This window comes from Pseudomonas sp. KH_017 (assembly GCF_057840285.1).
The window spans coordinates 5,401,267-5,458,937 of the sequence record NZ_CM174509.1; the positions used below are offsets into that span (position 1 = coordinate 5,401,267).

47 protein-coding genes, 4 tRNA genes, 3 rRNA genes and 3 pseudogenes (1 of these 57 running past the window's edge) are annotated in these 57,671 nt (G+C 58.6%); 24 read left to right on the forward strand and 33 right to left on the reverse strand.

Translation table 11 applies throughout. The features are described from left to right. The 3 genes in view from prmC to hemA are tightly spaced (each overlapping or abutting the next) and all read right to left on the reverse strand, a layout consistent with a single transcriptional unit that may run on beyond the window. Positions 1-270, reverse strand: the beginning of a protein-coding gene (prmC, locus tag AC3IT6_RS24545; protein ID WP_150759018.1) for a peptide chain release factor N(5)-glutamine methyltransferase. Its footprint begins 561 nt before the window's first position; 270 of the gene's 831 nt are visible here — the first part of the coding sequence; it begins with the start codon at positions 268-270; the stop codon falls past the left edge of the window. Continuing rightward, positions 271-1,353, reverse strand: a complete 1,083-nt coding sequence (gene prfA / locus AC3IT6_RS24550) for a peptide chain release factor 1 (protein WP_489353382.1) — start codon at positions 1,351-1,353, stop codon at positions 271-273. It lies immediately after the preceding gene. After that, positions 1,350-2,639, reverse strand: coding sequence for a glutamyl-tRNA reductase (gene hemA, locus AC3IT6_RS24555; RefSeq protein ID WP_056726273.1), 1,290 nt, complete (start codon positions 2,637-2,639; stop codon positions 1,350-1,352). Before hemA ends, prfA begins: the two co-directional genes overlap by 4 nt. Positions 2,640-2,872: 233 nt before the next feature. On the opposite strand from hemA, the gene AC3IT6_RS24560 reads away from it, so the two are divergent. From AC3IT6_RS24560 to ychF, 8 genes are all read left to right on the forward strand, one after another. Next, the gene (locus AC3IT6_RS24560; RefSeq protein WP_489353384.1) at positions 2,873-4,597 is read left to right on the forward strand and encodes a tetratricopeptide repeat protein; all 1,725 of its coding nucleotides are present in this window, start codon (positions 2,873-2,875) and stop codon (positions 4,595-4,597) included. A gap of 4 nt (positions 4,598-4,601) precedes the next feature. Next, positions 4,602-5,219 (forward strand): lipoprotein insertase outer membrane protein LolB, encoded by a 618-nt coding sequence (gene lolB, locus AC3IT6_RS24565; RefSeq protein ID WP_489353386.1) that lies wholly within the window; start codon positions 4,602-4,604, stop codon positions 5,217-5,219. Position 5,220: 1 nt separating this feature from the next. After that, entirely contained in the window at positions 5,221-6,072 is an 852-nt protein-coding gene (gene ispE / locus AC3IT6_RS24570) for a 4-(cytidine 5'-diphospho)-2-C-methyl-D-erythritol kinase (RefSeq protein WP_489353388.1), read from the forward strand. Positions 6,073-6,108: 36 nt separating this feature from the next. Beyond that, positions 6,109-6,183 (forward strand) — tRNA-Gln (locus AC3IT6_RS24575). Between the two features lie 46 nt (positions 6,184-6,229). Continuing rightward, a complete protein-coding gene (locus AC3IT6_RS24580; RefSeq protein WP_003208392.1) occupies positions 6,230-7,171 on the forward strand; it encodes a ribose-phosphate pyrophosphokinase in 942 nt (313 codons plus the stop codon). Between the two features lie 142 nt (positions 7,172-7,313). Further along, positions 7,314-7,913 carry a 50S ribosomal protein L25/general stress protein Ctc gene (locus AC3IT6_RS24585; RefSeq protein WP_008046051.1) on the forward strand — a complete coding sequence of 200 codons (600 nt, stop codon included), beginning with the start codon at positions 7,314-7,316 and terminating at the stop codon, positions 7,911-7,913. 169 nt (positions 7,914-8,082) lie between these two features. Continuing rightward, entirely contained in the window at positions 8,083-8,667 is a 585-nt protein-coding gene (gene pth, locus AC3IT6_RS24590) for an aminoacyl-tRNA hydrolase (protein ID WP_046030136.1), read from the forward strand. Positions 8,668-8,689: 22 nt separating this feature from the next. After that, entirely contained in the window at positions 8,690-9,790 is a 1,101-nt protein-coding gene (ychF, locus tag AC3IT6_RS24595) for a redox-regulated ATPase YchF (RefSeq protein WP_489353390.1), read from the forward strand. Positions 9,791-9,977: 187 nt separating this feature from the next. On the opposite strand, the gene AC3IT6_RS24600 is transcribed toward ychF, so the two are convergent. After that, a complete protein-coding gene (locus tag AC3IT6_RS24600; protein WP_489353392.1) occupies positions 9,978-11,195 on the reverse strand; it encodes an MFS transporter in 1,218 nt (405 codons plus the stop codon). 334 nt (positions 11,196-11,529) lie between these two features. Here AC3IT6_RS24600 and AC3IT6_RS24605 point away from each other — a divergent pair, with 334 nt between their 5' ends. Continuing rightward, positions 11,530-13,587, forward strand: a complete 2,058-nt coding sequence (locus AC3IT6_RS24605; protein ID WP_489353394.1) for a methyl-accepting chemotaxis protein — start codon at positions 11,530-11,532, stop codon at positions 13,585-13,587. A gap of 15 nt (positions 13,588-13,602) precedes the next feature. Here the strand turns inward: AC3IT6_RS24605 and AC3IT6_RS24610 are convergent. Further along, positions 13,603-13,956, reverse strand: a pseudogene (locus AC3IT6_RS24610) (LysR substrate-binding domain-containing protein); the annotation flags it as partial. A 49-nt stretch (positions 13,957-14,005) separates the two neighbouring features. On the opposite strand from AC3IT6_RS24610, the pseudogene AC3IT6_RS24615 reads away from it, so the two are divergent. Together AC3IT6_RS24615 and AC3IT6_RS24620 are read left to right on the forward strand one after the other, a co-directional pair. Continuing rightward, positions 14,006-14,545: pseudogene (locus AC3IT6_RS24615) on the forward strand (amidase family protein); the annotation flags it as partial. An 80-nt stretch (positions 14,546-14,625) separates the two neighbouring features. Beyond that, a tRNA-Met gene (locus AC3IT6_RS24620) sits at positions 14,626-14,702 on the forward strand. Between the two features lie 251 nt (positions 14,703-14,953). Here the strand turns inward: AC3IT6_RS24620 and AC3IT6_RS24625 are convergent. From AC3IT6_RS24625 to AC3IT6_RS24645, 5 genes are all read right to left on the reverse strand, one after another. Then, on the reverse strand, positions 14,954-15,637 hold the full coding sequence (locus tag AC3IT6_RS24625) for an HAD family hydrolase (protein ID WP_223442539.1): 684 nt from the start codon (positions 15,635-15,637) through the stop codon (positions 14,954-14,956). Next, positions 15,634-16,662: an ABC transporter ATP-binding protein gene (locus AC3IT6_RS24630; RefSeq protein ID WP_458370460.1), complete on the reverse strand. Its 1,029-nt coding sequence runs from the start codon at positions 16,660-16,662 to the stop codon at positions 15,634-15,636. Before AC3IT6_RS24630 ends, AC3IT6_RS24625 begins: the two co-directional genes overlap by 4 nt. 9 nt (positions 16,663-16,671) lie before the next feature. Then, complete coding sequence (locus AC3IT6_RS24635; protein WP_223442545.1) at positions 16,672-17,442, reverse strand: ABC transporter permease; 771 nt, start codon at positions 17,440-17,442, stop codon at positions 16,672-16,674. Continuing rightward, a complete protein-coding gene (locus tag AC3IT6_RS24640; protein ID WP_458370461.1) occupies positions 17,432-18,319 on the reverse strand; it encodes an ABC transporter permease in 888 nt (295 codons plus the stop codon). The genes AC3IT6_RS24635 and AC3IT6_RS24640 overlap by 11 nt, the downstream gene beginning before the upstream one ends. A 174-nt stretch (positions 18,320-18,493) precedes the next feature. Continuing rightward, positions 18,494-19,549, reverse strand: coding sequence for an ABC transporter substrate-binding protein (locus AC3IT6_RS24645; RefSeq protein WP_489353398.1), 1,056 nt, complete (start codon positions 19,547-19,549; stop codon positions 18,494-18,496). Positions 19,550-19,945: 396 nt separating this feature from the next. On the opposite strand from AC3IT6_RS24645, the gene AC3IT6_RS24650 reads away from it, so the two are divergent. After that, positions 19,946-20,683, forward strand: coding sequence for a UTRA domain-containing protein (locus tag AC3IT6_RS24650; protein ID WP_223442553.1), 738 nt, complete (start codon positions 19,946-19,948; stop codon positions 20,681-20,683). A 22-nt stretch (positions 20,684-20,705) separates the two neighbouring features. Here the strand turns inward: AC3IT6_RS24650 and AC3IT6_RS24655 are convergent, their stop codons facing one another. Beyond that, entirely contained in the window at positions 20,706-21,809 is a 1,104-nt protein-coding gene (locus tag AC3IT6_RS24655; RefSeq protein WP_489353401.1) for a DUF2817 domain-containing protein, read from the reverse strand. A 166-nt stretch (positions 21,810-21,975) separates the two neighbouring features. On the opposite strand from AC3IT6_RS24655, the gene ggt reads away from it, so the two are divergent. From ggt to AC3IT6_RS24670, 3 genes are all read left to right on the forward strand, one after another. Continuing rightward, positions 21,976-23,808 (forward strand): gamma-glutamyltransferase, encoded by a 1,833-nt coding sequence (gene ggt, locus AC3IT6_RS24660; protein ID WP_489353403.1) that lies wholly within the window; start codon positions 21,976-21,978, stop codon positions 23,806-23,808. Between the two features lie 175 nt (positions 23,809-23,983). Continuing rightward, a complete protein-coding gene (locus tag AC3IT6_RS24665; RefSeq protein ID WP_090457679.1) occupies positions 23,984-24,286 on the forward strand; it encodes a type II toxin-antitoxin system HigB family toxin in 303 nt (100 codons plus the stop codon). A gap of 3 nt (positions 24,287-24,289) precedes the next feature. Then, on the forward strand, positions 24,290-24,661 hold the full coding sequence (locus tag AC3IT6_RS24670; protein ID WP_095945264.1) for a helix-turn-helix domain-containing protein: 372 nt from the start codon (positions 24,290-24,292) through the stop codon (positions 24,659-24,661). 57 nt (positions 24,662-24,718) lie between these two features. On the opposite strand, the gene ddlA is transcribed toward AC3IT6_RS24670, so the two are convergent. Next, the gene (gene ddlA / locus AC3IT6_RS24675) at positions 24,719-25,813 is read right to left on the reverse strand and encodes a D-alanine--D-alanine ligase (RefSeq protein WP_489353405.1); all 1,095 of its coding nucleotides are present in this window, start codon (positions 25,811-25,813) and stop codon (positions 24,719-24,721) included. A gap of 165 nt (positions 25,814-25,978) precedes the next feature. Here ddlA and AC3IT6_RS24680 point away from each other — a divergent pair, with 165 nt between their 5' ends. Continuing rightward, positions 25,979-26,788, forward strand: coding sequence for an AraC family transcriptional regulator (locus AC3IT6_RS24680; protein WP_489356665.1), 810 nt, complete (start codon positions 25,979-25,981; stop codon positions 26,786-26,788). Positions 26,789-26,864: 76 nt separating this feature from the next. Further along, the gene (locus AC3IT6_RS24685) at positions 26,865-27,233 is read left to right on the forward strand and encodes a cupin domain-containing protein (RefSeq protein WP_489353407.1); all 369 of its coding nucleotides are present in this window, start codon (positions 26,865-26,867) and stop codon (positions 27,231-27,233) included. Between the two features lie 12 nt (positions 27,234-27,245). Here the strand turns inward: AC3IT6_RS24685 and AC3IT6_RS24690 are convergent, their stop codons facing one another. The 4 genes and pseudogenes from AC3IT6_RS24690 to AC3IT6_RS24705 form a co-directional block, all read right to left on the reverse strand. Continuing rightward, positions 27,246-27,845 carry a flavin reductase family protein gene (locus AC3IT6_RS24690; RefSeq protein ID WP_489353409.1) on the reverse strand — a complete coding sequence of 200 codons (600 nt, stop codon included), beginning with the start codon at positions 27,843-27,845 and terminating at the stop codon, positions 27,246-27,248. Between the two features lie 168 nt (positions 27,846-28,013). Then, complete coding sequence (locus tag AC3IT6_RS24695; protein WP_489356668.1) at positions 28,014-28,622, reverse strand: methyl-accepting chemotaxis protein; 609 nt, start codon at positions 28,620-28,622, stop codon at positions 28,014-28,016. After that, positions 28,602-29,330, reverse strand: a pseudogene (locus AC3IT6_RS24700) (PAS domain-containing protein); the annotation flags it as partial. The pseudogene AC3IT6_RS24700 and the gene AC3IT6_RS24695, both read right to left, overlap by 21 nt. A 117-nt stretch (positions 29,331-29,447) precedes the next feature. Next, positions 29,448-30,761, reverse strand: coding sequence for an MFS transporter (locus AC3IT6_RS24705; RefSeq protein ID WP_489353411.1), 1,314 nt, complete (start codon positions 30,759-30,761; stop codon positions 29,448-29,450). A 200-nt stretch (positions 30,762-30,961) separates the two neighbouring features. On the opposite strand from AC3IT6_RS24705, the gene AC3IT6_RS24710 reads away from it, so the two are divergent. The 3 genes from AC3IT6_RS24710 to AC3IT6_RS24720 all read left to right on the forward strand — a co-directional run bounded on the left by AC3IT6_RS24710 (position 30,962) and on the right by AC3IT6_RS24720 (position 34,317). Continuing rightward, positions 30,962-32,380, forward strand: coding sequence for a short-chain fatty acid transporter (locus AC3IT6_RS24710; protein ID WP_489353413.1), 1,419 nt, complete (start codon positions 30,962-30,964; stop codon positions 32,378-32,380). Between the two features lie 95 nt (positions 32,381-32,475). After that, positions 32,476-33,648: a hypothetical protein gene (locus tag AC3IT6_RS24715; protein ID WP_489353415.1), complete on the forward strand. Its 1,173-nt coding sequence runs from the start codon at positions 32,476-32,478 to the stop codon at positions 33,646-33,648. Between the two features lie 144 nt (positions 33,649-33,792). Beyond that, complete coding sequence (locus AC3IT6_RS24720) at positions 33,793-34,317, forward strand: SET domain-containing protein (protein WP_489353417.1); 525 nt, start codon at positions 33,793-33,795, stop codon at positions 34,315-34,317. A gap of 6 nt (positions 34,318-34,323) precedes the next feature. On the opposite strand, the gene can is transcribed toward AC3IT6_RS24720, so the two are convergent. Then, positions 34,324-34,968: a carbonate dehydratase gene (can, locus tag AC3IT6_RS24725; protein ID WP_150728035.1), complete on the reverse strand. Its 645-nt coding sequence runs from the start codon at positions 34,966-34,968 to the stop codon at positions 34,324-34,326. A gap of 168 nt (positions 34,969-35,136) precedes the next feature. Between can and AC3IT6_RS24730 the strand changes: the two genes are divergently transcribed. Next, the gene (locus AC3IT6_RS24730; RefSeq protein ID WP_489353419.1) at positions 35,137-35,529 is read left to right on the forward strand and encodes a serine kinase/phosphatase; all 393 of its coding nucleotides are present in this window, start codon (positions 35,137-35,139) and stop codon (positions 35,527-35,529) included. 120 nt (positions 35,530-35,649) lie between these two features. Here the strand turns inward: AC3IT6_RS24730 and rimI are convergent, their stop codons facing one another. After that, on the reverse strand, positions 35,650-36,102 hold the full coding sequence (gene rimI / locus AC3IT6_RS24735; protein ID WP_007978046.1) for a ribosomal protein S18-alanine N-acetyltransferase: 453 nt from the start codon (positions 36,100-36,102) through the stop codon (positions 35,650-35,652). Continuing rightward, on the reverse strand, positions 36,095-36,841 hold the full coding sequence (locus AC3IT6_RS24740; RefSeq protein WP_489356670.1) for an energy transducer TonB: 747 nt from the start codon (positions 36,839-36,841) through the stop codon (positions 36,095-36,097). Before AC3IT6_RS24740 ends, rimI begins: the two co-directional genes overlap by 8 nt. A 219-nt stretch (positions 36,842-37,060) precedes the next feature. Between AC3IT6_RS24740 and mksB the strand changes: the two genes are divergently transcribed. The 3 genes from mksB to mksF are packed head-to-tail and all read left to right on the forward strand — an operon-like array spanning position 37,061 to position 41,878. Then, positions 37,061-38,350, forward strand: a complete 1,290-nt coding sequence (gene mksB, locus AC3IT6_RS24745; RefSeq protein ID WP_489353421.1) for an Mks condensin complex protein MksB — start codon at positions 37,061-37,063, stop codon at positions 38,348-38,350. Beyond that, a complete protein-coding gene (gene mksE / locus AC3IT6_RS24750; protein WP_150759032.1) occupies positions 38,340-39,041 on the forward strand; it encodes an Mks condensin complex protein MksE in 702 nt (233 codons plus the stop codon). The genes mksB and mksE overlap by 11 nt, the downstream gene beginning before the upstream one ends. Beyond that, the gene (gene mksF / locus AC3IT6_RS24755) at positions 39,038-41,878 is read left to right on the forward strand and encodes an Mks condensin complex protein MksF (RefSeq protein ID WP_458370465.1); all 2,841 of its coding nucleotides are present in this window, start codon (positions 39,038-39,040) and stop codon (positions 41,876-41,878) included. The genes mksE and mksF overlap by 4 nt, the downstream gene beginning before the upstream one ends. Before the next feature lie 219 nt (positions 41,879-42,097). On the opposite strand, the gene AC3IT6_RS24760 is transcribed toward mksF, so the two are convergent. From AC3IT6_RS24760 to AC3IT6_RS24825, 14 genes are all read right to left on the reverse strand, one after another. Beyond that, the gene (locus AC3IT6_RS24760; RefSeq protein WP_223442620.1) at positions 42,098-44,401 is read right to left on the reverse strand and encodes a PqiB family protein; all 2,304 of its coding nucleotides are present in this window, start codon (positions 44,399-44,401) and stop codon (positions 42,098-42,100) included. Next, complete coding sequence (locus AC3IT6_RS24765) at positions 44,394-45,017, reverse strand: paraquat-inducible protein A (protein ID WP_489353424.1); 624 nt, start codon at positions 45,015-45,017, stop codon at positions 44,394-44,396. The genes AC3IT6_RS24760 and AC3IT6_RS24765 overlap by 8 nt, the downstream gene beginning before the upstream one ends. Further along, complete coding sequence (locus tag AC3IT6_RS24770) at positions 45,004-45,663, reverse strand: paraquat-inducible protein A (protein ID WP_489353426.1); 660 nt, start codon at positions 45,661-45,663, stop codon at positions 45,004-45,006. The genes AC3IT6_RS24765 and AC3IT6_RS24770 overlap by 14 nt, the downstream gene beginning before the upstream one ends. A 147-nt stretch (positions 45,664-45,810) precedes the next feature. Next, positions 45,811-45,926 (reverse strand): 5S ribosomal RNA (rrf, locus tag AC3IT6_RS24775). A gap of 158 nt (positions 45,927-46,084) precedes the next feature. After that, positions 46,085-48,978, reverse strand: a 23S ribosomal RNA gene (locus AC3IT6_RS24780). 237 nt (positions 48,979-49,215) lie between these two features. Next, positions 49,216-49,291 (reverse strand) — tRNA-Ala (locus AC3IT6_RS24785). Positions 49,292-49,321: 30 nt separating this feature from the next. Beyond that, positions 49,322-49,398: transfer RNA gene (locus tag AC3IT6_RS24790), tRNA-Ile, on the reverse strand. Between the two features lie 160 nt (positions 49,399-49,558). After that, positions 49,559-51,095 (reverse strand): 16S ribosomal RNA (locus AC3IT6_RS24795). The 16S, 23S and 5S rRNA genes sit together here with 2 tRNA genes alongside, the layout of an rRNA operon. 486 nt (positions 51,096-51,581) lie before the next feature. After that, the gene (gene msrQ, locus AC3IT6_RS24800; protein WP_489353428.1) at positions 51,582-52,202 is read right to left on the reverse strand and encodes a protein-methionine-sulfoxide reductase heme-binding subunit MsrQ; all 621 of its coding nucleotides are present in this window, start codon (positions 52,200-52,202) and stop codon (positions 51,582-51,584) included. After that, on the reverse strand, positions 52,202-53,215 hold the full coding sequence (gene msrP / locus AC3IT6_RS24805; RefSeq protein WP_489353430.1) for a protein-methionine-sulfoxide reductase catalytic subunit MsrP: 1,014 nt from the start codon (positions 53,213-53,215) through the stop codon (positions 52,202-52,204). Before msrP ends, msrQ begins: the two co-directional genes overlap by 1 nt. A 63-nt stretch (positions 53,216-53,278) precedes the next feature. Next, positions 53,279-54,136, reverse strand: a complete 858-nt coding sequence (gene pssA / locus AC3IT6_RS24810; RefSeq protein ID WP_489317248.1) for a CDP-diacylglycerol--serine O-phosphatidyltransferase — start codon at positions 54,134-54,136, stop codon at positions 53,279-53,281. Positions 54,137-54,279: 143 nt separating this feature from the next. Next, on the reverse strand, positions 54,280-55,296 hold the full coding sequence (gene ilvC / locus AC3IT6_RS24815) for a ketol-acid reductoisomerase (protein WP_003228216.1): 1,017 nt from the start codon (positions 55,294-55,296) through the stop codon (positions 54,280-54,282). Between the two features lie 45 nt (positions 55,297-55,341). Then, on the reverse strand, positions 55,342-55,833 hold the full coding sequence (gene ilvN / locus AC3IT6_RS24820; RefSeq protein ID WP_003176102.1) for an acetolactate synthase small subunit: 492 nt from the start codon (positions 55,831-55,833) through the stop codon (positions 55,342-55,344). Between the two features lie 2 nt (positions 55,834-55,835). Continuing rightward, positions 55,836-57,560 (reverse strand): acetolactate synthase 3 large subunit, encoded by a 1,725-nt coding sequence (locus AC3IT6_RS24825; RefSeq protein ID WP_008053903.1) that lies wholly within the window; start codon positions 57,558-57,560, stop codon positions 55,836-55,838. Positions 57,561-57,671: the final 111 nt, after the last annotated feature.

Here is a 57,671-nt window from a genome sequence, read left to right on the forward strand (position 1 = left end):
CGGGATCAGCGTGTGCGGTGCCACTTCCAGGTCGAGTTTCCAGAAGCCTTGTTGGCCGAGAATGTAGGCCACCGGCTCGCCGCCGCGACGGCGTTGCAAATATTCGGCAAACGTCAGCGCCGCTTCGCTCGGCACGATGCGCTCCGGCCAGGTGTGCAGGAAACTGCGGGACTTGCCCAAGGCCGCCGCCAGCAGCAATTCGGCATCCAGACGCGCCGTCGGCGAGTCGGGCAAATCAGCGGCGCGCAACAAACTGGCAATGATCGTCATTTACTCACCTATCGCGGCCAGTTGATCGGCCTGGTACTCGGCCAGCAACGGCTCGATCACCGCCTCGACACCGCCGGCGAGGATCTCGTCGAGGGAATACAAGGTCAGGTTGACCCGGTGGTCGGTGACCCGACCCTGGGCAAAATTATAGGTGCGAATGCGCTCGGAACGGTCGCCGGAGCCGACCAGCAACTTGCGCTCGCTGGCGATGGCATTGGCTGCAGCGGAGGTCTGCTGATCGTTCAGCTTGGCCGACAACCAGGACATCGCCCGGGCGCGGTTCTTGTGCTGTGAACGCTCTTCCTGGCACTCGACCACGATGCCGGACGGCAAGTGCGTGATTCGGATCGCCGAGTCGGTCTTGTTGACGTGCTGGCCGCCGGCGCCGGAGGAGCGATAGGTATCGACGCGCAGATCGGCCGGGTTGATCTCGATGGTTTCCTGTTCGTCCGGCTCGGGCAATACCGCCACGGTGCAGGCCGACGTGTGGATGCGACCCTGGGATTCGGTCGCCGGAACCCGCTGCACGCGGTGCGCGCCGGATTCGAATTTGAGCTTGCCGTAGACGTTGTCGCCCTCGACCCGGGCAATCACCTCTTTATAGCCGCCGTGTTCACCCTCGTTTTCCGAGAGGATTTCCACCCGCCAGCCACGGCGCTCGGCGTAACGCGAATACATGCGGAACAGGTCGCCGGAGAAAATCGCCGCTTCGTCGCCGCCGGTACCGGCACGGATCTCGAGGAACACGTTGCGCCCGTCGTTCGGGTCCTTGGGCAGCAGCATGCGCTGCAGGTCGGCTTCGAGCGTGACCAGGCGCTCCTTGGCTTCGCGGACTTCTTCCACGGCCATTTCACGCATGTCCGGGTCGCTGTCCTTGAGCAGTGCCTGGGCACCTTCGAGGTCGTCCTGCACTTTCAGCAGTTCTTTGTAGGCGCCCACGATCGGTTCAACTTCCGCGTACTCCTTGGAATAGGTGCGGAACTTGTTCTGATCGGAAATGACCTCGCCGTCGCCCAGCAGGGCAGTCAATTCCTCGAAACGGTCCTGGAGGATATCCAGCTTATTGAGCAGTGACGCTTTCATTGCGGTTTTTTATCCGAAAAGCTATCCGATGAGCCCTCACCGAGGGCAAAGAGTTCCTGGGCCATCGCCAGCGCATCCAGGCGACCTTCGGCAGAGAGCTTTTTCAACTGCACGCTCGGTGCGTGCAACAGTTTGTTGGTCAGCCCGCGGGCCAGTTGCACCAGCACCTCTTCGGCACTGCTGCCGTTGGCCAGCATGCGCTGGGCCTTTTGCAATTCTTCGTCGCGCAGGCGCTCGCTCTGTTGACGATAGGCCTTGAGCACGTCCACCGCCGCCAGCTCGCGCAGGCGGACCATGAAATCTTCAGCACCGATCGAGACCATCTCTTCGGCGGCCTGGGCTGCGCCCTGACGACTCTTGAGGTTCTCGGCGACCACTTCGTGGAGATCGTCGACGCTATAGAGGTAAACGTCGTCCAGTTCGCCGACTTCTGGCTCGATGTCACGGGGAACAGCGATATCCACCATGAAGATCGGTTTGTGCTTGCGCAGTTTCAAGGCGCTTTCCACTGCACCCTTGCCCAGAATCGGCAACTGGCTGGCGGTGGAACTGATGACGATATCGCTGCGCACCAGCTCTGCCGGAATATCCGACAACAACACCGCATGAGCACCGAACTGTTCGGCCAGAATGCTCGCGCGCTCCAGGGTACGGTTGGCGACCACGATGCGCTTCACACCCAGGTCATGCAGATGGCGGGCGACCAGGGTGATGGTCTCGCCGGCGCCGATCAACAAGGCCTGGCTGCGTTGCAGATCGCTGAAAATCTGTTTGGCCAGGCTCACCGCGGCAAACGCCACCGATACCGGGTTCTCGCCGATGGCCGTGTCGGTGCGCACCTGCTTGGCTGCATTGAACGTGGCCTGGAACAGCCGCCCGAGCAACGGCCCGATGGTGCCGGCCTCGCGGGCCACGGCATAGGCCGACTTCATCTGGCCGAGAATCTGCGGTTCGCCCAACACCAGCGAGTCGAGCCCGGAAGCGACCCGCATCATGTGACGAACTGCCGCATCATCTTCATGCACATAGGCGCTTTCGCGCAGCTCGTCGTAGCTCAAATGATGGTATTCGGCCAGCCAGCGCAGCACGACGTCCGCCGACAGGTGATCCTGTTCTATATAGAGCTCACTGCGATTGCAGGTGGAGAGGATCGCAGCTTCGCGGCTGTCGGTGAGTCGGCAGAGCTGCTGCAAGGCCTCAACCAGCTGCTCAGGGGTAAAAGCCACGCGCTCGCGGACGTCTACTGAAGCAGTCTTGTGGTTAATACCGAGTGCAAGGAAGGCCATTCAAAGTCGCTGATTGTGACGTGAAGCCGACAATTGTCCTACTTCGACGGAATCAGAACAACTACTCGATATCTATCGTGCCAGTAGACGACGCCGACATTGCGAGCGGTTCTCGTTTAAAGGATCGCCCAGAGTCGTCTATCGGGCGGGCAGGTAAATTGCCGGGCCGGTTATGTTTGGCCGAAAGCTTGTGTCATGATGATCCGACCGCAGGTTAGTCGTCCTCCTCCTATATGAATAGATCTTCCGCGTTGCTCCTCGCTCTTGTCTTCCTTAGCGGCTGCCAGGCCTTGGCACCCGCTTCACCGGACGGCACGTCACCGGTTGAAGACAGCACCCCGGCCCCTGAAAAGCCCAAGGTCTACAGCTCATTCAGCGAGGAAACCGTCTTCAGCCTGTTGAGCGCCGAACTGGCTGGCCAGCGCAATCGTTTCGACATTGCCCTGGACAACTATGTGACCCAGGCCATCAACACCCAGGATCCGGGCATCTCCGAGCGGGCATTTCGTATCGCCGAATATCTGGGCGCCGATCAGGCAGCCCTGGATACTGCGCTGATCTGGGCCAGGAACGCCCCCGACGACCTCGAAGCGCAACGTGCCGCCGCCGTGCAACTGGCACGCGCCGGGCGTTATGACGACTCCATGGTCTATATGGAGAGAGTCCTGCAAGGCAAGGGCGACACCCATTTCGACTTCCTTGCGCTGTCTGCGGCCGACACCGACCAGGACACCCGCAACGGCTTGATGCAAAGCTTCGACCGTTTGTTGCAGCGTCATCCGGACAACAGCCAGCTGATTTTCGGCAAGGCCTTGCTGATGCAACAGGATGGCGACACCAAAGGCGCGCTGAAGCTGCTGGAAGACAATCCGCCTGAAGACGGCGAAATCGCCCCGATCCTGCTGCGCGCACGCCTGCTGCAAACCCTCGATCGCGGTGACGAGGCCTTGCCGCTGCTGCAGAAAAGCATCAAGAAATACCCGGACGACAAGCGCCTGCGCCTGACTTACGCGCGCATGCTGGTAGAACAGGACCGCATGGACGACGCCAAGGCCGAGTTCTCGAGCCTGGTTCAGCAGTACCCGGAAGACGACGAACTGCGTTACTCCCTGGCACTGGTCTGCCTGGAAGCCAAGGCCTGGAACGAGGCCAAGGGTTATCTTGAAGACCTGATCGCCCGGGAAAGCCACGTCGACTCGGCACACCTGAACCTCGGCCGCATCGCCGAAGAACAAAACGACCCGCAAGGCGCGTTGATCGAGTACGCCAAGGTTGGCCCGGGCAACGATTTCCTGCCGGCGCAATTGCGTCAGGCCGACATCCTGATAGACAACGGCAGGACCGCCGAAGCGCAAAGAAAGCTGGCGGCAGAGCGCGACGAGCAGCCGGATTACGCGATCCAGCTGTACCTCATCGAAGCCGAAACCCTGTCCGCCAACAATCAGGGCGACAAGGCCTGGAGCGTTCTGCATCAAGCCTTGCAGCAATACCCGGACGATTTGAACCTGCTCTACACCCGTGCCATGCAGGCGGAAAAACGCAATGACCTGGCGCAGATGGAAAAAGACCTGCGCACGATCATCAAGCGCGACCCGGACAATGCCATGGCGTTGAACGCCCTCGGCTACACCTTGTCCGACCGCACCACGCGCTACGCCGAAGCCAAGGCCCTGATCGAGCAGGCACACCAGATCAGCCCGGAAGACCCGGCGGTACTCGACAGCCTTGGCTGGGTGAATTACCGCCTGGGCAATCTCGACGAAGCCGAGCGCCTGCTGCGCCAGGCCCTGGATCGCTTCCCCGATCAGGAAGTCGCCGCTCACCTGGGCGAAGTCCTGTGGGCCAACGGCAAACAGCGCGAAGCCAGACAAGTCTGGGGCAAATTCCTCAAGGAACAGCCTGACAGCCCGACCCTGCGCGGCACCATCAAACGCCTGACCGGATCAGAGACTCTTTAAGATTATGCTTTTGCGCCATTTCATCGTTTTCAGTTTTATCGCCCTGCTCGCCGGTTGCGCGGGCCTGGGTCCCCGCGAATCGGTCGTGGGCCATGGCAACGCCGCCCAATGGCGCGTGCACAAACAGCAACTGACCGGCCTCGATGGCTGGCAGATCGACGGCAAGATCGGCATCCGCGCCCCGAAAGACTCGGGCAGCGGCACGCTGTTCTGGTTGCAGCGCCAGGATTACTACGACATTCGCCTGTCGGGACCACTGGGCCGCGGCGCAGCTCGCCTGACCGGACGTCCGGGCAAGGTGTCGCTGGAAGTCGCCAACCAGGGACGTTACGACGCACCGAATCCGGAAGTGCTGCTCGAAGAACAGCTGGGCTGGAAGTTGCCGGTGTCCGACCTGGCCTGGTGGGTGCGCGGGCTCCCGGCTCCGGACAGCAAAAGTCGCCTGACCCTGGACGGCGACAGCCGCCTGGCCAGCCTGGAACAGGATGGCTGGAAGGTCGACTACACCTCGTACACGCAACAAAACGGTTTCTGGCTGCCCGAGCGCATCAAGCTCAGCGGCACCGACCTTGATGTCACGCTGGTGATCAAGGTCTGGCAACCGCGCAAACTGGGGCAATGACATGCCGGACAATCGCCTGACGCTGCCCTCGCCGGCCAAACTCAATTTGATGCTGCACATTCTGGGGCGCCGCGAAGACGGCTACCACGAACTGCAAACGATGTTTCAGTTTCTCGATTACGGCGACGAAATCACCTATGCCCTGCGCGATGACGGTGTCATCCGACTGCACACCGAATTCCCGGGCGTCCCCCACGACAGCAACCTGATCGTCAAGGCCGCCAGAAAACTTCAGGAGCAATCCGCTTGCTCGTTGGGCGTCGACATCTGGATCGAAAAAATCCTGCCCATGGGCGGCGGCATTGGCGGCGGCAGCTCGAATGCGGCAACAACATTGCTTGGCTTGAACCATCTGTGGCAATTGGGCTGGGATGAAGATCGCCTGGCTGGGCTGGGGTTGACGCTGGGCGCCGACGTCCCGGTTTTCGTGCGTGGCCACGCGGCTTTCGCCGAGGGCGTGGGGGAAAAACTGACCCCTGTCGACCCGGAAGAACCGTGGTATCTGGTGCTGGTACCGCAAGTCTCTGTAAGTACGGCAGAAATTTTTTCAGATCCGTTGTTGACACGTAACACTCCTCCCATTAAAGTGCGCCCCGTTCCCAAGGGAAACAGTCGAAATGACTGCTTACCGGTGGTAACAAGGCGTTATCCAGAGGTACGTAACGCTTTGAATTTGTTAGGTAAATTTACCGAAGCAAAACTCACCGGAACTGGAAGTTGTGTGTTTGGGGGCTTCCCAAGCAAAGTTGAAGCTGATAAAGTCTCGGCCCTTCTTACAGAGACCCTTACAGGGTTTGTAGCAAAAGGAAGCAACGTTTCGATGTTGCATCGCAAGCTGCAAAGTCTGCTCTAAAGGAACCGATTACCGGGTAATCGTTGCAACAAATACAGGGGCGTCGCCAAGCGGTAAGGCAGCAGGTTTTGATCCTGCCATGCGTTGGTTCGAATCCAGCCGCCCCTGCCATTTTCCTATACTCATCCAGGTTACCCTCAGCCTTCAGGTACTGCGCGTGTCCAAGATGATGGTCTTTACGGGGAACGCTAACCCCGATCTGGCTCGGCGTGTCGTACGTCAGCTGCATATCCCTCTCGGTGACATCTCTGTCGGTAAATTCTCCGACGGCGAAATTACAGCCGAGATCAATGAAAACGTCCGCGGTAAAGACGTCTTCATTATTCAGCCGACTTGCGCTCCGACCAACGATAACCTGATGGAACTGGTAGTGATGGCTGATGCCTTCCGCCGCTCCTCGGCTACTCGTATCACTGCTGTTATTCCTTACTTTGGTTATGCCCGTCAGGATCGCCGTCCGCGTTCCGCACGTGTGGCTATCAGCGCGAAAGTCGTGGCTGACATGCTTACCGTAGTCGGCATCGACCGTGTTCTCACGGTTGATCTGCATGCTGACCAAATCCAGGGCTTCTTCGATATTCCGGTAGATAACATCTACGGCTCCCCGGTTCTGGTGGATGACATCGAAGATCAGCGCTTCGAAAACCTGATGATCGTGTCCCCGGACATTGGCGGCGTCGTGCGTGCACGTGCGGTTGCCAAATCCCTGGGCGTGGATCTCGGGATCATCGACAAACGCCGTGAGAAAGCCAATCACTCTGAAGTGATGCATATCATCGGTGATGTCGAAGGGCGTACCTGTATTCTGGTCGATGACATGGTCGATACCGCCGGCACCCTGTGCCACGCGGCCAAGGCCCTGAAAGAGCATGGCGCTGCCAAGGTTTTCGCCTACTGCACACACCCTGTGCTGTCCGGTCGGGCGATCGAAAACATCGAAAATTCCATGCTGGACGAACTGGTGGTGACTAACACCATCCCGTTGTCCGCTGCTGCACAAGCCTGCTCGCGTATCCGTCAACTGGATATCGCGCCGGTAGTTGCCGAGGCGGTTCGCCGCATCAGCAATGAAGAATCGATCAGCGCGATGTTCCGCTAAGGGCCCTGCCCTTCTCGAAATGTCTCGTTGACGAAAAGCGCCCCGCCCCGGCATTCCTGTCGGGGCGGGGCTTTTTTGCCCATATCGCCTTTAGCGCTGGTCGCAAACGCTGGGGCGAATGTGGTTATTTTGGAGATACAACATGAACGATTTTACCCTGAATGCTGAAGTGCGTTCCGACCTGGGGAAAGGTGCGAGCCGCCGCCTGCGTCGTCTCGCAAGCCTGGTTCCAGCTGTAGTTTACGGTGGCGAAAAAGCCCCTGAATCCATCAGCATGCTGGCCAAAGAAGTTGCCAAACTGCTCGAAAACGAAGCGGCTTACAGCCACATCATCGAGCTGAACGTTGGTGGCACCAAGCAGAACGTCGTGATCAAAGCCCTGCAGCGTCACCCGGCCAAAGGCCACGTGATGCACGCTGACTTCGTACGCGTAGTCGCTGGCCAGAAACTGACCGCTATCGTTCCAGTGCACTTCATCAACGAAGAAGCACCGACCAAGAAAGGCGGCGAAATCTCGCACGTTGTTGCCGAGATCGAAGTTTCCTGCCTGCCGAAAGATCTGCCTGAGTTCATCGAAGTCGACCTGGCTAACGCTGAAATCGGTTCGATCATTCACCTGTCGGACCTCAAGGCGCCTAAAGGCGTTGAGTTCGTGGCCCTGGCACACGGCGATGACAAGGCTGTTGCCAACGTCCACGCTCCACGTGTTGCTCCAGAAGCTGCAGAAGGCGCTGCAGAGTAATTTTACTCTGTACGCCGGAGTGACCGGAAACATCGCGGACTAGAGCATAGCGAGAAAGCGGGCGAGAACGCGGAGTTTACATCATGGTAAATGAGCAATTTTCGTCCACTTTCGCCGCTTTCCCTGATTGCGGCGATGTTATCCACCACTCCAATGAAGGGCCCCTATCGTGACTGCCATCAAACTGATCGTTGGCCTGGGAAATCCAGGCGCTGAATACGAACAGACCCGGCATAACGCAGGGGCCCTTTTTGTTGAGCGCATCGCGAACGCACAAGGTGTGAACCTTGTGGCGGACCGCAAATATTTCGGCCTGACCGGGCGCTATTCGCATCAGGGTCAGGATGTTCGTCTGCTGATTCCCACCACGTACATGAACCGCAGCGGCCAGGCCGTAGCGGCACTCGCCGGTTTCTTCCGCATCAAGCCTGAAGAAATCCTCGTGGCGCACGACGAACTCGACCTGCCACCCGGCGTTGCCAAGCTCAAGCAAGGCGGCGGCCATGGCGGTCACAACGGGTTGCGCGACATCATTGCGCAACTGGGCAATCAGAATACCTTTCATCGCTTGCGGCTTGGCATTGGCCACCCGGGCGTTGCCAGTATGGTTTCAAATTTCGTCCTGGGTCGTGCGCCACGCGCCGAACAGGAAAAACTCGATGCCAGCATCGACTTTGCCCTCGGCGTGCTGCCGGATATCCTCGCCGGGGAATGGAACCGCGCGATGAAAAACCTGCACAGCCAGAAGGCCTGACTCTTATCCGAGGGGAAACACCATGGGATTCAATTGCGGCATCGTCGGCCTGCCTAACGTCGGCAAGTCCACCCTGTTCAACGCCCTGACCAAATCCGGTATCGCGGCCGAAAACTTCCCCTTCTGCACCATCGAACCCAACAGCGGTATCGTGCCGATGCCGGATCCGCGCCTGGATGCCTTGGCGGCCATCGTCAATCCAAAGCGCATCCTGCCGACCACCATGGAGTTCGTCGACATCGCCGGCCTGGTTGCCGGTGCGTCGAAAGGTGAAGGCCTGGGCAACAAGTTTTTGGCCAACATCCGTGAAACCGATGCCATCGCCCACGTGGTCCGCTGCTTCGAAGACGAGAACGTGATTCACGTCTCCAACAGCGTCGACCCGAAACGCGACATCGAAATCATCGAGCTGGAACTGATCTTCGCCGACCTCGACAGCTGCGAGAAGCAACTGCAGAAAGTCGCGCGCAATGCCAAGGGCGGTGACAAGGACGCAGTGGTCCAGAAAGGCCTACTGGAGCAACTGATCGCTCACTTCACCGAAGGCAAGCCAGCGCGCAGCCTGATGAAGAACATGGGCACCGACGAAAAAGCGGTGATCAAGGGCTTCCACCTGCTGACCACCAAACCGGTCATGTACATCGCCAACGTCGCTGAAGACGGTTTCGAGAACAACCCGCACCTGGACGTTGTACGCGCCATCGCCGAAGAAGAAGGCGCCGTGGTTGTACCGGTCTGCAACAAGATCGAAGCGGAAATCGCCGAACTCGATGACGACGAAGAGAAAGACATGTTCCTTGAAGCCCTGGGCCTCGACGAGCCTGGCCTGAACCGCGTGATCCGCGCCGGCTACGAAATGCTGCACCTGCAGACCTACTTCACCGCCGGTGTCGAAGAAGTCCGCGCCTGGACCGTCCGCGTTGGTGCCACCGCACCTCAAGCCGCTGGCGTGATCCACACCGACTTCGAAAAAGGCTTCATCCGCGCCGAAGTGATCGCCTACAACGACTTCATCCAGTACAAGGGCGAAGCCGGTACCAAGGAAGCCGGTAAATGGCGCCTGGAAGGCAAGGACTACATCGTCAAAGACGGCGACGTGATGCACTTCCGCTTTAACGTCTAAGCCACACGCCCAACAAAAAGCCGCGTTTGATACGCGGCTTTTTTGTGCCTGAAACAATCATCCGCCACACCACCGAACCCCTGTGGGAGCGGGCTTGCTCGCGAAGGCGGTGTGTCATTTACAGTTGTACTGACTGACACGCCCTCTTCGCGAGCAAGCCCGCTCCCACAGGGGGATTTGTGTCGGCTCAGGCCTTTTTGGTACGCGGCAGGAAGATCGCCAACACCCCGAACAACGGCAGGAACGAACACAGGTAATACACGTACTCGATGCCGTGAATGTCGGCCAGATGCCCGAGTAACGCCGCGCCAATCCCGCCGAAGCCGAACATCAAGCCGAAGAACACCCCGGCGATCATCCCGACATTGCCCGGCACCAACTCCTGGGCGTACACCACGATGGCCGAGAACGCCGAGGCGAGGATGAAGCCGATGACGACACTGAGGATGCTGGTCCAGAACAGGTCGACATGGGGCAGCAGCAATGTGAAGGGCGCAACGCCGAGGATCGAGAACCAGATCACCGCCTTGCGTCCGATCTTGTCGCCGATCGGCCCGCCGAAGAATGTCCCCGCCGCGACCGCGCCGAGAAACAGGAACAGGTGCAACTGCGAACTGGCCACCGACAGGTCGAACTTCTCGATCAGGTAGAAGGTGAAGTAGCTGGTGAGGCTCGACATGTAGAAATACTTGGAGAACACCAGCAACCCGAGTACCACCAGCGCACTGGTCACTCGGCCCTTGGACAGACCGTGGGTCGCCACCTGGCCTTGCTTGAGCTTGAACAGGTTCAAGTGGTTGGCGTACCAGCGGCTGATCCGGTAGAGCACGAACAGCGCAAACACCGCGAACAGGCCGAACCACGCCACCTGCCCTTGACCGTAGGGAATGATAATCGCCGCCGCCAGCAACGGGCCGAACGCCGAGCCTGCGTTACCGCCGACCTGGAAGGTCGATTGCGCCAACCCGAAGCGCCCGCCCGAAGCCAGGCGCGCCACACGGGACGCTTCCGGGTGGAAGGTCGATGAACCGATGCCGATCAGCCCCGCCGCCAACAGGATTAGCGGGAAACTGGCGACCACCGACATCATCAGAATGCCGACCAGGGTGCAGACCGTCCCCGCCGGCAACAACCACGGCTTGGGATGGCGGTCGGTGTAATAACCGACCCACGGCTGCAGCAGCGAGGCCGTCAACTGGAACGTCAGGGTGATCAGGCCGACCTGGGTGAAGGTCAGGCCATAGTTGGCCTTGAGCATCGGATAGATCGACGGTAGCACCGACTGGATCAGGTCGTTGATCAAGTGCGCCAGCGCTACCGCGCCGATGATGCGCATCACCAGAGGACTGCTTTGCGGCGTAGCGGACGCCGGCACTGAGCCGGACTGGGCGTTGCTGATAGCCATGGGAGTTTCCTGACAACAGGAGGTACAAACGTGCAGGTGCGTCAATGTGCCATTTTTCAGTGCAGCAACGCCATCCCCTTAGCCTGCTAACGACTTCGATTTTTCATCACCACAACCTTGATGGCGCAAAGCCATGGTCTGAATCTTGCCTTCCTTGTCGGCTTGAACGCGGCTTCCTTACAAAGGAGACCGACAATGGGAAGTTTCGCTACAGAGTCGGCCTACAGAGCGGACAAGGGTGAACTTTCGAGGCCTTTTTAGAGGGCACGAGTCGGAGGTGCGACAACCTCCGACGCACGCCAATGGGGCGTGGTGTCCAGAGGAGTCATGGGGCATGCAGGCTTTTTTATCACCGGGGATCGGGCTGCTGGGGCGTTTTGGCTTCGCACGTAAATTCCAGCTGTTGTTTCTGCTGTTTATCCTGCCGCTGGCTGGCAGCCTGTGGATGATCGGCCAGGACTATCGCGACAAACTCAGCCTGATCGCCGGCGAACGCGCCGGGGTGCGGCAACTGCTTGCGCTCGATGCGCTGGATGACCTGCTCGCTGCCCAGCGTGATCGCGCCGCCCGATGGCGCGCCACGGAAACCAATCGCCAGCCAACGCCGGCCACCCTCGCCGCGATGGCCGCCTTCGATGCGGTTCAGCCCGCCGTCAGCCAGGCCACTGCCGAGTTGGGCAATGCCCTGCAAAAAGAAAGTGCCGAGGGTGAAACCCTGTCGCGTTACCAGGCCCTGCGAACCGCCCTCGATGGCCTCGATTCAAAAAGCCTGAGCAATGTCGGCTGGTGGCCCGATGGCTACGATCGCTTCACCAACGCCTTGAGCGCCCTGCAAGCCTTGCGCGAGCAGATCGCCATGGACAATCGCCTGACGCTGGCACCGTGGCTGGAGACTTATTTGCTGACGCAGATTTCCACCCAGCATGCACCGGACCTGATCGAACGGGTCGGTCGTCTGGCGGCGGTGGGCCAGGCCTCGGTGGTGTCCGGACAGTTCACCCTGCAAAGCCGCCTGCAACTGCGCGACCTGCGCAGCCGCATCGGCGATGCGCGCGAGCAGCTGGTGAAAACCGCAGGCCTGCTCGAAGCGCGCTTACCCAGCGCCCTGCAAACCTGGGCCGGGCAATACCATGACAGCCTCAAGCGCCTCGATGCGGGCCTGAAGGTGCTGGATGACGGCGTGTTCGGCGGCAGCATCAACCTCAAGCCGGAGGACTTCGAACGCAGTATCGATGCCCTGCTCTCCGACCTCGCCGCGTTGCGCCAACAGTCGCTGGTGTCGCTGGATCAACGTTTGGATTACTACCACGACTCGGCGATCCGCCAGTTCATTGTGGTGGCCGCCGTGTTGGGCTGCCTGCTGTTGGCCGCGCTGTATCTGTTCATCTGTTTGCAGGCCTCGATCCGCCGCAGCGCCAGCGGCATCACGGTGCTGGCCGAGGCCTTGCGCGATGGCAATCTGAGCCTGCAAGTGCCGGTTCAGGGTCGGGACGAACTGGCGGTCATCAGCACCGCGCTGAACGTCGCCGTGGTGCAACTGCGCACCAGCCTGCAAGGGGTGGATCATGAAACCCTGCAACTGAGCAACGCGGTGCAAACCCTCAATCATCATTCCAGCGACGCCCTGGGCGAAGTCGAAGCCCAGCAGTTGCAGATCAGCCAGATTGCCGCTGCGGCGACGCAACTGGCCGCCACCTCCCAAGGGGTGGCCCACAGTTGCGAACAGGCGTCAGGCAGCGCGCAACACACCCGGCGCATTGCCGCCGACAGCAGCCGTGATAGCCAGCGCACCACTGCGAGCATCCAGCAACTCAATCAACGCCTGAACGAGACCGCTGCGGCGCTGGGCCGAGTCAGCGAGCAGGGACAGCAGATTCAACTGGTGGTCGACACCATTCGCGGCGTCGCCGAGCAGACCAACCTGCTGGCACTCAATGCCGCCATCGAGGCGGCTCGGGCGGGTGAGCAAGGGCGTGGCTTCGCGGTGGTGGCCGATGAAGTGCGCAGCCTGTCGCAACGCACGCAATCGTCGACCGCACAGATTGCCGGTACGGTCGACAGCCTGCGCAACACCGTGAATGAGGCCGTCAGCCTGATGCAAGCCGCGTGCAGTCAGGCAGAAAGCGATGCACAAGCGGTTACCGGCCTCGGTGAACGGCTCGGGGAAATCGCCAGTGCGGTGCAGAGCGTCACCGATACCCTGGCGCAAATCGCCACGGCGGTGGAAGAACAGGCCAGTACCGCCGACGAGGTCAGCGGCAATATCCAGCAGGTCGATCAAGCGGCGGTGCGTTTGCTCGAAGGTGCCCGCGCGGTGAACCAGGCGGCGGACACCTTGAGCCACGGCAGCAAGGCCCTCAGCGCCAACACCGGGCGCTTCCGCTTGAGTTGAGTCCGCCAGGACTTCTCAGGCGCGGATCACCGCCTCCGGGAAGTCCTGCTCCAGTTCGCTCTTGAGCCAGTCGATAAACCACGCCACGTCCGCCGAGAGCTCGGCGGACGGCGTCAGCACCCGATAGCTTTCCAGCTTCACCTGCGCGTCCACCACCCGCACCAGCTTGCCGCTATGGAGTTCTTCGCGCACCAGTACTTCGTTGGCCAGTGCAATGCCCTGCCCGCTTTCGGCCACCGACAATGCGTGGTCGTTGTTGACGTAGAGCATGTCCGAATTGAGGTGGATGTCGAGGTCGTTGGCGGCGAACCACAGGTTCCACCACTCGCCGTCATCGACGTGGATCAGGTTGTGCTTCACCAAGTCCGCGTGCCCTTCGATGACAGTGCCGACCTGTTTATCGACCAACTCGGCTACGCCAGAGAAGCTGTGGAGCAGTTGGCGGACGTTGCGCCACTGGATGGTCGCCGGCTCGTTGGGCGCGACTTATGCCGACCCGCAAAAACGTGGGCTGTTGAAACCGGAAGCCTGCTGGGAAGTGGAGAACGGCCTGAAACTCTCGGCCACCGATGTGTTTGCTGCCTCGGTGACGCGCAGCGACTGGTATCGGGCGATCTCCAGGCTATTCGAAAAATACGACTACCTGCTGCTGCCCAGCGCCCAGGTGTTCCCGTTCGATAAAACCCGACCGTGGCCCGCCGCCATCGAAGGCGTGACCATGGACACCTATCACCGCTGGATGGAGGTGGTGATTCCCGGCACCTTGTCCGGCTGCCCGGTGGCTAACGTACAGGTCGGTTTCAACGCCAGCGGCCTGCCCATGGGCCTGCAAATCATCGGCAGACACCAGGCCGACTTCGCTGTCCTGCAACTGGCGCACGCGTACGAACAGGCCAGCCGCTGGTTCCAGCGCTGCCCTTCACCCCTGCTCGGAGGGTCGATTTTGCTAAAGAGTTGATAAACGGTTGAAAGCGCAGAGAAATATTTTAGATTTGTGCTTGACGCATCCCCGTTACCGGTGAATAATGCGCGCCACTTGGCTACATAGCTCAGTTGGTTAGAGCATAGCATTCATAATGCTGGGGTCCGGGGTTCAAGTCCCTGTGTAGCCACCAAGTACCTGTTTACAGATGTCTCCATGAGTCTCTAAACAACCTCAAGAAGCCCGCCTAGTGCGGGCTTTCTTGTGTCTGGGGCATTTGTTCTTTCACTCCATGCACCCGGACAAGGCCTGCCGCCTTTATGACGAACAAGGCCTCTGCCTGGAAGTACGTCCCCATGGCGGCCCATGACAAATCCTGGGTTAGCCGAGGTACCGGCGGGTCCACTGCCTTGTGGCGCAATAATGCATTGAAGCGCGACTGGATTAACCCGTGACGCCGTGCTCATCTTGCGCCAACTGCCAGTCATACTGTCGCCATTGATGCTGGTCCGAGACCTGTTTCAACGCTGGTGCGGGGTTGACGACACACGCATGCTGGACCACATGTAAAAGCGGCAAATCATTCACCGAGTCACTGTAGCCATAGCTGCCTTGCAAGTTGCTTCCATGGTGCTTCAGCCACGCCTGCAAGCGCTCCACCTTGCCTTCCCGAAAACTGAGTATCCCTTTAGTCGCGCCGGTAAAGCTGCCACCTTCCTGTTCAAGTTCGATGGCGATCACCTCGTCCACGCCCAGCATGGCCGCGACACGGCGCACGATAAAGTCAGCCGTCGCGGAGATGATCAACAGCTGGTTTCCCTGTTGGCGATGCCACTCGATTTGCCGACGTCCGGCTGGATATATGCGGGGAGCAATGATGCTGGAAACAAAGTCATCAGCCCATCGCTCCACTTCGCTGACGGCCACTCCAGACAACGGTTGGAGCGTAAAGTCCATGTACTGCGCCATGGAGAGTTCGCCCAGATGATAGGCTTGCATCATCGCCTGCTCGGTGACCAGCATGTCGGCTGCGGCCACACCACGTTGCACCAGATAGCGCAGCCAGAGACTGGAGCTATCGCAATCGACAAGGGTCTCGTCCAGGTCAAAAATAGCCAAAACCGTCATGCGACCTCCTGCAGTTCTTCACGATTGAACAGCAGATCGAGCGGCGCGCCTGCCGGCAGTAAAGAACCTGAACTGCGATTGAGCATATCGACCATCAACGAGCAGCCTTGCGCATCGACGTGGTAACGAATGACGTTGCCGAGCAGTTGATGGTGACGGACCGTGGCGCGGCACGGCGCACCCAGATGCGGGCCATAACTGCGGCCGGCTTGCGCCACATGGATCGCTTCCGGCCGGATTGCCAGTTGTCCTTGTATGCGCAGGCCAAGCAGTTGTTCCGCCTGACGGGCATCCAGCAGGTTGTAGCTACCCATGAAGCGCGCGACAAAACCATTGGCGGGACGGGTGTAGATTGTCTCGGCGCTCCCTTCCTGCACAATGCGACCGCCATCCATGACAATGATGCGGTCGGACAACATCAGCGCTTCTTCCTGATCGTGGGTCACGAAAATAGTCGTCAGTTTCAGCTGCGACTGAATCCGCCTGATCTCCTCCTGCAGGTTCTTGCGGATGCGCGCATCCAGTGCCGACAGTGGTTCATCCAGCAACAGGATGCGTGGCCGCACCACCAATGCCCTCGCCAGGGCGACACGCTGACGCTGGCCGCCGGAGAGCTGACTCACGAATTTGTTTTCGTGCCCCTGCAATTCAACCAGGCGCACTGCTTCGGTCACGCGCTGGAAGGTTTCATCGACACTGACGCCCTGCATTTTCAGGCCGAAGGCAATGTTGCCCATCACCGTCAGATTCGGAAACAACGCATAGCTCTGAAAGACCATGCCGATACCACGTTTTTGCGGAGCAACATGGGTAATGTTATTTCCCGCCACCTGGATCTGACCGCTATCGACGTCAGTCAAACCGGCGATGCAGCGCAACAAGGTCGACTTGCCGCAGCCACTGGGGCCGAGCAGGGTCACCAGTTCGCCTTCCTTGATATTGAAATGGATGTCGTCAAACACGCGGGTCTTGCCCGAGCCCTTGCCGTAGTATTTCGACAAGTTGGATACTTCAAGATAATTCATCGCACAGTCCTATCGACTCAAGCGGGTGGCAATCCAGGTCACGCCCAGCGTAAATATGAAATAGCTCATCACCACGGCACTCATGAAATGGCCGCTGGTGGAGCGCACGGAATAGAGATAGACGTTCAAGGTTTCGTAACGGCTGCCCACCAATATGTTGGCGAACACGAACTCGCCCAGCAGGAAGGAGAACGAGAGAAACAAAGCGGCCATCAGGCCTTTGCGGATGTTCGGCAAGATCACCCGCAAAAAAGCGGCGGGAGTGCTTGCCCCTAGCAGGTGCGCCGCATCCATCAGGTCACGCACGTTCAGCCCTTGCAGACCGTTGGCGAGTGCCCGGTACATGAACGGCAGGACAATCGTGAAATAACACCCGATCAATACCCACGGCGTACCGATCAGTGGAAGCGGGCCATCGGCATAAATCTGTAACAAGCCCACTGACGAGACCACAGGCGGCACCGCGAACTGGATCAGGATCAGGATGTTCATCCAACGATCCAGGTTCGGGAAATAATGGAACACGACAAATGCGGCAGGCACGATGACCACTGTGCTGAAGACCAATGTGCCCAGTGCAATCAACAGGGAGTGGCTAAATGCACTCAAGAACCGCGGCTCTTGCCACAACTTGAGGTACCAGTCGAACGTCAGCCCGTCGGGCAATATGGTTGCCCCCCAGTGCTGGGAAAATGAATACACCAGGGTCGCCAGAACAGGGACACTGAGTAGCGCCATCACGCCATACAGCACGAACTGGTGATAACGGTTAGTGTGCATGGTAGCTTCTCTTCATCAAGAGCTGATTGACCATCGCCACGAGCACCAACATCGCCACCAGAAGCACGGACAGTGCTGCCGCCAGATTCGGTTCCAGAGAAATGTCCCCGGCGACCAGGCTGGAAATGCGGATGGTGACCAGGTTGTAGTTGGAGGTCATCAGTGCATACGCACTGGCATACGCCCCCATGGCATTAGCCAACAACAATATGAAAGTGCCGAGTACCGCCGGCAGCAGTACCGGCAATGCAACCAGACGCCAGTAACTGGCACGGCTGGCACCCAGCAAAGAGGCTGCCTCTTGCCAATCATCTTGCAGCGCATCAAAGGCTGGATAGAGCAACAACACCGCTAGCGGTATTTGGAAATAGCTGTAAATCAGCGTCAGACCGGTCTGCGTGTATAAATTGAAATCAGCCAGCAAACCCCATCGCCGCAAGAGCAAGGTCACGGCGCCATTAGTTCCCATCACGATAATGAAGGCGAATGCCAATGACACCCCACTTAGATTGCTGGCCATATTGGTGAATGCCACCGTCATGTCGCGCAGCGCGCAATCCACCCGCTTCAATGAAGCGGCGACCACCAGCGCGATGGCTAATCCGATCAAGCTGGAGCAGACGGAAACCCAAAGGCTGTTACCAAAGGCCTGCCGGTAAAACGGGGAATTCAGGATTTCACTGAAATTCGCCAGCGACCATGCGCCATCAACCTGCACACTGTTGATCAGCAGCCAGGCTGTCGGTGCCAGTGAAAACAGCGCCAACACACATAACAAGGGCAATAGAACCAGCGCCGCCCGCCAGTGGCGAAAGCGTGGGTGATGCCGGGTGTCGAGAGTCACTGGTATTGCCAGCGGGTTCGATGCAGAAGTCATACAGCTAGCCATTCCGTGTTACATGGTTTTTGATAAGCGAGCGCGAAATATGACCGGCGCAATCCTTAGTGCGACCATTACCCTGCTCTCTGCTCTAATGCTCACTTCTAAAAACCGCAGCGAACGACCCAAGTCGCGCAGCAGGTTTTTAGAAGCGAACTAACGCGGGTGGAGTTACCTGTTATAAATCATGACTTGTTCTTGCCACTGCCGCGGTATGGCCTTGGTGGTTGTCTCCCATGCCGCGAAATCCTGGATCGGTTTGGCGTTGCGATACTGTTCAGCCGACAGCATCTTGTCCTTTACATCCTGTGGCAGGACGACGTTGCTGCGAATCGGACGCGCATAACCACGCGCCAGGTTAATCTGGCCTGCATCGCTGAAAATGTATTCACGCGCCAGTTTGGCGGCGTTCGGATGCTGTGCGTATTTGTTGATGAGGGTTGAATAACCGGCACTCACACTACCGTCAGTGGGAATGGATACCGTGAACTGGGATGGATCGATCTTGTCGCGATAGCTCAATGACGTGAAGTCCCATAACAGGGCAACTTCCACTTCACCTTTTTCCATGTTGGCGATACTGGCATCGGTCATGGAGAGCCGCCCTTGTTTAGCCAGTTCGGCAAATAACTGATACGCAGGCTGCAAGTTCTTTTCGTTGCCGCCATTGGCAATCGCCGCTGCCAGCAGAGCGCTATTGGCTTGCGCCGAGACGCCCACTTCGCCAACCGTCACCTTGTAGTTGCCTTTGAGCAAATCGCCCCAGCTCTTAGGCGGATTTTTGACCAGTTTGTTGTTGCTGATGAAGGAAATGGTCCCGCTGTAAGCCACCATCCAATGACCGTCTGCGTCCTTGGCCCAAGCCGGAATTTCGTCCCAGGTGGTCGGCTTGTAGGCCTGGGTAACGCCCTTCCTGACGGCAATCGGGCCGAACGATTGGCCAACGTCACCGATATCGCCTGATGCGTTCGATTTTTCAGCTTCGAATTTTGCGATTTCCTGCCCCGAGCTCATGTCGGTGTCCTGATGTACCAGGCCGTACGTTTGCGTGATCTGAGCCCAGGTATCTTTCCAGTTTGCCCAGTTATCCGGCATGCCCAAACTATTGACCGCGCCTTCTTTTTTGGCTGCGGCGACTAAAGCATCCAGCTCCGACTGCGCGTACGCACTGGAAACTGCAATCGACAAGGCACCTGCAAGCAAACTCGTAATCAGTATTTTTTTCATGGGATAGCCGTGTGGTATAGACCAGATTGGGGCGGAAACTGGATGCTACCCATAAGAAATGACCGAAATGTGACACTTGAGACGTTCCGACTCAGCCCTCTAATGCAATTGAATAGGCGTCAAGCACCTGGCCGGGATAGAACAGGGCTGTCGTTGCGCCAGGGAATGTCTGTCGATGCCACCCTCATTCACTTGCCCGGCACGACCGGAAACAACGAAGGTAATCGGCACCGGAGTGCAGGCGCGGACGAAGGTCTGAGCACCCGCTCCGGGTGATCAATCGTCAGAGGGACAGTGGGCGAGGTGTGCCCGAAGAGAGTCAGTTGAGTCGAGTAAAGGTAATGAAATGATGAACTGGGATAATATCAGCGCTCAAAAATCATCCAGACCATCACCGTGACAGAAAAAATAACCACCCAAGCTGCCACCATCTATCACGCCCTGGCAACGCAAATCATCAATGGCACTCTGGCGTCCGGTAGCAAGCTCCCTCCCGAACGAGAGCTGAGCGACCTGTTTTCCACAACCCGCATCACGCTCAGAGAAGCCCTGCAAAGAATGGAAGCGGAAGGATCGATCTATCGGGAAAGCAGGCGCGGCTGGTTTGTTACCCCACCCCGACTGGTGTACAACCCCTTCACAAATTCGCTGTTCCACCAGATGGTCGAAAGCCAGGGGCGCAAGGCACTCACACAGGTCATTTCGACCAGTACGGAATTGGCGAGCCCGGAGTTATGCCTGAAGTTGGCGGTGCTGCCGTTAAGCAGGCTGCACTGTATACGCCGTCTACGCTCAGTCGATGGGCGCCCCGTGATGTTTGTTGAACATTATCTGAAACCAGAGTTTTTCCCGGACATATTGAAACTGGACCTGACTCAGTCGCTGACATTGATTTACCGAAAACACTATGACATCCATTGCGGCCGCGCGACTTTTGATATTTACCCGACCGCGGCGCAGGCCAGCGTGGCGAATTATCTCAATCTGCCGGAAGGCAGTCCGCTGTTAATGATAATTCGCGTCAACTATGATCAGCATGGACAGATTCTTGATTGCGATCGCGAGTTCTGGCGTCATGACGCAGTCCGGATTTCCATGGATAGCCAAACACTGCATCCAGACAAAGTAGCTTGACCCTGCAGCTTCCCCCTGAACTTTATGCCGTCGGCAATGCGGACAACGCCCGCTCCCAGATCTGCCACGTCCGCAACCAGACCATCGCCTGCCAATCGCTGTCGGCGGGATAGAACTGCTCCAGCAGACTCAGCTTGATCCCGCGCCCTGTTGCGTCATTCGGGTTGCCATGCAGATGCAGCCAGTGGTCATCGCGCAGATGCCGGTGAACATCCGGCCCCGGGTACGTACCGCACTCGATGACGAAAGGCATCAACCGTACCTGCGGCAGCGCGTCGATCAATGCCTGTGAGGTGTAGCCGGTGGCCGTTGCCGCCACTCCGGTTTCGCTCAGGGTGTCGGCGCCGGTTTGCAGGCTGTAGAGCCACGGGCCATAAATCGCCTGCGCATCCGCCAACGCCGGATAGGCGGACTCGGTGATGGTCAACAACATCGGATGACCGTACTCGCCAGCGCCCGTGTGCAAGTCGAAACACATGGCGACCTCGGCATGGGCCACGTGCTTTTGCACGACCTTGTGCAACGTGCGGTTCGACCAGCTCGGCGCCAGCCCGCCGAAAAACAGGCCGTTGGGATGAGCATGCTGACCACCCTCGACAATCGACATGACTGCCGGCCAGCCGTGCAGGCGAATCTGCTCGTCGAGCAAAGCATCGGCACGATCACGCTGCGGACCGTGCAACTGCGGGCAGGCATAGATTTCATGCAGGGCGTCGTAGGCCTGGTTGTCTGGCAGCGGTCGCTGGAAATCCAGGTGATTGCGGTTCAGGTCGATGTTGTCTTCGTTGACCCGGCGCAACCACGCCATGCCCCAAGGGTTGATGGCATGGATCATGACCACGGCGACATCCGCTGGCAGGGAGCGCTTGCCCAACTCCTGCAGCCATTTGATCTGGCAGCCCGAGCCATAGAAGCCTTCGACCCCGTGAGTGCCGCTCAACGCGATCAGCAGCCGCTTGGCGCCCGGATCCCCCAGCACCGCCACATCGGTACTCAGCGGTTCGCCGAACGGTCCTTTGAGCGGGTGTGGATATTCCGTCAGCGTTGCGCCTGCCGTGGTCGCGGCGGCCAGGAATTGTTCACGCTGGGTGCGATAGCCGGGCTGGGTGGGGAACTCGGTTTGCATGTCTGCCTCTTGTTGATCTTCTGGCCTGTCTGTTGGCAACGACCCTACAGAAAATCCTGCCATTGATGAAGGACAAAAACATCGGTGCCGTGGGACCTGGTTTGCTTCCCTCCCGGTCGGCCGATAAAGTCGGCTGATCGTAGATCCAACGGACGGAGTACCCCACGTGTTCTCAACCTTCCCTTTACGCCGCTATCGCTTGCCAGCCCTGGTTCTGCTCGCCAGTGCCTTGACCCTGGCCGCATGCAACAACGCTTCGGTGCCGACGCTGCCGCTCGCACCGGAAAGCGCGTCCGGCTTCCGCACCGACCTGAAAACTCAATACGCCGAAAAATACATGGCCGCGGCGGCCAACCCGCTGGCGGCCGAAGCCGGGCGGGAGATGCTGCGCCGAGGCGGCTCGGCCATCGACGCGGCGATTGCGATGCAAGCGGTGTTGACGCTGGTCGAGCCACAGTCTTCGGGCATCGGCGGCGGTGCATTGATCGTCCTCTGGGATGGCAAAGTCGTGCGCACCTACGACGGACGTGAAACCGCCCCGGCCGGCGCCACCGAGAAGCTTTTCCTGCAAGCCAACGGACAACCGATGGGGTTCACCCAGGCGCAGATTGGCGGTCGCTCGGTGGGCACACCCGGCGTGCTGCGCGCCCTGGAACTGGCCCATCAAAAACACGGACGCCTGCCCTGGGCGCAGCTGTTTGAACCAGCCATCCAGCTCGCCGAGCAAGGCTTCGCCATTTCGCCACGCCTGCACCGGTTGATCGCCGCGGATTCGTCCATGCCGCGTTCAGCGGAAATGATGGCTTACTTTCGCAATGCCGATGGCAGCCCAAAAGCCGCCGGCACAAACTTGAAGAACCCGGCACTGGCCGCCGTGTTCAAACGCATCGCCCATGAAGGCCCGGATGCCCTGTACAAAGGCCCGGTCGCCGAGGAAATCGCGACCAAGGTTCAGGGACACGCCAACCCCGGCAGCCTGTCCCTGACTGATCTCGCCAACTACCAGGCCAAGGAGCGCGCGCCGCTGTGCACCGACTACAAGCGCTGGCAGGTCTGCGGCATGCCGCCGCCGTCGTCGGGCGGGATCGCCGTGGCGCAGATCCTCGGCACGCTGCAAGCCCTGGAGACTCGCGACAAGCGCCTGGCGCTGGCGCCGCTGAAACCGGTCAAGACCACGGCCCCGGCCGGCATCGAACCCGATCCGCAAGCCGTGCATCTGATTTCCGAGGCCGAACGCCTGGCCTACGCCGACCGCGCACAATACTTAGCCGACGCAGACTTCGTCCCCGTGCCGGTCAAGGGCCTGGTCGACCCGGCCTACCTCGCCAGTCGAGCCGCCCTGATTGGCGAACGCAGCATGGGCACGGCCAAACCCGGCACTCCGCCGGGCATCCGGGTGGCCTATGCGCCGGACCGTTCGCCGCTGCGGATTTCCACCTCGCAAGTGGTGGCCGTCGATGATGCAGGCGGTGCCGTGTCGATGACCACCACCATCGAGTCGGCGTTCGGCTCGCACATCATGGTTCAGGGCTTCATGCTCAACAACGAGATGACCGACTTCTCGTTCATCCCCGAGGAAAACGGGCAAAAAGTCGCCAACCGCGTCGAGCCCGGCAAACGCCCGCGCTCCTCCATGGCCCCGACCCTGATCTTCGACCGCCAGAGCGGCGAATTCCTTGCCACCGTCGGTTCCCCCGGCGGCTCGCAAATCATCGAATACGTGGCCAAATCCACCATCGGCCTGCTCGACTGGAACCTCGATGCGCAAGCCGCCATCAACCTGCCCAACTTCGGCAGCCGCAACGGCCCGACTGAACTGGAACAGGGGCAGTTCAGCCCGACGTTGATTCAGGCGCTGAAAGACAAAGGGCACAGCGTGAGCGAAATCGACATGACCAGCGGCACCCAGGCGATTGTTCGGGTCAAGGACGCCCAAGGCAAAGCGTCGCTGACAGGCGGGGCCGATCCTCGGCGTGAAGGGCAAGCGTTGGGGGATTGAGTCGTACGCGGGGATGAGAAAGGGCTTACCGGTGGGTAGGCCATTTTTATAGGTAAAGAGTCCTGGTCGCCTCTCTCCCGCTGCTTTTTCCTACCCGCAAATAATTGCGTACTGGTTAGAGTTTCCGCGCCTCCACAGACTTGCACCAGTCCCACAATGGGACTAGAATCATGCCATGAGAATCATCGCCATCAATCAGCTGAAGCAATTTTGGGAGAGATACCCGAGCGCAGAACAACCCTTGTTGGCCTGGATTGACGAGGTAAGAAATGCAGCCTGGAAAACGCCTGCCGACATAAAGCTGCACTTCGCTACAGCCAGTATTCTCAAGAGTCGCAGAGTCGTGTTCAACATCAAGGGTAACGACTTCAGGCTGATAGTCGCCGTGGCTTATCGCTTTGGCGCCGTGTACATAAAATTTGTCGGCACTCACAAGCAGTACGACACGGTCGACGCTGATAACGTCGAAATGGAGTAACCCATGAACATTCATCCGATACACACCGAAGAGGATTACCGCGCCGCTCTCAAGAGCGTCTCTGCACTGTTTGAGAATGAACCAGAAATTGGCACTCCCGAGGGAGATTACTTTGACATCATGATTACGCTGATCGAATCGTATGAGTCGAAGCACTTCCCGGTCGACTTACCCAATCCTATCGATGCGATCAAGTTCAGAATGGAGCAGTCCGGGTTGTCCGCCGCCGATCTTGCACCCGCCATCGGCCGCACAAATCGTGTTTATGAAGTACTCAATGGCAAGCGAGCGTTGACGCTTCCGATGATCTGGAAACTGCACGAACTGTTCGGGATACCCGCCCAGAGCCTGATCAAACCGGTCAAGCACGCTTGATCAGGATCGGCTGTTGCAATCCTACCCACCGATAGTACGGACGATGCAGAACTCCGCTTATCGACTGATCTTCAACCCCTGCCGAACATGGTGCTTTTCCAGCGCCAGCTCGATCAGTCGCGTCACCAGTTCGCTGTAGGTCATGCCGGTGGCCTGCCACAGTTTCGGGTACATGCTGATGCGGGTGAAGCCGGGCAGCGAGTTGATTTCGTTGATCAGCACTTCGCCGCTGTCGGTCAGGAACACATCGACACGGGCCAGGCCGGAGCAGCCCAGTACCTGGAACGCTTCGACGGCCAGGGCGCGAATGCGCTCGCTGGCGTCGACGCTGATATTGGCCGGCACCACCACTTCAGCAGCCGTGTCGTCGATGTACTTGCTGTCGTAGGAATAGAACCCGCTGCGCACCACGATCTCGCCGCAGCCACTGGCGATGGCGTCTTCATTGCCGAGCACCGCGCATTCAATCTCGCGGCCGCTGACGGCAGATTCGATCAGCACCTTGGTATCGAAACTCAAGGCCAGCTCCACCGCTGCGCTGTACTCAGCGTCGTCGGTGACCTTGCTCACGCCCACGGATGATCCCTGATTCGCCGGCTTGACGAACAGTGGCAAACCCAACTTGCCCCGCACCTCGGCAAACCCGGTGCGCGCCGCCGTGGCGCGGGTCAATGTCACGAACGGCGTCACGGCCAGGCCGGCATCGCGCAGCAGGCGCTTGCTGATGTCCTTGTCCATGCACACGGCCGAGCCGAGCACATCGGAGCCGACAAACGGCAGATCGGCCATGCGCAGCAAGCCTTGCAGGCAACCGTCTTCTCCGAGGGTGCCGTGGACAATCGGGAAGATCACATCGACGTGACCGAGCATTTCCTGGCTGGAGGTTTCCACCAGTTGCTGACTGGCTTTGCCCGGCACCACAGCCAGTTCGCGATTGGACTGATTGAGGGCGATCAGCGCCGGGTTTTCCTGGTTCAGCAAAAAGTTGGAAGGGTCGTTGAGGTGCCAGTGGCCTTGTTTGTCGATGCCGATCAGCACCGGCTCGAAGCGTGAACGATCCAGCGCATCGACGATGTTTTTCGCCGACTGCAACGACACCTCATGCTCGGCCGAACGGCCTCCGAAAATGATCCCCACGCGCAACTTGCTCATGACCTGGCCTCATCCTGACAAATAAAAAACAACCTGTAGCGAATGCGCCCCACAGTGCAGTATTTGCCCTTGGTTTTCTAGCGGACAAGCCGCCTTCCGATCAGAAGACAGGGAACCGTTGGCTGGGTTACCGTGTTGCGCATCAAGCTCAAGACGATCATCACCATGGCCAAGCGTCCGCCTCGCAATGACTGGTTCCTTCGCGCGCCCGATGTCGGCGGGCTGCAGCGTTTCGAGGCGTTTTTTGCCGGCCATGGCTACGACCTTCACCGCCACGACACCTATGCCATCGGCCACACCCTGGCCGGGGTGCAGAGCTTTCAGTATCGCGGCGGCTGGCGTCACAGCCTGCCGGGCGCAACGATCGTGCTGCACCCGGACGAAGCCCACGATGGCGAGGCCGGGACCGAGTCCGGTTTCCAGTACCGGATGATGTACATCGAACCGGCGCTGATCCAGCAGATGCTCGGCGGGCAAGCGCTGCCGTTCATCAAGACCGGGCTGTCGAACGATCCCCGCCTGTTCGCCGCCACGGGCGCGTTGCTGCGCAGCCTGGATTGCCCGCTCGATCCACTGGAAGAACAGGACGCGCTGTTCGATCTGGCACAAGCCATGAGCACGGTTTCCGGTGCGCCGGGCAAACGCTCGGGTTTCGATTACGTGGCCGCGCAGCGTGCGCGGGAATACATCCACGGCGCCCTGGATCGCACCGTGACCCTGGATGAACTGGCGCAGCACAGTGGTCGGGATCGCTGGAGCCTGTCCCGGGATTTTCGCCTGTTATTCGGCACTAGCCCCTACCGCTACCTGACCATGCGCCGCCTGGATATGGTCCGTGCGCTGCTGATCCAGGGTCAGAGCCTGGTCAGTGCCGCGCTGATCGCAGGCTTCACCGACCAGAGCCACATGACGCGGCAATTCAGCAAAACCTACGGCCTGTCACCGGCCCGCTGGATGAACATGCAGCGCCGTTGAGCCAAGCACAATCGTACAAGAAGCGCGTTGAGTCGCTGGCTATTGTGGGTTCATCAACCACCGCGAGAGCTGTTTCATGAACGCTTACGAAAGCCTGAACTTCGCTGAAAAAATCAGCCGGATCGATTCGCACTGGTCGCCCCGGGTCATCGCCGAAATGAACGACTACCAGTTCAAGGTGGTGAAGCTGCTGGGGGACTTTATCTGGCACGACCACCTCGATACCGACGAAACCTTCATCGTGCTCGAAGGCCGGCTGCGCATCGATTTTCGCGATGGCCACGTGCTGGTAAACGCCGGAGAAATGTATGTGGTGCCCAAAGGCGTCGAGCACAAACCCTGTGCCGAGCTGGAAGTAAAACTCCTGCTGATCGAACCCAAGGGCGTGTTCAATACCGGCAGTGAAGGTGGCGAACGTACAGCCGAGAATGATGTGTGGATTTGAGCGCTGACCGGCTCAAGCCTGCAAGATCTTGCCATCCACCGGCTCACCAATGGTCAGGAAGTGTCCGCCCGCCACATGGTGCAAGGTGCGCAAGGCATCTTGCCCTTCGAAGTGCCAACGCCCTTCGCTGAACACACGCTCGTCTGCCTGGGCGGCAATCACTTCGGCGAGGAACAGATCGTACTGCTGGTGGTTGTTCGGCTCCGGCAACAGGCGACATTCCAGCCAGGCCACACAGCCTTCGAGCATCGGCGCATCAACCGACTGGCCGGTGAACGTCTGCAAGTCGTAGGTCTCAAACTTGTCGCGCCCCTGGCCTTGGGTCAATTCCAGGCCGGAGGTCGAACCGACGGTTTGCACAATGTCGGCCTGGGCGGCGCAGGGAACGTTCAGCACAAAGGTGCCCGAGGCTTCCAGCAACTGGCGAGTCCAGGTGGACTTGTCCAGCACCACGGCAATTTTCGGTGGTTCGAAATCCAGCGGCATGGCCCAGGCTGCCGCCATGATGTTGCGCCGGCCACCGTGGGCTGCGCTGACCAGCACGGTCGGGCCATGATTGAGCAGACGATAGGCCTTGGACAAGGGAACCGGACGGCGGTGAGAAACGCTCATGGAAGTCTGCTCCTGGGGAAAAGAGCCGATTGTAGCGCCCACGTAACCCTGTGGGAGCGGGCTTGCTCGCGAAGGCGTCAGTTCAGTCACAGTTGCGTTGAATGACACACCGCTTTCGTCGGAACGCCGCCCGGAGCAAGCCCGCTCCCACCAAGAGCTGATCGCAGGTCAGTTAGTGAGTTGATTGGCAAACTGCCCCACCGCATTGACCACTTTCTGCGCGCCGTCCTGGATCTCGACAATCACCGTACCCGCTTCCGCCGCCAGCGCCAGTCCCTGCTCGGCCTGAAGCTTGCCGTCGGTCATCAGCGCCACAGCGTTACGCGCCATGTCCTGGTTCTGCCGCACCACGAGGACAATTTCGTCGGTGGCCTGGCTGGTGCGCGAAGCCAGTTGCCGAACCTCATCCGCCACCACGGCGAACCCCCGCCCCTGCTCGCCCGCTCGCGCCGCTTCGATGGCCGCGTTGAGCGCCAGCAGGTTGGTCTGTTCGGCAATGCCGCTGATGGTTTTGACAATGGTACCGATCACCAGCGACTGCTCGTTCAGGGCTTCAATGCCATCGCCGGCGGTTTGCATATGCCTGGCCAGGTCGCGCATCACGTCCACGGCCTGGGTCACCACGGCGTTACCGCGCTGGGCGCTTTGGTCGGTTTGCTGCGAGGTGCTGTAGGCGATGTTGGCGGCCTCGGCGACGGCTTGTTCCTGATTGACCTGGTCGGTAATCACCGTGGCGAACTTCACCACCTTGTAGAGATTATTGTTGGCATCGACCACCGGGTTGTAGGACGCCTCCAACCAGACCGTACGACCATGGCTGTCGACCCGTTTGAAACGGTTGGCCACGAATTCGCCCGCGTTCAGGCGACGCCAGAAGTTCTGGTACTCGGCACTGTTGTAATCCGCCGGCTCGCAGAACATGCGGTGATGTTTGCCTTTGATCTGCGCCAGGCTGTAACCCATGCCGCTGAGGAAACGGTCGTTGGCGGCGAGCACATTGCCATTGAGGTCGAATTCGATCACCGCCGTGGAGCGCACCAGTGCGCCGATCAGGTTCTCGTGTTCGCGGGAGGCCTCGATGGTGCGGGTCAGGTCGCTTGAGAAGATCGAATAATGCCTGATCCGCCCATCCGCCGAGCGCACCGGCTGCAGGATCGAACGCAACCACGCTTCCTGGCCCGTACCGCGCAACAGGCGCACCGCGCCGGCGAAGTGCTCGCCACGGGTCAGCGCGTTCTTGAAACGCAACTGGAATTCATCGGATTTCACGTGGTCCGGGACCAAGTCGTCGATGTGTCGGCCAATCAGGTCGCCACTCTTGTAATGCATTTCGCCAAGGAAGTTCTGATTGACCGACTGAACCCGCCCATCGCTTTCGAGGGTCAGTACCAGCATCTCGCTTTCCAGGCTTTCCTTCACTTGCTGAAGGCTGGAGAGTTCTTCACGAAGAGCCGACAGCTCCTGCTTCAAGCGTTTATTGAACATGGGAAAGCACCGATGGACAGGGGTAGAAAGCGATATGCAGCCTAACCATCGGCCTTGGAAACATTTACTTAAGCGTGTTTCAGGCTTGCCCTGTAAAAATAGTTACGACGCGCACAATCAATGCGCGCCAGCCGCAGAACAGCCTGCAATTCTCGGCATCCGCGCACCGAAGTACGCCGCACTGCCCACGCCCACCGCGCCCATCACCGCACTGAACATCACGCAGATCCATGGACTCCACGGCATCAGGCCGATCAACAACAGCGGTGTGACACTCGCCCACGCGGCGTAGGCAATGTTGTAGGTGAACGAAATGCCCGAGACGCGAATCCGCGCCGGGAACAGGCTGACCATCACCGATGGCACCGCGCCGACCACCCCGCAGGACAGCCCTGCCACGGCGTAGGCCAGGCCGATCCAGTCGCCGCCCATGATCAGGCAGGCATACAGCACGCCGATGCCCAGCGGCAGCAGCAGGCTATAGAGCATCACCGTGCGCCAGGCGCCGATGCGGTCGACCAGCAGCCCGGCGAACACGCAGCCGATGTTCAAGAACACGATGCCCAGTGCGCTCAAGCCGAAGGTATGGCTGGCGGTCATGCCAAAGGTTTTCTGCATCATGGTCGGGGTGATGACCACGAACACCACCACCGCCGAGGTCAGCACACAGGTGAGAATCATCGCCGGCAAAATGGCCAGCCGATGCTCGCGCAAGACCGTGCGCAGCGGCAGTTCGCCGGCCGCCTCGCGCTGCGCCTGCATGGCCATGAACACCGGGGTTTCGCTGAGCCAGCGACGCAGCCAGACGCCAATCACACCAAACACGCCACCCAGCAGGAAGGGGTAGCGCCAGGCGTAATCGAGGATTTCCGTTGGTGTGAATGCCTGCGCCAGGAAGGTTGCGGTCAATGCGCCGATCAAATAACCGAAGGTCAGCCCCGCCTGCAAGAAACCCAAGGCATAGCCGCGATGGGCGATGGGCGCGTGCTCGGCGACGAATACCCAGGCACTGGGCACCTCGCCGCCCACCGCCGCGCCTTGGAGGATGCGCAGGGCCAACAGCAACAAGGGTGCGAAATAGCCGATTTGCGCGTAGGTCGGCATGATCCCGATCAGCAGGCAGGGCAGCGCCATCATCAGGATGCTCAGGCTGAAGACTTTCTTGCGCCCCAGACGGTCAGCGAAGTGCGCCATCAGGATGCCGCCCAACGGTCGCGCCAGGTAACCGGTGACGAAGATCCCGAAACTTTGCAGCAGGCGTAGCCACTCGGGCATTTCAGGCGGGAAGAACAGCTGACTGAGGGTCAGGGCGAAAAACACGAAGATGATGAAGTCGTAGATTTCCAGCGCCCCGCCGAGCGCGGCGAGCCCGAGGGTCTTGTAGTCCGAGCGGTTGAACGGCGTCGGGGGCGAATCGGTGATGGCAGTCATGAAAAGAACTCTGGCACAGGCAAAAACCAAGGCGCCCATGGTCTACGCAAACGCATCGGCGGACAACCCGTTAGACCAAAGTCCCATAGCCACGAAACAGCCCCGCAAAAATCCTCGGCTTGAATTAATGTTGGCGCCTGTCCAGACGGGCGGTTACTGCCCCGAAGACCAAAACAAACATAAAAAATCGAGGTACCCCCGTGGCCGCTGATATCGAAGATAGCCGCTCCGCCCGCTTTGCCCTGCGCTGCTCAAGTTTTGCCGAACGCTGGTTTCCCGACTCCTGGGTGTTTGCTGCCCTGGCGGTGATTATCGTGGCCGTGGCCACCATGGTGATGGGCGCCAAGCCCACCGATGCCGCGATGGCGTTCGGCGATGGTTTCTGGAGCCTGATCCCCTTCACCATGCAGATGGCCTTCGTGGTGATCGGCGGTTATGTAGTCGCCAGTTCGCCACCAGCGGTCAAGCTGATCGACCGACTGGCAATGCTCCCGAAAAACGGCCGCTCCGCCGTGGCCTGGGTCGCGCTGATCTCGATGGTCGCCTCGTTGCTGAACTGGGGCCTGTCCCTGGTGTTCGGCGGATTGCTGGTGCGCGCCCTGGCCCGCCGCACCGATCTGAAAATGGATTACCGTGCCGCTGGTGCTGCCGCCTATCTGGGGCTTGGCGCGGTGTGGGCCCTGGGCCTGTCGTCGTCCGCAGCACAATTGCAGGCCAACCCGGCGAGCCTGCCGCCGTCGATTCTGTCGATCACCGGAGTGATTCCATTCACGCAGACGATTTTCCTCTGGCAATCCGGTGCCATGTTGCTGGCGTTGATCGTGATCTCGCTGATCATCGCCTACGCCACCGCGCCTGGCCCGAACTCGGCGCGTGACGCCAAGGCGTGCGGCGTCGATCCGAGTTTCAACCTGCCACCGCTGCAACCACGCACCCGCCCCGGCGAATGGCTGGAACACAGCCCGCTGCTGACGATTCTGCTGGTGTTGCTGGCAGCCGGATGGCTGTTTCACGAGTTCTCGACCAAACCGGCCATCAGTGCGATTTCCGGGCTGAACACCTACAACTTCCTGTTCATCATGCTGGGTGCCCTGCTGCACTGGCGTCCGCGCAGTTTTCTGGACGCCGTGTCCCGTGCGGTACCGACCACCACCGGTGTGTTGATCCAGTTCCCGCTGTATGGCTCGATCGCTGCGCTGATGACCACGGTCAAGGGCGCCGATGCACAGTCCCTGGCGCACCACATCTCGACCTTTTTCGTCAGCATTGCCTCCCACGACACCTATGCCCTGCTGATGGGCGTGTACTCGGCGATCCTCGGCTTCTTCATTCCATCCGGCGGCGGCAAGTGGATCATCGAAGCGCCGTACGTGATGCAGGTGGCCAACGACCTGAACTATCACCTGGGCTGGGCCGTACAGATCTACAACGCCTCCGAAGCCTTACCGAACCTGATCAACCCGTTCTACATGCTGCCGTTGCTGGGCGTGCTGGGGTTGAAGGCGCGGGACCTGATCGGTTTCTCGTTCGTGCAGTTACTGGTACACACGCCGTTGGTGCTAGTGTTGTTATGGGCTCTGGGGACGACGCTGGCGTATTTACCGCCGGTCATGCCGTAACCATAAAAAAGGGCCGGTATTGATATCGGCCCTTTTTCTTCCGCCCCGTCTGCTTCAGTAACTGCTGGTCTTAATACGCTGAAAAGGATCTGAGCATGTTCAAACTCGCGGCACTTACCCTCGCAGCCCTCACCCTGAGCACCACCGCCCACGCCGATGTCAACCTGAAGCTGGGCACTACCGAACGCGTTACCCGTCTCTTCGCCTATCCCAACAACTGTAACGTGATCTGCTTTCGCAACTGGACGCTTGAGCAAACCGTCGAGCATTACCTGACCCAAAGTGTGCAGCGTGATGGCTACAGTGGGGCGAAGGTTCTGATCAAGACCGATAACAATCAACTATATGCCGAAATCAGCGGCGTACCCAACGGCTATGAAAAGCCCTTGGCCGCGCTGCTCGACGCCGGTGACCTGGCCTATAACGGCGCCAGCAAACTGAATGCCGATGGCAAGTGGGCGTACAGCTGGTATCTGTTCCTGCCGCTGGGCATGGCCCTGGAAAATCGCAAAAGCGTCGAACTGCTGCACTTCCCGCCAGATTATTCGCTGACCCAGGCCCAGGATTACCTGAGGTCCGCCACCACGGATCGCTGGGCCACGCTGCTGACCGCCAACGGCATCCCGGCCGAGCAGACGCCGGGCTACCAGACCATCATCGACATCGCCCCGATTGCCGCGCCTTCCAACGCGGGCAAGGACCTCGAAGGCGTCTACGGCTACTTCAAGGATTACCAGACCACCATGGTCAAGGAAGTCAGCCTGAATGCCAGCGGCGCAGCACTGCCGATGGTCGCCTTCGGCACACCGGTGCGTAACTGGATCAAAGAGCAATACGGGCCGACGGTGAACGTGTTGGGCCTGACCCAGATCAACCCGGACAACGGCGTGAATGTCCCCGTATTGGGCTCAAACCACCCGAGCTACATTTGGTATGCCGCCGATCCGGCAAGCTACACCGGCAGTGACGCCCAGGCCAAGGCCGATGCGGCAGGCCTGAAAGTCATGGGCCAGGATTTGAGTGCTGCGTGCTGGCAGGCCGCCATGGGCCGTCAACCGGACAGCAATCCAGACGTTGAGCTCAATACCTGCAGGCAAACCTGGCAAGTGGCCCGCAAAGAAAAAACCTGCGAGCTGTTCTACACCTCGATCCGCCACCTGTCGCCCCAACAGGCCGCGGGTAAATGCGCGACAGCTTCGATCGTGTCCCAGCTCAAACAACTCAAGGCCCCAGCGCCAGCCACGGCAAAACCTGCTCCGCCGTTGTAACCCGATGAACGGCTGCCAATCTGTCACTTATGACAGTAGACCGCCCGTAGTATCTGCGAGAGGCTTGGGCTGAACCCATGTGCTGCTGTGCTGACAGGACCGTCGGTGCAAGGAAGTCGCAGCACCCAGCAGACAGGGATCGTTATGAAAGCTCACGCCCCTCAACGAAAACACCCACAACCGCCACAAGGTGTTTACCCCTTTTCGGAGCTGCCCGTTCGCCTGGGATTCCCTTCCCTGGCCGACTTCGAAATCATTGAAAACGCCAAGGGCGAGGCCACGGCTATTGCCGCGCGGCGCGAATTCCCGCGAATCACTCGTATCTGCCGGGCGTCGGGGCACTTGCTGCCCTACCGCTGCCGGCATACCCGCCAGCTCGCCCCGGGTGTGCACGTCTACGACCCGCGCTTCTGCGGACTGTTGCGACACTCCTGCGACCCCAATGTCTTTCTCGACTTGAGTGAATTGTGGTTATGGGCGCTGAAGGACATCAGCAAGGGGGACTGGCTGACCATGGACTTCGCCGCCACCGAAGACAAACTGCAACGCCAGTTCGCCTGCCAGTGTGGCTCATACGAGTGCCGTGGCTGGATTACCGGCTACGATGAAGAGCCGAACGCCGACGGCCAGCTGTTTTTGCAACAGTGGCGTCGGCAAAGTCCGTGCTGAAGGGCTTTACAGGGGTTCGAACGGACGCAGGCGGTACTGCGGCGGCAGTTGCTCGAAACCGCTGATGGTCGCGTTCAGGCTCTTCCAGCGGCCATCCTTGATGCCGTAGATGCAGCCGTGGACCGACAGGCTCTGCCCACGGTGCCAGGCGTTTTGCACAATGCTGGTGTGACCGACGTTGGCCACCTGTTGGATCACGTTGAGTTCGCAGAGGCGGTCGACGCGCTCCTCTTCAGTGGCGTATTTGGCCAGTTCTTCGCGTTTTTCATAATAGAGATCGCGAATCGAACGCAGCCAGCCGTCGATCAGGCCGAACTGGCGATCCTGCATCGAAGCACGCACACCGCCGCAGCCATAATGGCCGGTGACGAGAATGTGTTTGACCTTGAGTACATCGACCGCGTACTGAATCACCGACAGGCAGTTGAGGTCGGTGTGCAGCACGACGTTGGCCACATTACGGTGTACGAACAGATCACCTGGCAGCATGCCGACGATCTCGTTGGCCGGCACCCGGGCGTCTGAACATCCGATCCACAGGAACTCAGGGGTCTGTTGGCGAGCCAGCTTGGCGAAGAAGTCAGGATCTTCCTCCTTGATCGCAGCGGCCCAACGCTCGTTGTTATCAATCAGATCTTGTAATTCGTTCATGCTTTGAAGCCTCAAGAATGATGCGCAGCTTTGACTGACAACCGTCCGTCGGGGTCACGCGCGAAATGCAGATGCTCTCCTGATCCGGAACACGGGGCTCCATGCCGGTGGAATTCTCGGTAGCCACGAGGGTCAACCGTAGTAAGGCCTACAGTATGAGGAATTGCCATGAATGATTCACGACGTCCGTACGATGCGGTGCAACCGGAACCCGTCGATGACAACGAAGACCGCATGGGCTCGGTGCGTGAGCTGGATTTCGATGAAGAAGAGCCCGGCGCCAGAATTGGTGACGAACCGCCGGAAAAGGAGCGCGAGCAACGGATGCCGCGCCAGCGCGGGCGTGAAGCGGGTCTGACCGGTGACCATCAGCCTACCGACGACGACCTGAGCCCGGAAACCCTGATCCGTGAAGACGGCGCCCGGGATGCCCATGAGGCGGGCGATGATAAGCGCGCGGATTGGGACCTGAGCATCGTCGATGAGGACGATATTGGCGGTGGCAATGGCCTGGATGAGGCTGAAATGGCGCGGCGCGATCCGATGGACGGCAAGCGCTGATCTTCGGTGTCTGTCAGGCCCTCATCGCGAGCAAGCTCGCTCCCACAGGTTTTATGTACGACACAAATCTCTGTGGGAGAGAACTTGCTCCGGGCGGCGATCCGACGAAGCTTTTGAGGCTCAATCCACCAAAGTGCAGGCCATGACCACCGCATCTTCGCGCCCGCCCACCGCCGGGTAGTAATCCCGACGCCGGCCGATCTCGTTGAAACCATAACGCTCATACAGCTTGAACGCCGCGGTATTGCTGTCGCGCACTTCCAGGAAGCACTCCCGGGCGTCGGCCTTGTAGGCAATAGACATCAGGTGCTCAAGCAATGTCAGCCCCAGGCCACGGCCCTGGTTTTCCGGCTTGACCGTGATGTTCAGCAGGTGCGCCTCGTCGAGGATGATCTGCACCACACCGTGGCCGACCTGTTGCTGACCTTCGAACATCAGCCAGATCTGATACTTGCCCAGGCCATCGAGGAAAATCCCGCGGGTCCAGGGGTGGCTGTAGGCCGCGTATTCGATTTTCAGTACAGTTTCCAGGTCCGCCTCGGTCATCGGGCGAAACGATACAGCGTCACTCATTCGATTCTTTCCAGCGCGCCATCAGCCGACGCATGGCTTGCCAGACATCAGCCTTACGCTGTGGCTCTTCCATTAATAATTCCAGGCCCGGCACCGCCCAGGCCGAGCCCAGGCCTTCGATCTGCAACTCGCAATTGAACGCCTCGGCATCCGCTTCGCCGGCAAATCGCACCGCGGGCAGGCCGATCAGCCACAAGCAGGCGCAGGGCGTTTCTTCCATGCGCACCGAGAGAAAACCTTGCACGAAGTCGCGGGCCGCTTCCGGGCCCTGATCCATCGTGCCACGCACCAGCAGCGGCCAACGCACCGGCTCGCCGACGATCTGCGGGCTGTCCGGCAGACCGGCGGCACGCAGCATGTCCTTGAGCAGCAGGTAGGCAGGATCGCGCGTCTGGAAGGATTCGCCTGTGGGTAACTCCACCAGCAGCAGGCAACGCCCGGCCCGCAGCAATTGCAGGGCAAAACGCGGCGGCGGCACGATCGGCGCCTTGACCACGACCGGGGCCTCTTCGGCCTCCTCCACCGGTTTGGCCCCGGTGCGGGTGCTGGCCAGCGATGGTCGCGGCACCTCGATCTTCGCCCGCTCGGCCGGCTTGACCACAGGAGCCACGGGCGTCGGAGCCACAACTGCTGGCACGACAGGCGCGACCACAACCGGCTCGGGGATCTCCAGCAGCTCGGGCCGCGACGGCGCGGCAAAGGGCAATTCGGTGCGCGGCAGCCAGTTGACCACCTGCATGGCGGCCAGATAAGCGCGGCGACGGGACTCGATAAGCAAAGGTCGGCCACTTGTGGATAACTAAAGTGCGCTGATTCTACCGCCGTTCGCTCAAGATCGCCCGCAGTTGATCGATGCACTTTACCGAAAAGAAGGCGACAGCCCGTCCCGAGATTGAATCGCATTGCCCCCGATGCAGTACAATCGCGGCTTTTAATCGCCAACCAGCCGGCCATTACGATGATCGAACCCAAGCGCGTCTTGCGCGCCCTCGCTGAACACTGGGCACTTCTGGAGCCACTGTGCGAGCACTTCGACCAAGGCACACTGAGCCTGAACGAACTGCGCATGCAACTGGCCGCCCAGCAACTCGACAGTACGCCGCAGGACATCACCAGCCTGCTGGACGTGTGGATTCGCCTCGACATCCTGGTTCCCGTGGCTAAAAGCCCGAACCGTTTCGAGCTCAATGCGCAGATTCACGACTTCCTCGCCTACCTGCGCCGCGAACACCGCCTTGGCCTGTGTTTGGAAATCGAAGCCTACCTGCGCCACCTCGAGCGTCTGGCCGGTTATATCCAGGACGCGTTCGATATCCGCGATGGCAACGACCTGGCGCGCCAATTGCGCCTGCTCGACATGCGGGTTCGCGATGTACTGAAAAAACTCGATAACGACGAACAGGCGCTGGTAGCCGTCGCCGAACGGGCGAAAACCAGTGATCGGCAGATTCCATTGCGCCAGCGTTACGCTGAAGTGCTGGCGACCTGGGACGAATACGTCGAGCCGATGATTGATCTGGTGAACGCCGACGGTGCCTTCGAACAAGGCGTGCGCAAGGTCGAAACCGTGCTGCTGAAGATGCTCAGCGAACAGCAGCGCCTCGGCCACCTGGTCGACGACGACATGCTGCTGCGCACCCACGCGCGCATCCTCGAAATGCAGACCAGCGCCCAGCTGACCCTGCGTCACGCCCGCGAGCTGCTGCTGCCGCTGCGTGAAGAAGCGCGCCGGCACAACGCCGTGACCCGTGGCGCCGCATTGGCCCTGTCGATGATCCGCCGCAAAGGCATCGACGCCGTGCCGCAAGCGGCGATGCCGATGTTCACTCGCCCGCAAAGCACCTTCCTCGGCAGTGCCAGTCAGGTCGAAGCCTACGTTTATGCGTTGGCCCGCTTCGAGCCGAAACCGGCGCGCTTCCCCAAGGCTCACAAGACCCAGAAAGGCGAAGCGCCACGGGCGCCACGCACCGTTCGGGAAATGCTCGAACGCTGCGAAGACGCCCTGCCGATGCCGGACCTGATGACTTGGCTACTGGAGCAGGAACCGGACGGCGCCACAGACGAATTGCTGTACTGGTTCTCGCGTCTGTCGCGGGAAAAACGCTTCACGCGCGAGCGTCTGGAACGTCGCGACTACTACACACACGAGCATCAGGTCAGCCTGCGCTCCTTCGCCCTGCTCTCGGTCAGCGACGGCACCGAGAATTCTGCGAGCACCCTCCATGCAAGTACTTCCTATGCAACTTGATCTATCCGAACTGTCCCATCTGGCACCGATTTTTCGCGAGCTGTTCAAGGGTTACCACGTCAGCCGCCGCGATCCGGAGCTGTACGCACAGTTGTCGAACTTTCAGGACCAGTACCGCACGCTGTTCAAGGCCCTGGGCTTTGAACTGGTCTGCGACACCCGCGGTTTCTACTACTTTGTGCCGGACCTCGCTGCCGCCGCGGTGAACAAGACCGCGCAGCGTCTGGCGCTGTTCACCTTCATCCTCGTCGAGCACCTGGCCGACCAGGGCCGCGACCCGATCTCCGTGCTTGACGGCGGCAGCCTCGGCCGCGACGAACTGCCGTCGCTGCTGGAAAAGTACCGCGACCTGTTCATCCAGGCCGAAGTGCAGACCCAGGACGAGCTCGAAGAAAAGATCATGCGGCGCATGACCCAGCTCGGTTTCGCCAGCGAAGAAAACGGCATCTACCGTTTCCTGCCGCCGATGCACCGCTTCCTCGATGTGTGCCTGTCGGTGCAGCAGGACCGCGACCTGGCCGCCAGCCTGCACAGCGTCCTGCCATTGCCGGTGCCGGTGCTGATCGACGAAGACAGTGACGAAAAACTGCTGCAGACCGACGACCCGCTCGACCTCGCGGAATTTGCAGACGAAAGCGAAGAAGACGCCCTGGCCCGCGCCATCGCCGAAGAACAGGAGCTCGACGCATGAGCAAGGAACGTTACGGCATCCGCCGCTTTGCCCTTTTGAACACCGCCGGCTACAGCCTCGGTCTGTTCCCGCTGGAAGAGCCGCTGTCGGTGTACGGTGCGAACAACCTCGGTAAATCCGCCTCGATCAATGCCCTGCAGTTCCCGATCCTGGCGCGCATGTCGGACATGAGCTTCGGCAAGTACAGCCTGGAGCAGTCCCGGCGCTTCTACTTCGCCTCGGACACCAGTTACATCCTGGTCGAAGTGAACCTGCCCCACGGCCCCCACGTGATCGGTGTGGTCGGTCGCGGCCCGGGCGGCGGTTTCGGTCACCAGTTCTTTGCCTATGCCGGCAAACTGGACCTGGCCCACTATCAGAAAAACGACACCTGCCTGCGCCAGAAAGAACTGTTCACCAACCTTGAGCGCGAAGGCCTGAAAGCCTACGAACTCAAGCCGGATGAACTGCGCCGTTTGCTGGTCGGTGGCCACACCTCGATTCCGCTGGACCTGACCCTGATTCCGCTACGCTCCACCAGCGAGCAGAGCCTGAAGACCTTCCGCGCACTGTTCATCAACCTGCTGCACATGCGCGAAATCACCGCGGCCAAGCTCAAGCAGCTGTTCCTCGATGCCTTCGAGCACAGCCTGCGTTCCGGCAGCGTCGACTACATCGCTGCGTGCGAAGAAGCGTTCCGTGATGTACGACGCATGGAGCAGGACTACAACTCGCTGGTCGCCGCCGGCCCGCTGGTCGAAGCCCTGGCCAACGGCGTGAAGCAACGCGACATCCTGCGCGGCAAACTGCACCGGATCTCGCCCCTGCTCGATTCGCTGCTGGGTACCTGGTCGGACTACGCCAGTGCGCGCAAGGAAGAGCTGACCATTCAGGCCGAACACTACCGCAACGAGCAGGATGCCCTGCAAAACGACCAGCGCGGCGGCACCCAGGAACTGATGCGTCTGGAGCGGGAAATCACCGGTATCCAGCGCTGGCTCGGCGAACTGTCGGTGCTCAAGCATCGCTTTGCCCTGGTCGATGACGTCAAGGTGCTGGAGCAGCAACTGCTGGCCGCCAAGGACGCCCACGACGAACTGGCCGGTGCGCTGGCGCAGTCCCGCCAGTTCAGCGCCGAAGACCTCGACGAACGTCTGCGCGACCTGGAAAAACGCCTGAAGTCGGTTAAACAGCAACTCGATCACGCCGACAACAACAGCTACGCCCGCCTGCGCGAAGAGTTCTCGCAACAAGACGTCGAACGCCTGATGCGCCTGTTCAACAGCGCACTGTTCAGCCTGCCGCTGGGTGAGCATGGCATCACCCTCGACGAGAACGGCGACTGGGTGAAATCCGTGGAACTGATCCTCGACGGTTTCAAAGGCGAACGCTTCGAAGTGCCGGGCCTGTCCATCGACATCTCGCACATCGAGCCGCCGGCATTGCAGGCCCTGGCTGACCGCGCTGCATTGCGCGACCAGAAGGAACGCCTGGACAAAGAACTCAAGCAACTGAAGACCCAGCAGGCCGTGGCCGCCGACCGCGCCGCGAGCAAGACCCAGACCGAAGCGCTGTACCAGCAAGTGCTGGATGCGCAGAAAGCCCTGGAAGACTTCCGTCGCGCGCAAACCCTGAGCGCCGAGGAAGGCGACAAGCTTGAGCAGTTGGCGCAAATAGAAGCGGCGCAGGACGAGCTGAAGCGCTCCAGCGACGCCTTCACCGAGCGCGTCCAGCAACTGTCGGCCAAGCTGCAACTGGTCGGCCGGCAGATCGGCGACATGGAAGCCAAGCAACGCACCCTCGACGACGCCCTGCGCCGTCGCCAGTTGTTGCCGGCGGACCTGCCGTTCGGCACACCGTTCATGGACCCGATCGACGATTCCATGGACAACCTGCTGCCGCTGCTCAATGACTACCAGGACAGCTGGCAAGGCCTGCTGCGGGCCGACGGCCAGATCGAAGCGCTGTACGCTCAGGTGCGCCTCAAGGGCGTGGCCAAATTCGACAGCGAAGACGATATGGAGCGTCGCCTGCAACTGCTGATCAACGCCTATGCGCACCGTACCGACGAAGCCCTGACCCTGGGCAAGGCTCGCCGTGCCGCCGTGACGGACATCGCCCGGACCCTGCGCAACATCCGCAGCGACTACGACAGCCTCGAACACCAACTGGCACTGTTCAACCGCGAGATCAACAAACGTCAGGTCTCCAACCTGCAAAGCTTCCGCATCGTGCTCGCCCCGAACAAGGAAGCGCTCAAGCACATCGACCAGATCATCCACAGCGCCGGTCAGTACGAAGAAGGCGAAACCCTGTCGGTCTTCGACCTGAGCCAAAGCGCCGAGCAGGACAACAAGAACGAAGAGGCCAAGGAATACCTGGCGCGGCTGGTGGCGGCCAACCACAACCAGCTCGGCCTCAAGGACTTGTTCGAACTGGCGTTCGAGATCACCAAGGTCAACGGCCAACCGGTGATCCATACCGACATCGACGGCGCCGCTTCCAACGGCACCACCATGACCATCAAGGCGCTGACCAACATGTACTTGTTGCTGCACTTGATGGACCGTGACCAGGCCGGTCGCGTGCGTCTGCCGTACTACCTCGACGAGGCGGCGGACATCGATGAGAAAAACCAGGCCGCCTTGCTGGAAACCAGCCTGCAGCTGGGCTTCGTGCCGATCCTGGCGAGCGTGAAGCCGCAGGTCTGCGCCAGTGTCGCCATCGACCTGGAGGGCGGCAGCGGCCCGGCCGGCATCTACATCGATGAGGCGGACTGGAAGTACATCCGTCGTCACGATCAGGTGAAGACGACGGTCAACGAAGAAGCGGATGAACCGGAGCTGGATGCGGTCTGAGGCTTGAATAGAAGGCAATGAAAAAGGCCGCGGTCCAATGGATCGCGGCCTTTTTCATAGGTGTGTCATTTAGCTTTGCAGTGAACTTCAGGGCCTCTTCGCGGGCAAGCCCGCTCCCACAGAAGTTGTGGCGAACACAGAGTCTGTGACCAACCGATAACCCTGTGGGAGCGGGCTTGCCCGCGAAGGCGTCATCACTGACACCACATAACCCTCAGACTATTTACCCAGAGAAATCTTCGGCGCCCAACCCAGCCATTCCTCTTCAAACTTGTCGAACAGCGCGAACGTCTGCTCCGGTCGCGCCGGGCTTCCCATGCGCTCGCCATCCGGCGTGGCAAAGGCCACACCGCCCTGAATCATCGTCTCCAGGGATTCTGTGCGCACTGTTGCACCTTTGAACAGACCGACATCGAAGTCGAAACCGCTGGTGTTCCAGAACCGTGTACCGCTGCGTACCAATGGCGCGTACTTCGGTTCGATCAGGATATGGATCAGGACGCGATCAGCGGTCTCGCCCAGCTCATAACCCGTCACCTTGCCCACGGTGATTTCGCGATACGTCACTGGCACGCCGGCCTTCAGCGAACCACGACGAGCCGCGCTCAGCACCAGACTCAATCCCGCTTCCTGCTTGGCAGTTTCCGGCGCGGCGGCCAAAGCGACAAAGTTCTTCTGTGGCCCCAGGTTCTTCGGTGCCGGTTGCACCTCGATGTATTGCCCGGTCACCAGGGTTTCGAGGTTGGACGTCTTGATCAGGCCCAGCTCAGGCTTGACCACCCAGAACTGACTGCCGACTCGGGCGATGCGCTCCGGCACTTCGGTAATCCGCGCGGTCAGCAACACCGATTGCAGGTCCTCGCTGAGATCAACATCCTCCACCTTGCCGACATCCAGCCCCTTGAAACGAATCGGCGTGCCGGTACGCAGGCCGTCAGCGCGATCGAGCCTGAGCGTGATGACTTCGCCTTTCTGCGTGGCGTCTTCATGGTTCGCGAACAGACGGAAACGTGGAATACGCTTCTGCAGCGGGGCTTTGTCCTGCGGGGTCTCGAAGGCAATGCCGCCGGCCATCAAGCTCTGCAACGACTCGCTTTTAACCTGGACCCCGCCGGTCAGCCCGCCCGTGAGAGTGATGCCACTGGCGTTCCAGAAGCGCGTCGAGGCATTGACCAGGCCTTCGTATTCCTTCTCGATGTGCACACCAATGATCAGTTGTTTCTTGGTGCGTGAGAACTGATAGCTCTGTACGGAGCCGACTTTAACCTGCTTGTAGAGAACCGGGCTGCCGACTTCCAGCGAGCCGAGATTTTCCGTGAACAACACCAAATGCAGGCCAGGTGCACGCAGATCCAGCGGCGGTGCCTTGGCCCGTGCCGCAAACTCCCGCTGTGGCGCCGAACCCTTGTCGCCAGGCCGCACAGCGATGTAGTTGCCTTTGACCAACGCCTCGAGACCGGTAATCCCCGCCAGCGAAATCGACGGTTTGACCACCCAGAATTGGGTGCCTTCGACCAGGTAATCCTCGGCCAATGGGTCCATCGTCAATTCGGCGGTGGCCCCGGACAGGTCAGGATCGACCTTCAACGCCTTGAGATTGCCGACTTGAATGCCTTTGTACATCACCGGCGTGCGACCGGCCTGCAAGCCTTCGAAGTCGCTGAGCTTGACCTTGACCCGGATACCGGCCGCCGCTGCATCGAAGTCTTCATAGAGTCTGAACGGCAGGCTTGGGTCGGTAGGCGGGCTGTCCTTGCGGTTTTCAGGTGTAGCGAACGCAATACCACCGGCGACGATGCTGGCCAGGGATTCACTGCGAACTTTCACACCCGACAGATTGGCGTCGATGCTGATGCCGCTGGCGTTCCAGAAACGTGTGTGTTTGCGCACCAGTTTGGCGTAAGTCGGCTCAATGAAGACCTTGAGTTCGACAGTGTTCTGGTCCTCGGACAACACATAGCTTTTGATCTGGCCCACTTTGATCTGTTTGTAGAACACCGGACTGCCACGGTTCAGCGAGCCCAGGCGATCAGCCTTGATGGTCAAGTGCAGACCGGGTTGGGCATCGGAGAGCGGCGGTTCCTCGGCCAGGGCCTTGAACTTGCGCACGGGCTCGCCTTCCCCCGGGCTGATGGCGACATAGTTACCTGAAACCAGCGTCTCAAGACCGGTAATCCCTGCCAGCGTCACGCTCGGCTTGACCAGCCAGAAGCGCGTGCTGGTTCGCAGGTATGGCTCTACGTCCTTGTTCATTTCGATGCTGGCGATCACGCCTTTGGAACTGCCTTCGTCATCGAGCTTGAGGCTTTTGACCTTGCCGACCGACATGCCTTTATAGACAACTTCGGTCTTGTTGGCCTGAATGCCCTCGCCGCTCTCAAAACGCACCTGAATCTGGATACCGGTCTCGTTATAGGCACGCCAGCCGAGCCAGCCGCCGATGATCAAGGCGATCAGGGGCAACACCCAAATGGCAGACCAGTTCGAAGCCGGTCGGGTTTTCGCTACAGGCAAATCAGTCATGGTCGTCGTCCGACTCCGTGTTATCCCAAATCAGTCGGGGATCAAAAGTTACCGCGGCAAGCATCGTCAGAATCACCACAGTGGCGAAAGCGATGGCGCCAGGATTGGCTTCGATGCTGGCAAGTCGCCCAAAATTCACGACCGCCACGAGGATGGCGATCACAAAGATATCGAGCATCGACCAGCGGCCGATGAATTCAATGAAACGGTACATCCAGATACGCTGGCGAGCCGAAAGGGGCTGACGACGCTGCACGGAAAACAGTAACAAACCAATGCCCGCCAGCTTGAAGGTGGGCACCAGGATACTGGCGATAAACACCACGGCCGCAATGGGAAACATGCCGTAGTGCACCAACTCGATGACACCCGCCATGATCGTGCTGGGCGCACCTTTGCCCAGGGAGTTCACGGTCATGATTGGCAACAAATTGGCCGGTATGTAAAGAATGGCGGCGGTAATCAGCAATGCCCAGGTGCGCACCAGGCTATTCGGGCTACGGGCATGCACCAGCGCTCCGCAGCGTGTACAGACTTGCTCATCGGTATCAGCTTCCTGCCTGTTCAATTCATGACATTCCTTGCAAATCAGAATGCCTGCATCAATCGCCCGCATGGGCATCCTCTCCTGATAACGCTTGCCAGATCTGGTGAGGCGACATTACGACCTCCAGCCAGACTTGGATCAGCAACAAACCAATGAAGCACACCAAGCCAACGCCTACGGTGATGGTTGCCATATCTGCCAGTTTTACGATCGCCACCAGTACGCCCATGAAGTAAACCTCGAGCATCCCCCATTCGCGTATATGGTGATAAATGCGATAGAGCAACAAGCCGTAGCTGCGTCCGACATCAAAACGGATACTCAACAATACGGCCAGTTGGCACAGCAGCTTGAGTAACGGAATTCCTATGCTGCACAGGAACACCACCACTGAAACACTTTGCATGCCTGTGTCAAAAAGAGCGACAACACCGCTCCAGACAGTGTCTTGCGAAGATTGCCCGAGTAGATTGAGCTGCATGATGGGTAAAAAATTCGCCGGAATAAACAACAACAAGGCGGCGATGACCAAGGCGAGACTGCGCTGTACGACGTTGTACCGATTGGCATAAAGCTCGTAGCCACAGCGCGGGCACAGGGCTTTTTCGCCATGGGCGAGTTCGGGTTTACGCATGAGCAAGTCGCACTCATGGCAGGCAATCAGATTTTCTAGTGGTAATTCTGACAGCTCTTTGGCGTCAACCGAATCCGGCATAAGCGCTCTGACTCTGAAAAAGTTGGACCTATTCTAGTGTCCCGGGACAAAAATAACTGCGCCAATTTGTGCTTGATTGATCGTGCTTTTTATACGCCAAAAACAAAACCCCTACCTGCATACGCAGATAGGGGTTTCGGAATTTAATCTTGACGATGACCTACTCTCACATGGGGAAACCCCACACTACCATCGGCGATGCATCGTTTCACTGCTGAGTTCGGGATGGGATCAGGTGGTTCCAACGCTCTATGGTCGTCAAGAAATTCGGGTACCGAGTCGTGACCGGCTGGCCGCGCTTCAGCAAATTGGGTATGTGATAGCTTCGGTGTTTTGTGAGTATCTCGAACTTTCGGTTCGTTTCGTCTTCACACACCGCAATCTGATGCTCTTTCGAGTAGTCAAATTGCTTGGGTGTTATATGGTCAAGCCTCACGGGCAATTAGTATTGGTTAGCTCAACGCCTCACAGCGCTTACACACCCAACCTATCAACGTCGTAGTCTTCGACGGCCCTTCAGGGGACTCAAGGTCCCAGTGAGATCTCATCTTGAGGCAAGTTTCCCGCTTAGATGCTTTCAGCGGTTATCTTTTCCGAACATAGCTACCCGGCAATGCCACTGGCGTGACAACCGGAACACCAGAGGTTCGTCCACTCCGGTCCTCTCGTACTAGGAGCAGCCCCTCTCAAATCTCAAACGTCCACGGCAGATAGGGACCGAACTGTCTCACGACGTTCTAAACCCAGCTCGCGTACCACTTTAAATGGCGAACAGCCATACCCTTGGGACCGGCTTCAGCCCCAGGATGTGATGAGCCGACATCGAGGTGCCAAACACCGCCGTCGATATGAACTCTTGGGCGGTATCAGCCTGTTATCCCCGGAGTACCTTTTATCCGTTGAGCGATGGCCCTTCCATACAGAACCACCGGATCACTAAGACCTACTTTCGTACCTGCTCGACGTGTCTGTCTCGCAGTCAAGCGCGCTTTTGCCTTTATACTCTACGACCGATTTCCGACCGGTCTGAGCGCACCTTCGTACTCCTCCGTTACTCTTTAGGAGGAGACCGCCCCAGTCAAACTACCCACCATACACTGTCCTCGATCCGGATAACGGACCTGAGTTAGAACCTCAAAGTTGCCAGGGTGGTATTTCAAGGTTGGCTCCACGCGAACTGGCGTCCACGCTTCAAAGCCTCCCACCTATCCTACACAAGCAAATTCAAAGTCCAGTGCAAAGCTATAGTAAAGGTTCACGGGGTCTTTCCGTCTAGCCGCGGATACACTGCATCTTCACAGCGATTTCAATTTCACTGAGTCTCGGGTGGAGACAGCGCCGCCATCGTTACGCCATTCGTGCAGGTCGGAACTTACCCGACAAGGAATTTCGCTACCTTAGGACCGTTATAGTTACGGCCGCCGTTTACCGGGGCTTCGATCAAGAGCTTCGCGTTAGCTAACCCCATCAATTAACCTTCCGGCACCGGGCAGGCGTCACACCCTATACGTCCACTTTCGTGTTTGCAGAGTGCTGTGTTTTTAATAAACAGTCGCAGCGGCCTGGTATCTTCGACCGGCGTGGGCTTACGGAGCAAGTCCTTCACCCTCACCGGCGCACCTTCTCCCGAAGTTACGGTGCCATTTTGCCTAGTTCCTTCACCCGAGTTCTCTCAAGCGCCTTGGTATTCTCTACCCAACCACCTGTGTCGGTTTGGGGTACGGTTCCTGGTTACCTGAAGCTTAGAAGCTTTTCTTGGAAGCATGGCATCAACCACTTCGTGTTCTAAAAGAACACTCGTCATCAGCTCTCGGCCTTAGAATCCCGGATTTACCTAAGATTCCAGCCTACCACCTTAAACTTGGACAACCAACGCCAAGCTGGCCTAGCCTTCTCCGTCCCTCCATCGCAATAACCAGAAGTACAGGAATATTAACCTGTTTTCCATCGACTACGCTTTTCAGCCTCGCCTTAGGGACCGACTAACCCTGCGTCGATTAACGTTGCGCAGGAAACCTTGGTCTTTCGGCGTGGGTGTTTTTCACACCCATTGTCGTTACTCATGTCAGCATTCGCACTTCTGATACCTCCAGCAAGCTTCTCAACTCACCTTCACAGGCTTACAGAACGCTCCTCTACCGCATCACCCGAAGGTGATACCCGTAGCTTCGGTGTATGGTTTGAGCCCCGTTACATCTTCCGCGCAGGCCGACTCGACTAGTGAGCTATTACGCTTTCTTTAAAGGGTGGCTGCTTCTAAGCCAACCTCCTAGCTGTCTAAGCCTTCCCACATCGTTTCCCACTTAACCATAACTTTGGGACCTTAGCTGACGGTCTGGGTTGTTTCCCTTTTCACGACGGACGTTAGCACCCGCCGTGTGTCTCCCATGCTCGGCACTTGTAGGTATTCGGAGTTTGCATCGGTTTGGTAAGTCGGGATGACCCCCTAGCCGAAACAGTGCTCTACCCCCTACAGTGATACATGAGGCGCTACCTAAATAGCTTTCGAGGAGAACCAGCTATCTCCGAGCTTGATTAGCCTTTCACTCCGATCCACAGGTCATCCGCTAACTTTTCAACGGTAGTCGGTTCGGTCCTCCAGTTAGTGTTACCCAACCTTCAACCTGCCCATGGATAGATCGCCCGGTTTCGGGTCTATTCCCAGCGACTAGACGCCCTATTAAGACTCGCTTTCGCTACGCCTCCCCTATTCGGTTAAGCTCGCCACTGAAAATAAGTCGCTGACCCATTATACAAAAGGTACGCAGTCACCCAACAAAGTGGGCTCCCACTGCTTGTACGCATACGGTTTCAGGATCTATTTCACTCCCCTCTCCGGGGTTCTTTTCGCCTTTCCCTCACGGTACTAGTTCACTATCGGTCAGTCAGTAGTATTTAGCCTTGGAGGATGGTCCCCCCATATTCAGACAAAGTTTCTCGTGCTCCGTCCTACTCGATTTCATGACCAAGAGATTTTCGCGTACAGGGCTATCACCCACTATGGCCGCACTTTCCAGAGCGTTCCGCTAATCTCAAAGCCACTTAAGGGCTAGTCCCCGTTCGCTCGCCACTACTAAGGGAATCTCGGTTGATTTCTTTTCCTCAGGGTACTTAGATGTTTCAGTTCCCCTGGTTCGCCTCTTGCACCTATGTATTCAGTACAAGATAACCATCTTATGATGGCTGGGTTCCCCCATTCAGACATCTCCGGATCAAAGTCTGTTTGCCGACTCCCCGAAGCTTTTCGCAGGCTACCACGTCTTTCATCGCCTCTGACTGCCAAGGCATCCACCGTATGCGCTTCTTCACTTGACCATATAACCCCAAGCAATCTGGTTATACTGTGAAGACGACATTCGCCGAAAATTCGCGATTAAACTCACAAATTTTACCTTAGCCTGATCCGTTACCAGTGAAAGTAACGTTCAGTCTATCTTTCTATCACATACCCAAATTTTTAAAGAACGAACTAGTCAAAGACTAGAAATCAACATTCATCATCGCACCGATGGAATGCTCATTTCTAAGCTTTATACAATCAGAAGCAGTTAGTGGTGGAGCCAAACGGGATCGAACCGTTGACCTCCTGCGTGCAAGGCAGGCGCTCTCCCAGCTGAGCTATGGCCCCGTATTTCTACAGGCGTTTCCCACACAAAATTGGTGGGTCTGGGCAGATTCGAACTGCCGACCTCACCCTTATCAGGGGTGCGCTCTAACCAACTGAGCTACAGACCCAATTTCGAGCTGCTAAGGCCGACCTCACCCTGCTCTTAACCACAGAGCATGGGGTACGCTCTAACCAACTAAGCTACAACCCCAAGGCTGCTTCTATATCGTCTTCTTCAATGAATCAAGCAATTCGTGTGGGAACTTATGGAGCAGCTGAGTCGTCGATTAAGGAGGTGATCCAGCCGCAGGTTCCCCTACGGCTACCTTGTTACGACTTCACCCCAGTCATGAATCACACCGTGGTAACCGTCCTCCCGAAGGTTAGACTAGCTACTTCTGGTGCAACCCACTCCCATGGTGTGACGGGCGGTGTGTACAAGGCCCGGGAACGTATTCACCGCGACATTCTGATTCGCGATTACTAGCGATTCCGACTTCACGCAGTCGAGTTGCAGACTGCGATCCGGACTACGATCGGTTTTGTGGGATTAGCTCCACCTCGCGGCTTGGCAACCCTCTGTACCGACCATTGTAGCACGTGTGTAGCCCAGGCCGTAAGGGCCATGATGACTTGACGTCATCCCCACCTTCCTCCGGTTTGTCACCGGCAGTCTCCTTAGAGTGCCCACCATTACGTGCTGGTAACTAAGGACAAGGGTTGCGCTCGTTACGGGACTTAACCCAACATCTCACGACACGAGCTGACGACAGCCATGCAGCACCTGTCTCAATGTTCCCGAAGGCACCAATCCATCTCTGGAAAGTTCATTGGATGTCAAGGCCTGGTAAGGTTCTTCGCGTTGCTTCGAATTAAACCACATGCTCCACCGCTTGTGCGGGCCCCCGTCAATTCATTTGAGTTTTAACCTTGCGGCCGTACTCCCCAGGCGGTCAACTTAATGCGTTAGCTGCGCCACTAAGAGCTCAAGGCTCCCAACGGCTAGTTGACATCGTTTACGGCGTGGACTACCAGGGTATCTAATCCTGTTTGCTCCCCACGCTTTCGCACCTCAGTGTCAGTATCAGTCCAGGTGGTCGCCTTCGCCACTGGTGTTCCTTCCTATATCTACGCATTTCACCGCTACACAGGAAATTCCACCACCCTCTACCATACTCTAGCTTGTCAGTTTTGAATGCAGTTCCCAGGTTGAGCCCGGGGCTTTCACATCCAACTTAACAAACCACCTACGCGCGCTTTACGCCCAGTAATTCCGATTAACGCTTGCACCCTCTGTATTACCGCGGCTGCTGGCACAGAGTTAGCCGGTGCTTATTCTGTCGGTAACGTCAAAACACTAACGTATTAGGTTAATGCCCTTCCTCCCAACTTAAAGTGCTTTACAATCCGAAGACCTTCTTCACACACGCGGCATGGCTGGATCAGGCTTTCGCCCATTGTCCAATATTCCCCACTGCTGCCTCCCGTAGGAGTCTGGACCGTGTCTCAGTTCCAGTGTGACTGATCATCCTCTCAGACCAGTTACGGATCGTCGCCTTGGTGAGCCATTACCTCACCAACTAGCTAATCCGACCTAGGCTCATCTGATAGCGCAAGGCCCGAAGGTCCCCTGCTTTCTCCCGTAGGACGTATGCGGTATTAGCGTTCCTTTCGAAACGTTGTCCCCCACTACCAGGCAGATTCCTAGGCATTACTCACCCGTCCGCCGCTGAATTCAGGAGCAAGCTCCTGTCATCCGCTCGACTTGCATGTGTTAGGCCTGCCGCCAGCGTTCAATCTGAGCCATGATCAAACTCTTCAGTTCAAACATCTTTGGGTTTTGAGAAAACCCTAAACTTGGCTCAGCAATCGTTGGTTACATCTTTGATTTCTCGCGGAGTAACTTGCGATGCTGATAATCTGTTGACTAGCAGTCTGACTCCACAAGCACCCACACGAATTGCTTGATTCAGTTGTTAAAGAGCGGTTGGTTAAGATCTTTCGTCTCAACCGAGGCGCGCATTCTACAGCAGCCTCATTTGCTGTCAAGTGATTATTTTCAGAAGTTTTCCAAGTTTCCTTTTCAACTTCAACCACTTGCGCTTCAGATCTCTCATCAGCGGGAGGCGAATTCTACAGCGTTACACGCTGCTGTCAACACCTCTTTTTCAACCCCCTTTCGGCTTCGATGAACTGAAGCAACCTGCTGCCGAAAACTACTTAACTCATTGTTTACCAAGGAGTTTTCCGTTTCGACTGCGCCGGAAGTGGGGCGAATTATAGACACCTGGAATCTGCCGTCAACCACTATTTACGCCTTTTTGGCGGAAGAGCCCTTTTTAGCCATTAAACGCGGGATTCGACGAGCCAAAGGCGGTAGCCGTAGCACTAACAGCAATGCACCTATAGAGGCATAGATCGCCCACTCCTTCAGGTCGGCGCGCACAATCCAGAGCATATGCAGTAGTCCAAGCCCGAGAATGACATACGCCAGGCGATGCAACTTCTTCCAGCGGGAACCCAATCGTCGCTGACTGTATCGATTGGAAGTCACCGCCAATGCCAGCAAACCAAGAAAACCCAGCGCCCCGACAATAATGTAAGGCCGCTTGCGCAACTCGACACCCAGTTGCGACCAGTCAAAACCAAGTATGAATGCGCAATAACTACTGAGGTGGAGCAGCACATAGGCAAAACACCACAACCCCAACTGTCGCCGCACGGCATTCCACCCCGCCCAACCGGTGAGTTTCTGCAAAGGCGTCAAGCTCAAGATTACGAGCAGCAGAACAAGCGCCCCCAAACCCAGCCGGTCTACCAGTACCTTGCCCGGATCCGGCCCGAGAACATCCTCCCAGGCCTGATACAACCAGAGCAGCGGCCACACCAGCACCACGACAAAGACCCCGATACGCCAAAACGGATAGCGCATCAGTAGTTCTTCCTCAGGTCGAGCCCCGTATATAGAGAGGCGACTTCCTCTGAATAGCCGTTGAACATTTGCGTGTCACGTACATTGGGCTTGAACAAACCGCTGGGCAGGCGGCGTTCACGCGCCTGAGTCCAGCGAGGATGATCAACAGTGGGATTCACGTTCGCATAAAAACCATATTCATCCGCAGCAATGCTCTGCCAGGTGGTTTTCGGCTGCTCGCTGACCAGACTGATGCGCACGATGGACTTGATGCTCTTGAAGCCATATTTCCAGGGCACCACCAAACGCAACGGCGCACCGTTTTGATTAGGCAACTCACGCCCGTACATGCCTACCGCAAGAATCGCCAATGGGTTCATCGCCTCATCCAGACGCAGCCCCTCTATATAGGGCCAGTCGATCAACGCAAAACCGGAACGCTGACCCGGCATGCTTTTGGGATCCTGCAGGGTTTCGAAGCGGATGAATCTGGCTTTCGAGGTCGGCTCGACCTCCTTGAGCAAGGCCGAGAGGGGAAAACCGATCCAGGGAATGACCATCGACCAGGCTTCCACGCAACGCAATCGGTAGATTCGCTCCTCCAGCTGATACGGTTTCATGAAGTCTTCGAGCGCATACCGCCCGGGCTTGCCCACCTCCCCGTCCACCACCACCGACCACGGCTCCGTCTTCAGCGTGCCGGCATTCGCGGCCGGATCACCTTTGTCGGTGCCGAACTCGTAGAAGTTGTTGTAGTGGGTCGCGTCCTTGAACGGCGTGATCGCCTCATCCTTGACGACAACCGCCCCCCACTTGACCGAGGAAAGCTTTTCGCTGAACCAGGAAGGCGCCTTGCCAGGCTCGACGTCCGCATAACGCGCCACATCGTCGGCAGCCGCCCACCGAGGAAGACCGCTCACGGCCAGACCGGCAACAGCAACACCCAATACATTGCGTCGAGAAAGATAGATGGATTCAGGCGTGACATCCGACTCATGGCAGTCGGATGCTTTAGGGACTTTGATCAGCATGGCTACTCCGCAGTATTGGAGAACAGATGCACCAACAGACTGCGGAGTATGAGGGAAATTACATCACTCGACGCTTTTACGCCGACGAAGATGTAACAGGTATTGAACCGGGCCGGACGCGGCATAGGCGAGGAAGACCAGCAGCAGAATGCGCGGCGGATCACTGAAAACAACCGCGAACACCAGCACCACGGCGAGAATCGCCACGAAAGGCACCCGCCCTTTCAGATCCAGCTCCTTGAAGCTGTTGTACTTGATGTTGCTGACCATCAGCATGCCGGCCGCGGCAACCATCAGCGCAACCAGGAAAGACATCTTGGAACCCTGGATGCCGTAATCGCTGAACGCCCAGACGATACCTGCAACCACACCCGCAGCAGCAGGACTGGCCAGACCGATAAAGTAGCGCTTGTCCGCGGTGCCGACCTGGGTGTTGAAGCGCGCAAGGCGCAATGCCGCACCCGCGACATAGATGAAGGCGACCATCCAGCCAACCTTGCCCATGTCACCCAAGGCCCAACCGAAGGCCAGCAATGCCGGGGCAACACCAAAGGCAACCATGTCCGACAGCGAATCATACTCGGCACCGAAGGCGCTCTGGGTGTTGGTCATACGGGCCACGCGCCCATCAAGGCCATCGAGCACCATGGCGACGAAGATCGCGATGGCCGCAAACGCGAAATACTTGCTCGCATTGGCCGAGTCACCCGCACTCAGGGCCGCCTGGGCGCTCATCGAGTTGATGATGGAATAGAACCCTGCGAACAGGTTCGCAGTGGTGAACAGATTCGGCAGAAGATAGATACCACGATGCCGGACTTTACGACCTTCGGCGTCATGCCCTTCTTCGACATGTTCATCGATGGGCAGCAGGCTATCGGCGTCAGAGGCCTGGTTTGGCTCTTCGGGGCGTTCGCTCATGGACATTACCTTGCAACGGGTGGAAAGTTTGGACAGGTGTCTGGGACGACGGTTCGGCCGCAAACGATGCAGCTTTATACCAGAACCGGCCCCCCAAACGAAAAAACGCGGCCTAAGCCGCGTTTTTCGTACAAGCGCGTGACTTAGTTTTTGGCTTTGTCGACGATCTTGTTTGCACCGATCCACGGCATCATGGAGCGCAGTTGCTCGCCGATGATTTCGATACCGTGAGCGGCGTTGTTACGACGCTTGGCGGTCATCGAAGGATAGCCGGTAGCGCCTTCGCTGATGAACATCTTGGCGTATTCGCCGTCCTGAATACGTTTCAGGGCGTTGCGCATGGCCTGACGGGATTCGGCGTTGATGACTTCAGGGCCGGTCACGTACTCGCCGTATTCGGCGTTGTTGGAGATCGAGTAGTTCATGTTGGCGATGCCGCCTTCGTACATGAGGTCAACGATCAGCTTCAGTTCGTGCAGGCACTCGAAGTAGGCCATTTCCGGCGCGTAGCCAGCTTCAACCAGGGTTTCGAAGCCGGCCTTGACCAGCTCAACGGTACCGCCGCACAGAACGGCTTGTTCGCCGAACAGGTCGGTCTCAGTCTCGTCCTTGAAGGTGGTTTCGATGATGCCGGTACGACCGCCGCCAACACCGGCAGCGTAGGACAGAGCGACGTTCTTGGCGTTGCCCGAGGCGTCCTGGTAGATAGCGATCAGGTCAGGGATACCGCCGCCCTTCACGAACTCGGAACGTACGGTGTGGCCTGGAGCCTTCGGCGCGATCATGATCACGTCGAGGTCAGCGCGCGGCACAACCTGGTTGTAGTGGATCGCGAAACCGTGGGAGAAGGCCAGGGTGGCGCCTTTCTTGATGTTCGGCTCGATTTCGTTCTTGTACAGGGAGGACTGGAACTCGTCCGGGGTCAGGATCATGACCAGATCGGCAGCTGCAACAGCGGAAGCAACGTCGGTCACTTTCAGGCCGTGGGCTTCAGCCTTGGCAACGGTAGCCGAACCTTTACGCAGGCCGACAGTCACGTCAACGCCGGAGTCTTTCAGGTTGCACGCTTGAGCGTGGCCCTGGGAACCGTAACCGATGATGGCAACTTTCTTGCCCTGGATGATCGACAGGTCGCAGTCTTTATCGTAGAAAACTTTCATGAATTTCCCCTATATCAGGCCGTTCAGGCCGTTCGCTAATTTGGTTTAGATGCTGAGTACTTTGTCGCCGCGGGCAATGCCGGTCACGCCACTACGGACGGTTTCCAGAATCGAGGCGGTGCCAATGGACTGAATGAAGCTGTCGAGCTTGTCGCTGGTACCGGTCAGTTGAACGGTATACACGCTGGCGCTGACATCGACGATCTGTCCACGGTAAATATCGGTAGTGCGCTTGATCTCGGCACGCTGGGCGCCGGTGGCCTTGACCTTGACCAGCATCAGTTCGCGCTCGATGTGAGCACTCTCCGACAGGTCGACCAGCTTTACCACTTCGATCAGTTTGTTCAGGTTCTTGGTGATCTGCTCGATGACTTCATCGTGACCAACCGTGGTCAGCGTCAGACGCGACAGGGTCGGGTCTTCGGTCGGTGCCACAGTCAGGCTTTCGATGTTGTAGTTGCGCTGCGAGAACAGACCAACCACACGAGACAGAGCACCGGGTTCGTTTTCCAGAAGCAAGGAAATAATGTGCCGCATGATTAGGTACGCTCCGTCTTGCTCAGCCACATATCGCGCATGGAGCCGTCTTTGATCTGCATCGGGTAGACGTGCTCGCTGGTATCGACCGAAATATCGATCACCACCAGGCGATCTTTCATGGCGAACGCTTCTTCCATCTTCGACTTCAAATCTTTCGATTCAGTGATGCGCACGCCAACGTGGCCATAGGCTTCAGCCAGCTTGACGAAGTCAGGCAACGACTCCATGTAGGAGTGCGAGTGACGGCTGCCATAGCTCATGTCCTGCCACTGGCGAACCATACCCAGAACACCGTTGTTCAGAATGACGATTTTTACCGGCAAACCGTATTGCAGACAGGTGGACAGTTCCTGGATGTTCATCTGGATACTGCCTTCGCCCGTTACACAGGCAACGTCGGCATCCGGATAGCTCAACTGAATGCCCATGGCCGCCGGAAAACCGAAGCCCATGGTGCCCAGGCCGCCGGAGTTGATCCAGCGGTTCGGCTTGTTGAACTTGTAGTACTGGGCAGCAAACATCTGGTGCTGGCCCACGTCGGAGGTCACAAAGGCGTCGCCATTGGTCACTTCGCACAGGGTTTCGATCACGGTCTGAGGCTTGATTTTGCTGCCGTCGCCCTTGTCATACGGGAACAGACCGCGATCACCGCGCCACTCGTCAACCTGCTTCCACCAGCTGGCAACGGACTCCTTGTTCGGGGTCTCGCCGATTTCCTTGAGGATCGCGACCATTTCGGTCAGGACACTCTCAACCGGACCAACGATAGGCACGTCGGCCTTGATGGTCTTGGAGATCGAAGCCGGGTCGATGTCGATGTGAATGATCTTGGCGTTCGGGCAGAACTTCGACGCGCCGTTGATGACACGGTCGTCGAAACGCGCGCCGACAGCGAGGATCACGTCAGCATGGTGCATCGCCAGGTTGGCGGTATAGCTGCCATGCATGCCGAGCATGCCGATGAACTGACGGTCGGTGCCAGGGAAGCCACCGAGGCCCATCAGGGTATTGGTCACTGGCAGGTTGAGCATCTTCGCCAGTTCGGTCAGTGGTGCGGAACCACCGCCGAGGATCACGCCGCCGCCCGAGTACAACACAGGGCGCTTGGCCGCCAGGAGCATTTCTGCCGCCTTGCGGATTTGACCGGAGTGACCGCGAACAGCCGGGCTGTAGGAGCGCAACTTGGCTTTTTTCGGGAAGACGTATTCGAACTTCTCGGCCGGGTTGGTCATGTCTTTCGGAATATCGACGACGACCGGACCAGGACGACCGGATTGCGCCAGGTAGAACGCCTTCTTCATGACTTCCGGGATTTCCGACGCGTGCTTGATCATGAAGCTGTGCTTCACGATCGGCCGGGAGATACCGATCATGTCGGTTTCCTGGAACGCATCGGTACCCACCATGGTGCTAGGCACCTGGCCGGAAATGATCACCATCGGAATGGAGTCCATGTAGGCGGTGGCGATACCGGTGATGGCGTTTGTTGCGCCAGGACCGGAAGTCACCAGTACCACACCGGCTTTACCGGTGGCACGGGCGTAGCCGTCAGCCATATGGGTAGCCGCTTGCTCATGACGAACCAGGATGTGGGTCACTTCCGGTTCTTTGAACAGGGCATCGTAGACATGAAGAAGAGCACCACCCGGGTACCCGTAGATATATTTGACGCCTTCGTCACGCAAGAAGCGGACGAGCATCTCACCGCCAGATAAAAGCTCCACGTTGCTCACCTCTAAAACGCCAGAATACCGCCCACGAAAAATGGGACGGGTCTTAATAGGTTTACTTCTCGGCAGAGCATGAGCGACGGTGGTCGCCGACTACGTCAGCAC

What these genes read in the sequence shown, in the direction of transcription:
- AC3IT6_RS24605 (WP_489353394.1), top strand. Translation starts at nt 11,530, where the DNA reads ATGCAGGCTTTTTTATCACCGGGGATCGGGCTGCTGGGGCGTTTTGGC.
- can (WP_150728035.1), bottom strand. Translation starts at nt 34,968, where the DNA reads ATGAACGAATTACAAGATCTGATTGATAACAACGAGCGTTGGGCCGCT.
- prfA (WP_489353382.1), bottom strand. Translation starts at nt 1,353, where the DNA reads ATGAAAGCGTCACTGCTCAATAAGCTGGATATCCTCCAGGACCGTTTC.
- AC3IT6_RS24655 (WP_489353401.1), bottom strand. Translation starts at nt 21,809, where the DNA reads ATGCAAACCGAGTTCCCCACCCAGCCCGGCTATCGCACCCAGCGTGAA.
- AC3IT6_RS24740 (WP_489356670.1), bottom strand. Translation starts at nt 36,841, where the DNA reads ATGCAGGTGGTCAACTGGCTGCCGCGCACCGAATTGCCCTTTGCCGCG.
- AC3IT6_RS24715 (WP_489353415.1), top strand. Translation starts at nt 32,476, where the DNA reads ATGTTCAAACTCGCGGCACTTACCCTCGCAGCCCTCACCCTGAGCACC.
- AC3IT6_RS24635 (WP_223442545.1), bottom strand. Translation starts at nt 17,442, where the DNA reads ATGCACACTAACCGTTATCACCAGTTCGTGCTGTATGGCGTGATGGCG.
- AC3IT6_RS24640 (WP_458370461.1), bottom strand. Translation starts at nt 18,319, where the DNA reads ATGACTTCTGCATCGAACCCGCTGGCAATACCAGTGACTCTCGACACC.
- AC3IT6_RS24600 (WP_489353392.1), bottom strand. Translation starts at nt 11,195, where the DNA reads ATGGCTATCAGCAACGCCCAGTCCGGCTCAGTGCCGGCGTCCGCTACG.
- mksB (WP_489353421.1), top strand. Translation starts at nt 37,061, where the DNA reads ATGATCGAACCCAAGCGCGTCTTGCGCGCCCTCGCTGAACACTGGGCA.
- AC3IT6_RS24685 (WP_489353407.1), top strand. Translation starts at nt 26,865, where the DNA reads ATGAACGCTTACGAAAGCCTGAACTTCGCTGAAAAAATCAGCCGGATC.
- hemA (WP_056726273.1), bottom strand. Translation starts at nt 2,639, where the DNA reads ATGGCCTTCCTTGCACTCGGTATTAACCACAAGACTGCTTCAGTAGAC.
- mksE (WP_150759032.1), top strand. Translation starts at nt 38,340, where the DNA reads ATGCAACTTGATCTATCCGAACTGTCCCATCTGGCACCGATTTTTCGC.
- AC3IT6_RS24625 (WP_223442539.1), bottom strand. Translation starts at nt 15,637, where the DNA reads ATGACGGTTTTGGCTATTTTTGACCTGGACGAGACCCTTGTCGATTGC.
- ychF (WP_489353390.1), top strand. Translation starts at nt 8,690, where the DNA reads ATGGGATTCAATTGCGGCATCGTCGGCCTGCCTAACGTCGGCAAGTCC.
- msrQ (WP_489353428.1), bottom strand. Translation starts at nt 52,202, where the DNA reads ATGCGCTATCCGTTTTGGCGTATCGGGGTCTTTGTCGTGGTGCTGGTG.
- mksF (WP_458370465.1), top strand. Translation starts at nt 39,038, where the DNA reads ATGAGCAAGGAACGTTACGGCATCCGCCGCTTTGCCCTTTTGAACACC.
- pssA (WP_489317248.1), bottom strand. Translation starts at nt 54,136, where the DNA reads ATGAGCGAACGCCCCGAAGAGCCAAACCAGGCCTCTGACGCCGATAGC.
- AC3IT6_RS24770 (WP_489353426.1), bottom strand. Translation starts at nt 45,663, where the DNA reads ATGCCGGATTCGGTTGACGCCAAAGAGCTGTCAGAATTACCACTAGAA.
- AC3IT6_RS24585 (WP_008046051.1), top strand. Translation starts at nt 7,314, where the DNA reads ATGAACGATTTTACCCTGAATGCTGAAGTGCGTTCCGACCTGGGGAAA.
- ilvC (WP_003228216.1), bottom strand. Translation starts at nt 55,296, where the DNA reads ATGAAAGTTTTCTACGATAAAGACTGCGACCTGTCGATCATCCAGGGC.
- AC3IT6_RS24665 (WP_090457679.1), top strand. Translation starts at nt 23,984, where the DNA reads ATGAGAATCATCGCCATCAATCAGCTGAAGCAATTTTGGGAGAGATAC.
- AC3IT6_RS24720 (WP_489353417.1), top strand. Translation starts at nt 33,793, where the DNA reads ATGAAAGCTCACGCCCCTCAACGAAAACACCCACAACCGCCACAAGGT.
- ddlA (WP_489353405.1), bottom strand. Translation starts at nt 25,813, where the DNA reads ATGAGCAAGTTGCGCGTGGGGATCATTTTCGGAGGCCGTTCGGCCGAG.
- AC3IT6_RS24765 (WP_489353424.1), bottom strand. Translation starts at nt 45,017, where the DNA reads ATGCGGGCGATTGATGCAGGCATTCTGATTTGCAAGGAATGTCATGAA.
- AC3IT6_RS24690 (WP_489353409.1), bottom strand. Translation starts at nt 27,845, where the DNA reads ATGAGCGTTTCTCACCGCCGTCCGGTTCCCTTGTCCAAGGCCTATCGT.
- AC3IT6_RS24630 (WP_458370460.1), bottom strand. Translation starts at nt 16,662, where the DNA reads ATGAATTATCTTGAAGTATCCAACTTGTCGAAATACTACGGCAAGGGC.
- lolB (WP_489353386.1), top strand. Translation starts at nt 4,602, where the DNA reads ATGCTTTTGCGCCATTTCATCGTTTTCAGTTTTATCGCCCTGCTCGCC.
- AC3IT6_RS24680 (WP_489356665.1), top strand. Translation starts at nt 25,979, where the DNA reads ATGGCCAAGCGTCCGCCTCGCAATGACTGGTTCCTTCGCGCGCCCGAT.
- ilvN (WP_003176102.1), bottom strand. Translation starts at nt 55,833, where the DNA reads ATGCGGCACATTATTTCCTTGCTTCTGGAAAACGAACCCGGTGCTCTG.
- AC3IT6_RS24560 (WP_489353384.1), top strand. Translation starts at nt 2,873, where the DNA reads ATGAATAGATCTTCCGCGTTGCTCCTCGCTCTTGTCTTCCTTAGCGGC.
- rimI (WP_007978046.1), bottom strand. Translation starts at nt 36,102, where the DNA reads ATGAGTGACGCTGTATCGTTTCGCCCGATGACCGAGGCGGACCTGGAA.
- msrP (WP_489353430.1), bottom strand. Translation starts at nt 53,215, where the DNA reads ATGCTGATCAAAGTCCCTAAAGCATCCGACTGCCATGAGTCGGATGTC.
- AC3IT6_RS24645 (WP_489353398.1), bottom strand. Translation starts at nt 19,549, where the DNA reads ATGAAAAAAATACTGATTACGAGTTTGCTTGCAGGTGCCTTGTCGATT.
- AC3IT6_RS24705 (WP_489353411.1), bottom strand. Translation starts at nt 30,761, where the DNA reads ATGACTGCCATCACCGATTCGCCCCCGACGCCGTTCAACCGCTCGGAC.
- AC3IT6_RS24760 (WP_223442620.1), bottom strand. Translation starts at nt 44,401, where the DNA reads ATGACTGATTTGCCTGTAGCGAAAACCCGACCGGCTTCGAACTGGTCT.
- ispE (WP_489353388.1), top strand. Translation starts at nt 5,221, where the DNA reads ATGCCGGACAATCGCCTGACGCTGCCCTCGCCGGCCAAACTCAATTTG.
- AC3IT6_RS24730 (WP_489353419.1), top strand. Translation starts at nt 35,137, where the DNA reads ATGAATGATTCACGACGTCCGTACGATGCGGTGCAACCGGAACCCGTC.
- AC3IT6_RS24670 (WP_095945264.1), top strand. Translation starts at nt 24,290, where the DNA reads ATGAACATTCATCCGATACACACCGAAGAGGATTACCGCGCCGCTCTC.